Annotated in this window: 41 protein-coding genes (1 of these 41 only partly in view); 29 read left to right on the top strand and 12 right to left on the bottom strand. The window is 37.4% G+C overall.

The window, feature by feature from the left end; all coding sequences use genetic code 11:
* Positions 1-504 precede the first annotated feature (504 nt).
* On the bottom strand, positions 505-1185 hold the full coding sequence (locus QM481_RS23875; protein WP_166554105.1) for a response regulator transcription factor: 681 nt from the start codon (positions 1183-1185) through the stop codon (positions 505-507).
* Between the two features lie 226 nt (positions 1186-1411).
* Between QM481_RS23875 and QM481_RS23870 the strand changes: the two genes are divergently transcribed.
* From QM481_RS23870 to QM481_RS23860, 3 genes are all read left to right on the top strand, one after another.
* Positions 1412-3022: an acyl-CoA carboxylase subunit beta gene (locus tag QM481_RS23870; RefSeq protein WP_283383637.1), complete on the top strand. Its 1611-nt coding sequence runs from the start codon at positions 1412-1414 to the stop codon at positions 3020-3022.
* A 136-nt stretch (positions 3023-3158) separates the two neighbouring features.
* Positions 3159-5489, top strand: a complete 2331-nt coding sequence (locus tag QM481_RS23865; RefSeq protein WP_283383636.1) for an ATP-dependent helicase — start codon at positions 3159-3161, stop codon at positions 5487-5489.
* Positions 5490-5535: 46 nt separating this feature from the next.
* A complete protein-coding gene (locus tag QM481_RS23860) occupies positions 5536-6057 on the top strand; it encodes a DUF192 domain-containing protein (protein WP_283383635.1) in 522 nt (173 codons plus the stop codon).
* Between the two features lie 27 nt (positions 6058-6084).
* On the opposite strand, the gene QM481_RS23855 is transcribed toward QM481_RS23860, so the two are convergent.
* The 4 genes from QM481_RS23855 to mutY all read right to left on the bottom strand — a co-directional run bounded on the left by QM481_RS23855 (position 6085) and on the right by mutY (position 10164).
* On the bottom strand, positions 6085-7005 hold the full coding sequence (locus QM481_RS23855; protein WP_166552308.1) for a hypothetical protein: 921 nt from the start codon (positions 7003-7005) through the stop codon (positions 6085-6087).
* A gap of 19 nt (positions 7006-7024) precedes the next feature.
* On the bottom strand, positions 7025-8395 hold the full coding sequence (gene gldE, locus QM481_RS23850; protein ID WP_283383634.1) for a gliding motility-associated protein GldE: 1371 nt from the start codon (positions 8393-8395) through the stop codon (positions 7025-7027).
* 84 nt (positions 8396-8479) lie between these two features.
* The gene (locus QM481_RS23845; RefSeq protein WP_283383633.1) at positions 8480-8947 is read right to left on the bottom strand and encodes a single-stranded DNA-binding protein; all 468 of its coding nucleotides are present in this window, start codon (positions 8945-8947) and stop codon (positions 8480-8482) included.
* Between the two features lie 134 nt (positions 8948-9081).
* On the bottom strand, positions 9082-10164 hold the full coding sequence (gene mutY / locus QM481_RS23840) for an A/G-specific adenine glycosylase (protein ID WP_283383632.1): 1083 nt from the start codon (positions 10162-10164) through the stop codon (positions 9082-9084).
* Positions 10165-10736: 572 nt separating this feature from the next.
* On the opposite strand from mutY, the gene QM481_RS23835 reads away from it, so the two are divergent.
* The 5 genes from QM481_RS23835 (at position 10737) to QM481_RS23815 (ending at position 16800) form a co-directional block, all read left to right on the top strand.
* Positions 10737-11021, top strand: a complete 285-nt coding sequence (locus QM481_RS23835; RefSeq protein ID WP_095160139.1) for an HU family DNA-binding protein — start codon at positions 10737-10739, stop codon at positions 11019-11021.
* Between the two features lie 86 nt (positions 11022-11107).
* Positions 11108-11974 carry a tetratricopeptide repeat protein gene (locus QM481_RS23830; RefSeq protein ID WP_166552305.1) on the top strand — a complete coding sequence of 289 codons (867 nt, stop codon included), beginning with the start codon at positions 11108-11110 and terminating at the stop codon, positions 11972-11974.
* 682 nt (positions 11975-12656) lie between these two features.
* Positions 12657-14213, top strand: coding sequence for an Rne/Rng family ribonuclease (locus QM481_RS23825; protein ID WP_095160137.1), 1557 nt, complete (start codon positions 12657-12659; stop codon positions 14211-14213).
* 102 nt (positions 14214-14315) lie between these two features.
* The gene (locus QM481_RS23820) at positions 14316-15641 is read left to right on the top strand and encodes an AAA family ATPase (RefSeq protein ID WP_283383631.1); all 1326 of its coding nucleotides are present in this window, start codon (positions 14316-14318) and stop codon (positions 15639-15641) included.
* A gap of 49 nt (positions 15642-15690) precedes the next feature.
* Positions 15691-16800, top strand: coding sequence for a 5-methylcytosine restriction system specificity protein McrC (locus QM481_RS23815; RefSeq protein ID WP_310589683.1), 1110 nt, complete (start codon positions 15691-15693; stop codon positions 16798-16800).
* Here QM481_RS23815 and QM481_RS23810 read toward each other — a convergent pair.
* The 5 genes from QM481_RS23810 to QM481_RS23790 all read right to left on the bottom strand — a co-directional run bounded on the left by QM481_RS23810 (position 16763) and on the right by QM481_RS23790 (position 21882).
* Positions 16763-17302, bottom strand: a complete 540-nt coding sequence (locus tag QM481_RS23810; protein WP_283383629.1) for a DUF6702 family protein — start codon at positions 17300-17302, stop codon at positions 16763-16765. The genes QM481_RS23815 and QM481_RS23810 overlap by 38 nt on opposite strands.
* Before the next feature lie 25 nt (positions 17303-17327).
* Positions 17328-18716: an RIP metalloprotease RseP gene (gene rseP / locus QM481_RS23805; protein WP_283383628.1), complete on the bottom strand. Its 1389-nt coding sequence runs from the start codon at positions 18714-18716 to the stop codon at positions 17328-17330.
* Positions 18717-18853: 137 nt separating this feature from the next.
* Positions 18854-20005, bottom strand: a complete 1152-nt coding sequence (locus QM481_RS23800; protein ID WP_283383627.1) for a 1-deoxy-D-xylulose-5-phosphate reductoisomerase — start codon at positions 20003-20005, stop codon at positions 18854-18856.
* A 128-nt stretch (positions 20006-20133) separates the two neighbouring features.
* Positions 20134-20766, bottom strand: coding sequence for a rhomboid family intramembrane serine protease (locus QM481_RS23795; RefSeq protein WP_166552299.1), 633 nt, complete (start codon positions 20764-20766; stop codon positions 20134-20136).
* Positions 20767-20910: 144 nt separating this feature from the next.
* Positions 20911-21882: a polyprenyl synthetase family protein gene (locus QM481_RS23790; protein WP_283383626.1), complete on the bottom strand. Its 972-nt coding sequence runs from the start codon at positions 21880-21882 to the stop codon at positions 20911-20913.
* A 331-nt stretch (positions 21883-22213) separates the two neighbouring features.
* Here QM481_RS23790 and QM481_RS23785 point away from each other — a divergent pair, with 331 nt between their 5' ends.
* From QM481_RS23785 to QM481_RS23730, 12 genes are all read left to right on the top strand, one after another.
* Positions 22214-23029, top strand: coding sequence for a 3'-5' exonuclease (locus QM481_RS23785; protein ID WP_095160130.1), 816 nt, complete (start codon positions 22214-22216; stop codon positions 23027-23029).
* Positions 23030-23262: 233 nt separating this feature from the next.
* Positions 23263-23592, top strand: a complete 330-nt coding sequence (gene nuoK, locus QM481_RS23780) for an NADH-quinone oxidoreductase subunit NuoK (RefSeq protein WP_095160129.1) — start codon at positions 23263-23265, stop codon at positions 23590-23592.
* Between the two features lie 67 nt (positions 23593-23659).
* Entirely contained in the window at positions 23660-25561 is a 1902-nt protein-coding gene (gene nuoL / locus QM481_RS23775) for an NADH-quinone oxidoreductase subunit L (RefSeq protein ID WP_166552297.1), read from the top strand.
* A 75-nt stretch (positions 25562-25636) separates the two neighbouring features.
* On the top strand, positions 25637-27088 hold the full coding sequence (locus QM481_RS23770; protein ID WP_283383625.1) for a complex I subunit 4 family protein: 1452 nt from the start codon (positions 25637-25639) through the stop codon (positions 27086-27088).
* A gap of 52 nt (positions 27089-27140) precedes the next feature.
* Positions 27141-28562: an NADH-quinone oxidoreductase subunit N gene (locus QM481_RS23765; RefSeq protein WP_283383624.1), complete on the top strand. Its 1422-nt coding sequence runs from the start codon at positions 27141-27143 to the stop codon at positions 28560-28562.
* Positions 28563-28564: 2 nt separating this feature from the next.
* A complete protein-coding gene (locus QM481_RS23760; protein WP_166552294.1) occupies positions 28565-29062 on the top strand; it encodes a GtrA family protein in 498 nt (165 codons plus the stop codon).
* A 362-nt stretch (positions 29063-29424) separates the two neighbouring features.
* The gene (locus QM481_RS23755; RefSeq protein WP_166552293.1) at positions 29425-29610 is read left to right on the top strand and encodes a hypothetical protein; all 186 of its coding nucleotides are present in this window, start codon (positions 29425-29427) and stop codon (positions 29608-29610) included.
* Between the two features lie 96 nt (positions 29611-29706).
* Positions 29707-30315: a SprT-like domain-containing protein gene (locus QM481_RS23750; protein ID WP_166552292.1), complete on the top strand. Its 609-nt coding sequence runs from the start codon at positions 29707-29709 to the stop codon at positions 30313-30315.
* 67 nt (positions 30316-30382) lie between these two features.
* A complete protein-coding gene (porU, locus tag QM481_RS23745; RefSeq protein WP_283383623.1) occupies positions 30383-33757 on the top strand; it encodes a type IX secretion system sortase PorU in 3375 nt (1124 codons plus the stop codon).
* 96 nt (positions 33758-33853) lie between these two features.
* Positions 33854-35014 (top strand): type IX secretion system outer membrane channel protein PorV, encoded by a 1161-nt coding sequence (gene porV / locus QM481_RS23740; protein ID WP_283383622.1) that lies wholly within the window; start codon positions 33854-33856, stop codon positions 35012-35014.
* Between the two features lie 120 nt (positions 35015-35134).
* Entirely contained in the window at positions 35135-36424 is a 1290-nt protein-coding gene (locus QM481_RS23735) for a M16 family metallopeptidase (RefSeq protein ID WP_283383621.1), read from the top strand.
* A 115-nt stretch (positions 36425-36539) separates the two neighbouring features.
* On the top strand, positions 36540-36977 hold the full coding sequence (locus QM481_RS23730) for a CBS domain-containing protein (RefSeq protein ID WP_166552288.1): 438 nt from the start codon (positions 36540-36542) through the stop codon (positions 36975-36977).
* A gap of 107 nt (positions 36978-37084) precedes the next feature.
* On the opposite strand, the gene QM481_RS23725 is transcribed toward QM481_RS23730, so the two are convergent.
* On the bottom strand, positions 37085-37999 hold the full coding sequence (locus tag QM481_RS23725; RefSeq protein ID WP_283383620.1) for a PfkB family carbohydrate kinase: 915 nt from the start codon (positions 37997-37999) through the stop codon (positions 37085-37087).
* A 90-nt stretch (positions 38000-38089) separates the two neighbouring features.
* Entirely contained in the window at positions 38090-39265 is a 1176-nt protein-coding gene (locus QM481_RS23720) for a hypothetical protein (RefSeq protein WP_283383619.1), read from the bottom strand.
* A 205-nt stretch (positions 39266-39470) separates the two neighbouring features.
* Here QM481_RS23720 and QM481_RS23715 point away from each other — a divergent pair, with 205 nt between their 5' ends.
* The 9 genes from QM481_RS23715 to QM481_RS23675 form a co-directional block, all read left to right on the top strand.
* Complete coding sequence (locus QM481_RS23715) at positions 39471-39851, top strand: HEPN domain-containing protein (RefSeq protein WP_283383618.1); 381 nt, start codon at positions 39471-39473, stop codon at positions 39849-39851.
* A 165-nt stretch (positions 39852-40016) separates the two neighbouring features.
* A complete protein-coding gene (gene cysS / locus QM481_RS23710) occupies positions 40017-41507 on the top strand; it encodes a cysteine--tRNA ligase (RefSeq protein WP_283383617.1) in 1491 nt (496 codons plus the stop codon).
* A gap of 174 nt (positions 41508-41681) precedes the next feature.
* A complete protein-coding gene (locus QM481_RS23705; RefSeq protein WP_510186021.1) occupies positions 41682-42473 on the top strand; it encodes a rhomboid family intramembrane serine protease in 792 nt (263 codons plus the stop codon).
* Positions 42474-42656: 183 nt separating this feature from the next.
* Positions 42657-43568: a rhomboid family intramembrane serine protease gene (locus QM481_RS23700; RefSeq protein ID WP_166552283.1), complete on the top strand. Its 912-nt coding sequence runs from the start codon at positions 42657-42659 to the stop codon at positions 43566-43568.
* Between the two features lie 257 nt (positions 43569-43825).
* Entirely contained in the window at positions 43826-45787 is a 1962-nt protein-coding gene (gene dxs, locus QM481_RS23695) for a 1-deoxy-D-xylulose-5-phosphate synthase (RefSeq protein WP_166552282.1), read from the top strand.
* Between the two features lie 161 nt (positions 45788-45948).
* A complete protein-coding gene (locus QM481_RS23690; protein ID WP_283383616.1) occupies positions 45949-47772 on the top strand; it encodes a sensor histidine kinase in 1824 nt (607 codons plus the stop codon).
* Between the two features lie 156 nt (positions 47773-47928).
* A complete protein-coding gene (locus QM481_RS23685) occupies positions 47929-49656 on the top strand; it encodes a hypothetical protein (RefSeq protein WP_283383615.1) in 1728 nt (575 codons plus the stop codon).
* A 96-nt stretch (positions 49657-49752) separates the two neighbouring features.
* Positions 49753-56514 carry a peptidase associated/transthyretin-like domain-containing protein gene (locus QM481_RS23680; RefSeq protein WP_283383614.1) on the top strand — a complete coding sequence of 2254 codons (6762 nt, stop codon included), beginning with the start codon at positions 49753-49755 and terminating at the stop codon, positions 56512-56514.
* 81 nt (positions 56515-56595) lie between these two features.
* Positions 56596-57137, top strand: partial view of a fibronectin type III domain-containing protein gene (locus tag QM481_RS23675; RefSeq protein ID WP_283383613.1) — the beginning only. It continues 1420 nt past the right edge of the window; only the first 542 of its 1962 coding nucleotides appear in the window; its start codon is at positions 56596-56598; its stop codon lies beyond the right edge, outside the window.

Here is a 57137-nt window from a genome sequence, read left to right as displayed (position 1 = left end):
CTGTCTTATTCTAAAGAATTATAACATCACAACCTATCTTAGAATGTCGTATTTTCTTTTATCTTTTCTTACCAGCTTTTCAAAGAACTCTTTATCTCAAAACAATTAACCAACTTATCATCAGTGCATTATCTCAAAATTTGTTGTCAAACCTCTTTCGATTCAACCGCTTCCCGTTGTTTGGGAGTGCAAAATTAGTAGCTTTATTTTTAACTTCCAAATGTTTTTGAAAATATTTTTTAAAATTTATTTTCGCAACTCTCAACTTCCTTTCTTCGCTACAACTCCTTTCCCGTCGTTTGGGAGTGCAAAATTCCCACTTTATTTCCATCCTTCCAAATCTTTTTAACACTATTTTTTAAAGTTTTTTATAAGTCGTTGAACATCAGAAGATACAGGCGGTAAAAAAAATGACACCAAATTGATATAATTCAATTGGTGTCATATCTACAAACTCACAAATACAATTAATACTTCGAATATTTATAAATAATATTTTATGCTTTAGCTTACTTCTAAACGAAAACCTACCCCATGTACATTACTGAGCTTGATATTAGTGTCTCTATTAAGATATTTTCGTAAACGAGTGATAAAAACATCGAGGCTTCTTCCTTTAAAATAGTCATCATCTCCCCAAATAGTGATCAAAATTTTATCACGAGAGAGCGTTTCGTTTTTATGTTGAATCAAAAAGGCTAATAAATCTGATTCTCGATGGGTAAGTTCTTGTTGAAAATCATCGATAGTCAATTTGAGGTTTTTACTATCGTGTATATAACGCCCTATTTGAAGCACACCACTTGAGACTGTAGTTTTTTTACCTGTCCGTTTCAGGATAGCTTCAATTCGTAAAACAAGTTCCTCAATACTGAAAGGTTTTGTCAAATAATCATCCGCTCCTAATTTAAGACCTTTGATACGATCTTCTTTAAGCGATTTTGCCGTTAGGAATATTATAGGAATTTCACTTCCTGCTTTTCTAATGGTTTCGGCCAGCGTAAACCCATCCATTTCTGGAAGCATTACATCAAAAATACACAAATCATATTCATTTTGCTGGAAAGCTCTTTGCCCGGCTTTGCCATCTACTTGTAAATCGATTTGATATCCTTCTTGTTCAAGATTATCTTTTACTACAAACCCTAGGCTTTCATCATCTTCGACGAGCAGAATTCTGGTCATTATATAAATATGTATATAGTTAGTTTATGATAAGACAATTTATTAGGAATATTCCCTATTTAGAAAATTTAAGTATTTGCTAATGTAGCCTATTTGGTCAAATTATCCAATTTATTAATATTTGCATAATTTATATAACTTAGTAAAGTTATATAGAATACCAAGGTTGTGCTATTCTATATAAACACATTCATCAACAATTTATTATCTAAAACTCATGTCAACTATGAATCAATCCTCTAACCAGCAATTGGTGGAGCAAATGACAAATCACCTAGAGAAAATAAAACTAGGAGGTGGTCTCAAAAATATTGCCAAACAACACGACCGCGGAAAGCTCACAGCACGAGAACGCATTGCCTACTTAATCGACCCTGATACAGAATTTTTAGAATTGGGTGCTTTTGTAGGTTTTGGAATGTACCAAGAATATGGCGGCTGTCCTGCGGGAGGTACTGTTGGGGGCATTGGGTATGTGTCAGGAAAACAATGTATGATTGTTGCCAACGACCAAACCGTTAAAGCTGGAGCATATTTTCCTATTACTGGCAAAAAGAATCTCCGTTTGCAGGAAATAGCTTTACAAAATAGGCTCCCTATTATTTATTTGGTAGACAGTGCAGGAGTTTTTCTACCTATGCAAGACGAAATTTTTCCTGACAAAGAACATTTCGGTCGAGTATTTTACAACAACTCTATTATGAGTGCGATGGGCATTACTCAAATATCGGCTGTTTTGGGAAGTTGTGTTGCTGGTGGAGCCTACCTTCCTATTATGTCAGACGAAACCTTGATGGTCGAAGGGCAAAGTTCGATTTTTTTAGCAGGACCCTATTTAGTAAAGGCTGCTATTGGAGAAAACATTGACGCTGAAACATTGGGCGGTGCTGTGACACATACCGAACTTTCTGGAAATGCTGATTATAAATTTTCAACCGAACAAGAGTGCTTGGATCAGGTAAAAAGAATTATTGGAAAACTTGGCGAGGATACCAAAGCTGGTTTTAATAGAGCAACCCCTAGTTTGCCAACCAAAAATCAGAAAGAGATTTATGACATTTTACCCGAACTTAGAACTAAGCCTTATAATATGATAGATATTATCGAGCGATTGGTTGATAATTCGGAGTTTGATGAGTTTAAAAAAGATTATGGAAAAACTATTCTTTGTGGATATGCTCGTATTGATGGCTGGGCTGTGGGCATTGTAGCCAATCAGCGCTTGATTACTAAAAGTGGTAAAGGCGAGGTTCAGATTGGAGGTGTTATATATAATGATGGAGCCGACAAAGCTGCTCGATTCATTATGAATTGTAATCAGAAGAAAATTCCGTTGGTATTCTTACAAGATGTTACGGGATTTATGGTTGGAAGTCGCTCGGAGCATTCGGGTATTATTAAGGATGGTGCTAAAATGGTCAATGCTGTAGCTAATTCGGTTGTTCCTAAAATTACGATTGTCATAGGCAATTCTTACGGAGCGGGTAATTATGCGATGTGTGGAAAGGCGTATGACCCACGTTTTATTTATGCCTGGCCAAGTGCTAAAATCGCTGTAATGGGTGGGGAACAAGCTGCCAAAACCTTATTACAAACGCAAATTGCATCGATGCAGTCGCAGGGCAAAGAAGTTTCGAAGGAAGAAGAAGAGATATTACTCAAAGAAATTATCGAGAGATATAACACGCAAACAACACCTTATTATGCAGCTGCAAGATTATGGGTTGACGAAATTATAGACCCACTACAGACACGACGTGTAATTTCTGAAGGTATTGCAGCGGCCAATCATGCTCCTATTGAAAAAGAATTTAAAGTAGGTGTTATTCAAACTTAGTAAAGGATATTTGATATAAGCTGATTACCATAGTTTTTCTTCGTAATTTTGGAGAATGGTTTGACTTACAAGCCATCAATCTTTGTACTTAAAGATTGGTGGCTTGTGTCTTGTAATAGTATTGAGTTTTTGAAATATGAATTATTTAGCAGGTCTTAACGAACCGCAGCAAGCGGCAGTACAACATATCACAGGTCCCCTCATGATTATTGCAGGAGCGGGTTCTGGCAAAACAAGAGTTCTTACCTACAGAACGGCATATCTTTTGGACAAGGGAGTAGATCCTTTTCAGATTCTTTTATTGACCTTTACCAATAAAGCTGCAGGCGAAATGCGAGCAAGGGTTGAAAAAGCTGTAGGAAATAATGCCAAAAATATCTGGATGGGTACTTTTCACTCGGTATTTGCGAAAATATTACGTTTTGAGGGCAAACACTTGGGCTATACTTCCGACTTTTCGATTTATGACACCGACGATTCTAAATCTTTATTAAAAAGTATCATCAAAGAAAGAGGTCTTGACGATAAGGTGTATAAACCCAACCTAGTATTCAACAGAATCTCGGGGGCTAAAAACCGATTGATTGGACCAGATGAATACCTCAACAATCCGATTATTCAAGCAGATGACGCAGCGGCTAAGCTTCCCGAAATAGGAAGACTATATAAATTGTATACTCTACGCTGCTTTCAAGCAAACGCCATGGACTTTGATGACCTACTTTTCAATACCAATGTATTGTTTAGAGACCATCCTGTGGTATTGGATAAATATCAGCGCAAGTTTCAGTACATCATGGTCGATGAGTTTCAGGATACCAACGTTTCACAATATTTGATTATTAAGAAACTCGCTGCCATGCACAACAATCTGGCAGTCGTGGGCGACGATGCGCAGTCTATTTATGCTTTCCGTGGAGCTAATATTGACAATATTCTTAATTTAGAAAAAGACTATCCGAATCTTGTAACTATTAAGTTGGAGCAAAATTATCGCTCAACTAATAGCATCGTACAAGCAGCCAACTCCGTTATTGCTAAAAATAAAAATCAGTTAAAGAAGAATGTTTTTACAGAAAACGAAGAAGGCTCCCCTATCGAACTAATCAAGGCAGCATCAGACAATGAAGAAGGACGTTTGATTGCGACGAATATTTTCGAAGCCAAAATGGCGTTGGGTTTACGCAACACTGATTTTGCGATTTTATATCGTACCAATGCCCAATCACGTGCCTTTGAAGAAGCTCTTCGTAGGCTAAATATTAAGTATCGTATTGTTGGCGGTTTATCTTTTTATCAAAGACGTGAAATCAAAGACCTTCTTTCTTATTTACGTTTTGTGATCAACCAGAAAGACATCGAGGCATTTAAACGTATTATTAATTTACCCAAAAGAGGTATTGGTGATACTACCATTGCGAGAATCGAAATTACGGCGGCAGAGCAAGAGAAATCTGTTTGGGAAATCGTGAGTAATATTCGTCAATATCAAGCTGGGCGCTTTGCTGAGACTATTGAAGGATTTGCCGATTTGATAAAATCGTTTATTCTCATGACTCAAGTACCCAACAAAGATGCTTACGAAATCGCGAGTCATGTGGCTAAAGCTTCTGGTTTGTTAAAGGAACTTCATGAGGATAAAACCGTTGAGGGGCTTTCTCGTTATGAAAACGTTCAAGAATTATTGAACTCTATCAAACAATTTGTGGATAACCCAGATACTGAAGACCACTCTCTGGCAAGTTTCCTACAGACAGTATCTTTATTGACCACTGCTGATGAAGATGACCCTGACGGAGATAATGATCGAGTAACGATGATGACAATTCACGGTGCCAAAGGTTTGGAGTTTAATCATGTGTATGTGGCAGGGATGGAAGAAGACCTTTTCCCTAGTCAAATGATGCTTCAAAGTCGTGCGGATTTGGAAGAAGAACGTCGTTTGTTTTATGTAGCTATTACACGTGCTGAGAAAAAACTCGTTATGTCTTATGCTGAAAGTAGATACCAGTACGGGCGATTGAAACCTTGCGAGCCAAGTAGATTTTTGGATGAAATAGACCCGAAATATTTACAGTTTGCTAGAAATATCCGTCGTGCAGTCGAAGAAACCCAACGCATTCCACAGGGATTTGTCAGAAGAACCGATAGTCAGTCTGGTGTTGTATCTAACAATTTGCCTCTCAGCAACAAAACTGGCATATCCACAACGACCTCTAATTTAATTCAGAAAAAGCCTGTAGTAAACTCGGCACCAGCAACGTATGTGCCGTCACCAGACTTTGCCCCTAGTGATACCAAAAACTTGCAAGAAGGTGACCGTGTGGAGCATTTGAAATTTGGTTATGGTAAGGTCAAAAAAATGGATGTGAACGGAAACGACCGTAAAGCAACTATTGAGTTTGAAGGAGGAGTTGGTGAAAAAACGCTTTTACTCAGTTTCGCAAAATTGAGAATTTTATCATAAAATACCTTTATTGAAATTTCTTCATACATTAAATATACTATTGAAAATGAAAAAAGTTGTAGTTCTATTATTTGTGGGTTTGTTATTGTTTGGAAGTATGGTTCCAAAGCTTATCGCTATTTTTAGTTCGAGCGATAGCGAAGCTGGTTCTGTAAGTTCAATTTCAACGCCTGCTCCATCTGCGGTTGTTTCAAACGAACCTGCTTTCAAAAAGGAAGGAGAGTTAACATTTCCGAAAATTCAGAAAAAAATTAGTATTGAAATTGCCGATAATGATGCCGAAACTACCCAAGGATTAATGTATCGTAAAAGCATGCCAGATACTTGCGGAATGTTATTTGTTTTTCCAGATAGTCAAGAAAGAAGCTTTTGGATGAAAAATACCTACATTCCTTTAGATCTTTTGTTTATCAATTCTAATAAGGAAATCATCACAATACAACCCAACCGCCCACCTTTCTCAGAAGAAGCAATTCCTTCTTACAAGCCAGCTCAGTATGTGTTGGAGGTAAATGCAGGGTTTTGCCAGCGAAACGGCATTAAGCAGGGAGATAAAATTTCGTTTTAAACAAAAAAATAGGCAAGCTAAGCTTGCCTATTTTTTTCTAGCATATCTAAAAAGCTTTACAGGAAGTTTATAATCTGTGGCTTCTCCGATAGTATAGTAGTCTATTCCAGTTCTTGAAAAAGCTATTCCTTCACCTTGAGCCTCTTCACTTGCTGAATAAGTATAATCAAGTAATTTGGCTGGTCTTAGCAAAGCTTGTGCTATTGATTCGCCATCGGCTCTTCGCCAATGGTATATCTGTCCATAATTTCTGATAAGAATTTCTTTATTATCAGGCGAAATATCTCCAGCGGTGATATAAAACATTGTATTGAGTGCAGTAGAAAAAGTAACTTCTTCTACAAACTCCGCTGTGATAGTTTGGGTATAAGATTGCGGATATGGCAGTCTATACAATCGCTGTTTTAAGTCTCTTTTTGAGAGAATGTAAATATCTTTGGTATCATGATCGATGAACATACACTCCGCATCACGAGCACCATCAGGATATACATAGTTGATTTTTTGTACATCTTTTAAAGTAATACTATTACTTGCTTGTACAGCTTGGCTAGCAATATTAGGCTCTTTTACTCGATAAATTGTACAACTTGGATATACTGCCAAATTATCACCAATGTCCCCAACATAAATATAGTTACCATCCGAAAACTTCGAAATAGACATATCTTCCCAATCCCTATTGACAGCACCCTCCAAATAAAACTCCTTGGTACCTTTTCCCAAACTATCCATCAAGAAAATACGATTAGTATCGCCACTATCATTGTGTGACCACATCATTCCCTGATTCGTATAGCTTGCAGCTAATCCAGAAGCTTCATCCAGATTTTTATTCTCAACTAAGTTGCCTACTCCTTTCTCAAAATCATCGATTATTGGAGTTGGACAATCGTTGTTACAAGCAATAAGTCCTGTTAATAAAGTTAAAAATGGGTAATATTTCATCGAATAATAATGGTACTTGTTAGGTAAGCTCTCGATTGGTTTCGTCGGTTTCCTCGTTTTTGATAGTCACTTTTACTCTTTTGATACGGCGTGTATCAACAGAGGCTATTCTAAATCTGAATTTATCGTAATCTATTTCTTCACCCGCATGCGGTAAGCGAGCAAACAATTCGATTAACAACCCAGCTAGAGATTCGCTTTCACCTTTTACTTTATCGAAATAGTCGTTATCTATTCCCAACGCACGACACACATCATTTAGTGTAACCTTGCCTTCAAACTCAAACGAACCATCTTCTAATCGCTTATATCCTAAATCCTCTTCATCGTATTCATCGTTGATATCACCTACAATTTCTTCGATAATATCCTCCATCGTAATAATCCCTTCGGTTTCGCCGTATTCATTTACTACGATAGCCATGTGCACTCGCTTTTCTTGAAAATCGTAAAGCAAATCATCAATTTTTTTACTTTCTGGAATAAAAAAAGCTTGATGTATTAGCTCTTGCCAATTGAAGTGCTCATCTTTTTCGATATGTGGCAACAAATCTTTGATATAAAGAACTCCTTCTATTTTATCGATAGTTTCCTTAAAAACAGGCACACGAGAATATCCAGACTTATTAATTTTATCCATCAATTCATGAAAATCCCATTCAATATCAAAAGCTGTCACATCACGGCGAGGACGCATGGCACTTTTGGCAGAAGTGCTTCCAAAATTGACGATACCTTTTAGAATATCTTTTTCTTGTGCCGAAGTTCCTTGTCCAGTAGTAATTTCAAGCGCATGGTTTAGTTCGTCGGCAGTAATAGTATATCCTTTTCGCTCTACCCGTTTCTCAATTATATTACTAATACCTAAAAGCAAAGACGACAACGGCTTGAAGATAATGCTAGCTACTTCGATGAGTGGCGCAGTGAGTTTGGCAAACTTCAAATTATTTTGTTGTGCCCAAACCTTTGGTATTAATTCTCCAAAAAAGGTAATCATGAAAGTTACACCTACCAACAAAATCAAGGTGGCCACTAATCCTTCTTTTTCTTCTTCCCCTAAAATTTGTTCTGTAAGATAAGTTGAGATTGTCACAAAGGTAATGTTGACAAGATTGATGGCTATCAGGAGTGTTGCTAGGAGTTGTTGGGGTTTGTCGAGCAACTTGGCAACAGTACGTTCACTTCCGCTATCGCTTTCGCGACAGGCAACACGTTCATCGGCAGATAGGGAGAAAAAGGCTACTTCAGAGCCAGCCAGCAGTGCAGAAATACCCAACAGGGCAATCAAGATAAGCGCATCAATACCATATACGCTGTAAGATGAGGTGCTTTCAACTTGGGCCAAAAGCACCCTAATCGGGTGATAATCGTCAGATAATCGAGTTTCCAAGGTTTGGTTTGTTTAGTTAAACAAAAGTTAGACTAGCCAAACAACTTATTATTATGGCTAGTCTAACAAATGATAAGCCTTTCGTTAGAATGGCAAGTCATCGCTATCACCACCAGCATCAAATGCAGGCGGTGGAGGTGTTACTGGTGCTGGATTAGGACGAGCAGGCGCAGGGGCTGCCATTTGTGTTGAACTATCGCCACTAGCAGCGTTATCGCGATTTCCACCACCCACTAGAGTCATGGAAGTACCACGAATACGAATACCACGACGAGTGATACCATCTTTATCCACATATTCTTCTGTACGGATGCGACCCTCTACATACACAGAATTGCCTTTGCGCAAATACTGTTCTGCGATATTGGCCAATCCATCCCACAATTCGATACGATGCCATTCTGTTTGTTCTACACGTTGTCCGTCACGATTTGTGTAGGTTTCTGAAGTAGCAATATTAAAATTTGCCACTTTTGAGCCACTAGGCAATACTCTCACCTCTGGGTCAGAGCCTAAATTGCCTAATAAGATAACTTTGTTTACGCCAGCCATTTGGGTTAATTTTTTAAAATAGTTGTAAATAAATTGATAGGCATAAAATTAAATATGGTGTGAGAATTCAAAAGTAAACATGAGTGAATTTAATAAAAATCCTATCAATCTCCAACTATCAATTCGTATGAATACTATGTTAAAATTTTTGATTCTTGGGTCAAATAATTATTTACCAAAGTAGATTTGGGTAAATCATCTACTTCAGAAAGGTTATAAAACGCATGATTTTCTGGCAAATTTAGAGAAAAGTCTGCATTTACTCGTATGTGCCAAAACTTTGTTTGAATCTTTTGATGTGTTAAGACATGCGTAAAATTTCCTGATTCATTCAAAATCAAGGCATTGGATACAAGTTCTTTTAACCAAGGGTCTTGTTCCAACAAATCGTCCAATTGAAGCGATTCGGAAGATTCCAACAAATAAAAATCATACATACCTTCCCATACGTCACGTCCCACACGTTTGCGCATCACAAACTTATCATTTTGTTCTATTAAGAAATAATGAAAGAAGCGCTCTTTTACCTTAACCTTTTTACTCTTAATAGGTAATACAGCTTGGCGTCCTTGCGCATGGGCGACACATTCATTGGCAAAAATACAAAACATACAATCTGATGGAGTGCCAGGCGTACATTGCATTGCGCCAAACTCCATGATCGCCTGATTGTGTGTATTGGCATTATTGGTAGGTAAAAGTGCCTGTGCATATTCAGAATAGACTTTTTTTGCCTCGTTAGAAGCAATATCTGTTTCTATGCCAAACACTCTTGAGAGTACACGATACACATTGCCATCCAACACTGCTACAGGTTCATTATAAGAAAATGAAGCAATCGCAGCAGCGGTATAAGAACCCACACCTTTGAGTTTGAGCAACTCTTGATACGTTTCTGGGAATACACCATTGTATTCATCTACCACCATTTTGGCTGTTTTGTGCAAATTACGAGCACGTGAATAGTACCCTAATCCTTGCCACAAACGCAAAACTTCAGCCTCATCGGCAGCTGCCAAGTCAAACACTGTTGGAAAAGCCTCTACGAATTTATAGTAATAGGGCATTCCTTGGACTACTCTGGTTTGTTGCAAAATTATTTCAGATAACCATATATAATAAGGATTAGTCGTATTGCGCCAAGGTAGATCTCTTTTATGGATTTCGTACCATTGGGTAAGTTTTTGAGAAAAATGAAATTGTGGAAATTCGGTCATGAAAAGGAAAAGTTGACTTTCTGATTTAGCTTAAAAAAAGATAAATAATGGAGGTTTTTGAAACAAACCATCAAGCAATACTGAAAAAACTTGTTTTGATTTAACCTACAAAGTATAAAATAGGTTTATAAAAGTGAAAATCTTTTAAGAAACCTATCTGGTCCAAAAGGAGGATAGATTCAACAAAAATAAAGGAAGGGATTTAGAATAAAACAATCTATAAATAATCCATGATTCATGAAAGAAGTACAACAAAAACCGAGGAATAATAGGAGAAAAGCAAGAAGTCTGAATTAGATTAATTTTAGAATTAGAATTCAAATAGCTAAAAATTAAGCATTTACGAAAAAAAAGTTAAGACATTTATTTATTGATTCTTTCATATTTGAAACCAAAGTCGTACCTTTGTGACCCTTAATAATCAGGGGCTTATAATTTGAGGCTGTGAGAGTTAGCAAAATTCACTGAAATCGACCTTAATCGATGCTAATTCAACTGAATTTTTTGGAAACTTATGGCAACCGACAACCATTGTTTATCATATTTTATTAACTCCTAAATTTTTTAAAAAAGTGACAAAAGCAGACGTAATCGCAGAAATCGCAGACAAGACGGGCATTGACAAGGCAGATGTATCTAGCACTCTAGAGTCATTCTTCACTGTAGTTAAAGATAACTTGGCTGGAGGTGAACCTATCTACGTTCGTGGATTCGGTAGTTTTGTGAACAAGAAAAGAGCTAAGAAGGTTGCTCGTAACATCTCGAAAAACACTTCTATTGTGATTGACGAGCACTTTATTCCAAGCTTCAAACCTGCTAAAATATTTATCGAGCAAGTTAAAACTAACGCTAAGTAATTTTTCGCAATAAGTTGTCCGTTATAGGTTATCAGTTATGAACTCATAGCCGATAACCCATAACAGATAACAGATCTGTAAACGACATGCAAAAGTCTTTTATCTTCATAATAGTGGTTGCACTGGGTACGGTTGGAGCTTTATATAGCCTTCCGAAGGTTGTGGTAAGTGACGAAAAAAAGACCTTAGAGCAAACAGCACAGACTGGCTCTGCCAATCGTGATAAAGCCGTTGAGTCGGAAGATACCCATCAGCACACCGAAGGTGAAGCTAGTGAAAGCCATGGCACAGCCCTTAGCCCCGAACAGAGCAAGGTAGTTGAGAGTTTACGAGCGAAATATTTAGGAAGTTCAAGCAAGCAAGATAAAATCGAAGCAGCAAATGCTCTTATTTCGAAGTTTACAGCATTTACAAGATACGACAGTGCTGCCTATTATGCAGAAGAAGTCGTAAAACTTGATAACAACGAGCGCAACTTGATGAAGGCGGCAGATTTATATTATGAAGCCTTCACCTATGCACTCGAAGATGCAAAAACCAAGAATATGGGAGAAAAAGCTAGAACGTTGTATCAGGAAATTTTAACCAAAAATCCGAATAATCTTCTAGCAAAAACGAACATGGCAATGACTTACGTTTCAACATCAACTCCTATGCAAGGAATTTTGATGCTTCGTGAGGTAATTGCAAAAGAGCCTGAGTTTGAACCAGCATTGTTCAATTTGGGGATTCTATCAATTCGGTCGAATCAGTTTGGGAAGGCCGTTGAGCGTTTTAAACAAATCCTAAAAATCAATCCTGCTAATTCTAAAGCAGCTTTGAACTTGGGATACTGTTTGGCAGAACTCGACCGTACTGATGAAGCTCGCACAATTCTAGAGAAGGTTTTAGCCAATAGCAAAGACCCTCAGGAGAAGGCAGCTGCCAATGAAATTTTATCAAAATTAAAATAAGTTCTCGGTAAGTTCCTACTTTATCACTAAATTGTGCTTGGATAGGAATCTTCTGTGACAAACAACTAAAACAGATTTCGTAACATTTAAAACCTTTTAAAGTCATGCCTTGCGGAAAGAAAAGAAAAAGACACAAAATTGCAACTCACAAAAGAAAGAAGCGTCTTAGAAAGAATAGACATAAGAAGAAGTAATCTGTAACTAAGGATTAGTACGAATTGGTGCTAATCCTTAGTTGCTAGTTACTGGAAAACAGGCTATTTTCTCTCGTAGAAAAGAGCCTGTTTTTGTCGTTTTTGTGAGATTGCTAGGTAAAACCCAAATTCATTGCCTTCTTACTTTATTTCTTGGCAATAATTTATCTGCTCATGACAGCATGGATTCCGTTGTATTATAGATTGGTCATAATACACAGCCACGCAATAAGTCAGCAACATTAAAAATCAAAAAACCAATAAAATACTATAGACTCACTATTACTTTATTTCATTCCTATGGAATGACTTCCCAATTGTAAAATTCAGTTGCTTTAATCAATTTCTTACAACTTGCTTTTTACTCTTCGGCACGAACCCTTCTATATGTAGTTTAATGGCTTTGATTTTCTATTCACCAACCGCTCACAGCGACAATATATATTCGTTTTCTTATATACTATTCACTTCTAATCCTTCAATCACCTGTGAGCAACGAATTAATCATCAATTCGACTCCCAAAGGTGACCGCATTGCTCTTTTGCAAGACAAAAGGATTGTGGAGTATCACTTAGAGGAGTCCGAACCACACTTTTCTGTTGGAGATATTTATCTCGGTACAGTCAAGAAAATGGTTACGGGATTGAATGCGGCCTTCATTGATATTGGCTATGAAAAAGATGCTTTTTTGCATTATCATGACCTTGGCCCAAATGTCAATTCCCTGAATAAATTCACCAAAGATGTTATCGCTGGAAGACACAATTCTGGAAGATTAGACAACTTTAAGCTAGAACCAGAAATAGACAAGCACGACAAAATTGATAAAGTTTTAGGGAAAAACTCTCCTATTCTTGTTCAAGTCGTAAAAGAACCTATTTCAACCAAAGGCCCCCGCTTATCTTGCGATATTTCTATCGCTGGTCGCTACACAGTTTTGGTACCGTTTTCGAATGGTGTAAACATTTCGAAAAAAATCACTGCCAAATCCGAACGCCAAAGATTACACAAATTGATGTCGTCTATCAAGCCTGCCAATTTTGGCGTAATCGTTCGAACTGTAGCCGAAGGCAAAGATGTAGAGGAATTGGACAAAGATTTGAAGGAGTCTTTAGCCAAATGGGACGCTGGAATGAAAGCGCTCAGATCAGCAAAACCACGCGACAAGGTCATCGGCGAAATGAGCCGTGCTACTTCAATGCTTCGCGATTTGTTGAATGAAAACTTCGATAGCGTAATTGTTGACACGCCAGAATTATTCCAAGAAGCTCGTGCTTATGTACAGCACATCGCACCAGAAAAAGAACGTATTGTAAAATTACATCAGGGTAAATCCAAAGTATTTGAACAATACGGTATCGAAAAGCAACTAAAAATGCTTTTTGGTCGCTCAGTAAGTCTTCCTGCTGGTGGTTATTTGATTATCGAACATACCGAAGCTTTGCACGTAATTGATGTCAACTCTGGTAACAAATCAAATAGCGAAGAAGACCAAGAAGCAACCGCAGTAAGCGTAAATATCGAAGCAGCCAAAGAGATTGCTCGTCAGTTACGTCTTCGCGATATGGGTGGCATTATCGTTATCGACTTTATTGATATGAAGAAAGCTGAACACAAAAAGCTGATTCATGACATCATGAAGGAGGAAATGAAATCTGACCGCTCAAAATACACCATCTTGCCGCTTACCAAATTTGGCCTAATGCAAATTACTCGCCAAAGAGTACGCCCAGAGATGAACGTTGTAACGTCTGAAAACTGTCCTACTTGTGGCGGTACAGGCAAAATCACAGCGAGTATTGTTGTTTCGGATGTAATCGAACATCACCTTGAGCATATCATTATCAAACAAAATGAGAAAAAGCCAACTATCGTATTGCATCCTTTCTTGCATGCATACTTTACCAAAGGTTTCCCTTCTCTTCGAATGAAATGGTATTTCAAATACAAAACTTGGGTCAATATTATCCAAGATAGCTCTTTTGGTATTACAGACTTTAAATTTCATAACAACCACGGAGAAGAAATAGAACTCAATGGTTAATGAATATAAAAACCCATCTATCCTTCGTAGATGGGTTTTTTATTGTAGCTTCGCTCCTATCCGATGCTTGTCTTGAGCAATTTGAATGTTTATCTTTGCTATATGTCATTTCAAAAAAATAGAAACTATTGGTGGCTCAATTTTAATCCCAAAACAGGGTCAATTGAACAGCTCCGCTATCACCAATCTCAACTCTTTACCTCACATAACGAATTCGGAAATAAACGCCGTATTTACCAACACTTTCAAACCGTACAAAAAGGTGATTGGGTGATTGGTTATGAAAGTACCCCTGTCAAACAAATTAAAGCTATCCTAGAAATTACCGAACCATTACATGTTCATCCTATAGCAGGCGAATCTATTGCTTTTTGTTTGAAGGAAAAACTCCCTTTTCCGATTGAATGGGCAGAACTCAAGCAAATTCATTTTCTGAAAGACTCAGATATTCTGAAGAATAATCAAGGAAGTTTGTTTCAAATCTCCGAAGACGAATTTGAGGCAATTCAAGCGATGATAGATTTACAAAAAGAATCTATCGCTGCCGAAAATATCATTATCCCCTTTGAAAGAAATGACGCTTTAGCTGATTTATTTATCGAAGCTGAGCAATTTGATGAAATAGTTGAGACCCTCAAATATAAAAAGAATATTATTCTTCAAGGCCCTCCAGGAGTCGGCAAAACCTTCTTGGCAAAGAAGCTAGCCTACACACTCATAGGTACGAAAGATGAAGCGCGAATCAAAATGGTACAGTTTCATCAGTCTTATTCTTACGAAGATTTTATCCAAGGACTAAGACCTGATGGAGACGGTGGTTTTAAGCTCAAAAATGGAGTCTTTTATGAGTTTTGTAAAATGGCTCAACGCAATGCTGGAATTGACCATTTCTTTATTATTGATGAAATAAATCGTGGAAATCTAAGTCGTATTTTCGGGGAATTACTCTTACTTATTGAAAATGATAAGCGTGGACGAGCCAACGAAATTCCATTGACTTATGGTGACAAAGATGCTGAACCTTTTTCCGTTCCCGATAACCTTCATATCATCGGAACCATGAATACTGCCGACCGCTCATTAACAACGATTGACTATGCACTTCGTCGTCGCTTTGCCTTTATTAGTTTACAACCATGTTTCAATGAACGGTGGGTAAATTGCTTAGTCGGGCAAGGACTAGATAAGGAATTTGTAGAAGGTATTGCTCAAAAATTCAACTTACTAAACCAAGAAATTACTCAAGATAGGCATTTACTAAAGGGCTTTCAAATCGGACATAGCTATTTTACGCATTTTCCTACAGGTGAAAATCCACAAAAATGGTATAAGCGTATTATTCAACTTGAAATAGCTCCTTTGCTTGAAGAATATTGGTACGACCAGCCCGAAAAGGTTCAAAATTGCGTAGAGGAACTGCTTGGGTAGCTGTGGGTAGACTTAGCCTCGGACTATCTTTTGTTTCAGCTTGTAAACTATATTAAAAATCAGCCCAAGACTAAGTCTTGAACCAGTAAAGACGATTTCTCACATAGGCTCCAACATGATTCCAATTGAAAACATATACTTTTTGCTTTGTTATGCTTGGGATAAACTTGAGCAACGCCACTTGGTAAAAGCTGGTGTGTCAGGGCAAAAAAGTATTTATGAATTATTAGCGAGTATCTTGGTTAGAGAGCTACCTACGCTTTGGAAGAAAGGATATTTCAAGAATTACACAGAACAAAATCAATATATTCAAGGCATAAGAGGCAAAGTACATATCTCTCCTTCTCTAGCAACTGGAGCATTTGAGAAAGGAATGGCATATTGTGAATTTGATGAATTTTCTGATAATATTTTGGCTAATCAGATTTTAAAAAGTAGCCTTGTCCGACTTCTCAAAGTATCAACCCTTTCAGATAAAATTCACCAAAGTTTACAATCAGAGTTACGTAGACTGCATCATATTCAAGAAATATCTTTACACGAAGCATTGTTCCGTCAGGCTTTTGCTCAATGCCATAGAAATACGACCTATACGTTTTTACTACATATTTGTGAATTGCTTTACGGTCAAAGTATGGTAAGTGAACAGGGAGAGAGTATTTTATTCAGAGATTTTGAGCAAGATGACCGCAAAATGGCGGGTTTATTTGAAGCTTTTGTTCGTAATTTTTATAAAATAGAACTCAAAAGTGCTAAGGTTTTTAGAGAAAGACTTCAATGGAAGCTTACAGGAACAGACCCACAGTATTTGCCCAAAATGCAAACTGATATTAGTTTGATTTTGAACAATGGCAAAAAATTGATTATTGATACCAAGTACTATGCTCGTACTTTAAATACCTATTTTAACTCAGAAAAAATACATACCGAGAACCTCTACCAGTTATTTGCCTACCTAAAAAATCAGCCTGACGAGCAGGCTGAAGGTATCTTATTGTATCCAACGGTCAAGCAATCTTTAAGCTTATCTTATACTTCAGAGCAGCATCATATCCATATTGAGACGGTAAACTTAGCTCAACCTTGGGAGAAAATCCACGAAGACTTATTGGAAATTGTAACTAAAAACTTACCCCAAATACCTTATTCTTTTGATTAAAAATAAAGGATTTCTTTTCTGACTGATAAAACAGATTAACCACATTAGTTTGGTCATCAAATTCATCCACCAATACATCATTTTGAAGTTTTGAACCACTAATAGGATCTTGCGCAGGCATTTCGATATACAACCACATGGCGTCTCCTTCTTGTTCTTTTCCTAAGTAATGATAAGGTACTCGTTGATTACGAGCATTGAACCACACAAAATGCTTTTGTATGTATTTATCAATTTGTGGGTCAAACTTTTCAGTTTTGTCCAGTACAATCTTCTTGCCTTGATTTTCTTTTGTCAATACTGTTTCTAAATCATCCTTAAAAACACGTAGACTTATTTCAAAGCTTTTTTCCTTAGCGTTATAACGCATTTCGGTAATACTTGTATGGAAGGCATGTTTCTTAAATGCCATCAATCCAAGTGATAGCATTACGCCCAAAAGCAAAAACCTGTAAGAGAATCTCACAGGTTTTTGAATATATTTTTTTGATTTTATTAACATACGTTTGTTGTACTGTATAATGAGTTTATGAGAAAAACTTCTTAAAAGCACCATTACCTAAAACGAATACCATCAAACCTAGTAAAATCACGGTTCCTACTTGCTGAGCACGCTCCATGAATTTTTCTGATGGCGGACGACCTGTAATAATTTCAAACAACAAGAATAGAGCATGACCACCATCCAAGGCAGGAATTGGCAATAAATTCATAAACGCCAAAGCCATCGAAAGTAAGCCCGTCAAACTCCAGAAGTTTAACCAATCCCAGTGTGAGCCGTACATATCAGCAATTTCGAATGGTCCACTCAACGCTTTATCAGCACGAACTTGACCTGCAAAAATTTTCTTGAAACCTTGAATGTTTTTCCACACTACATCAAAAGCATTGCCCGCTCCCACTACAAAAGCTTGACCCAAAGTATAATCTTCGTGTGATTTTTGAACCAAATACTCAGGAAAAAATCCCAATGTACCATCTTCAGCTGTAGTCATACGTAGCGTATCGGCTTTACCAGCACGCATAATAGCCAAGGTTACTGGTTTGTTTTTATACTTTTGAAGTTCTTCCTTGAAAGTCTGGAAGAATTTCACTGGTGTTCCATTAATCGAGACAATTTCGTCTCCATCCTTCATACCTGCTGTGTAAGCTGGCGCAGGAGCTGGAGCTGGATTTCCTAAAAGTTTATCCAGAAAAGAAGCTTCTTTTGGTTCAGCAACACGAGCCACTTTAAACTTGTACAATGGTTGAATAAATTCGCCTTTTTGGTCAGATAGCTTATTTAAGAAATCACTTGGAATAACGATTTCTACAGTTTTCCCATTTCTGTCAACCGTATAAACAGTCTTATCTTCTAAAATAGCACCAGCAATATCTGTATAGCTATGAAAATCTTCACCATTTACTTTTAATACTTTATCACCTAACTGAAAGCCTACTTCTTTACCAAGTACTCCAGCGTACAAACCTTCTTTATTGAGTTCAGCTTTAGAGATGTAGTTATTACCTTCTTTGAAGCTAATACCCCAAAAGATTAACACCCCCAAAATCACATTGACGATGATACCACCTAACATTACGATAAGACGTTGCCAAGCAGGTTTGCCACGAAACTCCCAAGGCTCAGGTGTAGCTGATAGTTTAGACGCATCCTGTGTTTCATCGATCATACCAGCGATTGATACATAACCGCCAAGTGGGAACCATCCTAAACCATATTCTGTCTCGCCAATTTTCTTTTTGAATAAAGCAAAATTCAATAAAGTAGGTATTGGAAAAAGAAAATCGAAGAATAAGTAGAATCTATCTACTCGCATCTTAAACCATTTGGCAGTGATATAATGCCCAAATTCGTGTAAACTTACTAAAATCGACAAACCCAAAATGAGTTGTCCAACCTTCACTAGTCCTTCCATTGTTTAGCTTTTAGCCCCAGCCCGAACTTGTCAGGCTAATACTGTTTTCTATTAAGGTTTTAAAAAATATAATTTAGCTGAGAAAGTTCGTTTTCGATACTTTTATCTACATTCCTATTTCTCCTGTGGATAAACTCTTAGAGATTTTCGCTTGCAAATGCTCTAGTTTCAGCATCAGTTTGGATATAATCGTCCAAAGTAGGATGCTTGATAAACGGAACTTTTGCCATACAAGTTTCAAGCAAGTCTGACATTTGTAAAAAGCCAATTTTATCTTCCAGAAAAGCAGCCACGGCAATTTCGTTGGCGGCGTTCAAGATACAAGGCATATTTCCACCTTGAGCCATTGCGTCAAATGCTAGTTGCAAGTTACGAAATGTTTCTTTATCAGGTTGCTCAAATGTGAGATTTGGATAATTAATGAAGTCAAAACGAGGGAAGTCTGATTTTAGTCTGTTTGGAAAACCCAAAGCAAACTGAATAGGTAATTTCATATCAGGCAAACCCATTTGAGCTTTGATAGAACCATCCTCAAACTGCACCAACGAGTGAATGATAGATTGGGGGTGTACCACCACATCTATTTGAGAGGCATTAAGATTAAAAAGCCATTTAGCCTCAATTACTTCCAAGCCCTTATTCATCAAACTAGCCGAGTCAATGGTAATCTTGGCACCCATCACCCAGTTAGGATGTTTCAATGCTTGAGCCTTTGTTACGTTTGCCAGCTCTTCACGTTTTTTTCCTCTAAAAGGACCACCTGAGGCAGTCAAAATAATCTTTTCAATTGGATTATGAAACTCTCCTACTAAGCATTGGAAAATAGCAGAATGTTCTGAATCAACAGGGTAAATATTAACACCCTTTTGTTGTGCTAAAGCAGTAATTAACTCTCCCGCAACTACCAAAGTTTCTTTATTGGCCAAAGCAATATGTTTTCCAGCTTCGATAGCTTTGATTGTTGGCAATAAGCCTGCATATCCTACCATAGAAGTCAGCACTATATCAATAGCCTCCATTTGTACAACAGACTCAAGGGCTTTGGGTCCTGCATATACTTTAATCCCATGTGGGTCAAGCGCATCAAGAACTTGATTATATAAAGCCTCGTTGCCTATTACAACACAATTAGGGCGAAAAGCAATCGCTTGTTCTATCAACAACTGGGCGTTACTTTGAGCTGTTAGTACTTCTACTTCAAAAATAGTAGGATTCGCCTGAATTACTTCGAGGGCTTGTGTGCCAATCGAACCTGTCGAACCTAAAATGGCAATATTCCTTTTTTGCATAAATCTTAATGATGAAACAATCTATTCTGTTTGTTGTACTCAGATAGTTGGAGGGTTCTATGAGTGATGAATTTTGAGTGAAAAGTTGTGAGTATAAATATTTTGCATTCAAAATTCACCACTCATACTTAAAATCCTCGAAGCCAGTCCAATACTTGCTCAGTAAAAATCATGAGGACTTTTGGATAAATAATAATCGTAATAATCACGCCATACAACGCCCCATATAAATGCGCATCGTGATTGATATTGTCCATACTTCGGCGTGACATATAAATGGAATACCATGTGTAAAGTAGTGCAAAAAGTACCGCTGGCACTGGAATTACCCCATAGATATGCAGGCTCTGCGTTGGAGCAAACAAAATTGCAGCAAACAATACACTCGATACACCGCCCGATGCACCTAAGGAATTATAATTAAAGTTGTTTTTGTGCTTGAAAAAAGAAGGCAAGTCCGACACAATGATTCCTCCTATGTATAGTAATAAATAGAGAAAAGGCCCATTGCCAGGAGAAATTTGATTATATACCGACTCCATCATATTCCCAAATGAGAAGAGGGTGAACATGTTAAAAAACAAATGTCCAAAGTCGGCATGAACAAAACCAGAAGTAATAAAACGCCAATACTCTTGTCGACGATTGATTAAATAAGGGTTCATTAAAAGCTTTCCCAAAAGCTCATAGTTACGGAAGGCTAAAATACTAACAAGCACTGTTATCAGGATGAGTATTTCATTTAGAGATAAATCTGCCATTTGTTATTAAATGAAAATAAAAACAGTCAGACCAAGGCCGACTGTTCATAAAGTTTTTATTGTTGAGTGTATAGACTCTATGAAAATTAAGCATAAAGCATTTATCTGTAGCTTAGCTTATACTTGTGTCTATGCAAATTTAAACTAAACTTCCCTATCAATCAAAATATTAGCAAAAGCTCTCAACTCGGCTTTGCGCTCTGCTTCAACTTTCAGGCTATCTAATAAATCAAAAGCTTTTTCAAAGTACTCATTTATTTTGGCCTCTGCCAATTGACGAATTCCCAATTGATCATAAATACCTCGTACAGCGTTTACCTTTTCGGCTGGATCAAAATCTTTTAAAGATAACCAATGTTCGAGTTGTGCTTTAGTTTCGCCAGTTGCTGAGCTCAATGCTTCGATAAGCATATAAGTTTTTTTGTTGGAAATAATATCGCCTCCTACTTGCTTACCAAATTTTACAGGATCGCCATAAACATCCAAGACATCGTCTTTTAACTGAAAACCTAAACCAATATTAATACCCAAATCGTATAAAGTTTGGCAGGTTTTATCGCTTGCTCCACCAATGATACCGCCTAATTCTAATGCAAAACCTAATAGAACACTTGTTTTTAGGCGAATCATTTCGATATATTCTTCCTCTGTGACATTTTCACGAGTCTCAAAATTCATATCAAATTGCTGTCCTTCACAAACTTCAGCAGCAGTACGATTAAAGCGTTTCAATGCTTTTTTCAAGTTTTTATCTTCTACAAAAAGCATCAACTCATACGCTTGCACCAACATCACATCGCCCGAGAGGATTGCAGTATTGTCATTCCATTTGGCATGAACAGTTGGTTTTCCACGACGCAAAGGAGCTTTATCCATAATATCGTCGTGCATCAAAGTAAAATTGTGGAAAACTTCTACGGCAGTAGCTGGCTTGATTGCTTTTTGCCATTCGTCTGTAAATAAGGCTGTTGACATCAAGGTCATAAGTGGACGTAGGCGCTTTCCACCCAAAGACATCAAATAACGAATGGGCTCATAAAGTTCAACAGGCGATTGCCCATATTGTTGTTGCTGAAATTCTTCTTCTAAAGCTTGGATAAACTGTTTTGTGGTCATACTTTAATCCAACTACCTTGCTGGATACTAAGGGTGATAAATAATGATTGAGTGGACGGCGATGTGTAAAATTAGGATACCCATTTTAAACTATCAGGCGCTCACCATTGCTTTTGACTAATCACTTCGAACTTATTGAAAAGTCTTTTGATATTGTTTATTCAACTATTAGTAACAAACGTAGTGCAAAATCAATCTAGTAGGATAACTGAAAATACTCATTTTTTGTTATGTTTTGCCAAAAATAGAAATAAGAAGTGAAACCCAACACAGGAATCAACTATATTTTCTCTAACTTTGCAAAGCCTCATCTCACCTGAGGGCTAGCCTTATGCTTACACATCAATTAAACCTTCGCAAGCCACTCGCCTTTTTCGATTTAGAAACAACAGGCGTGAATGTTATCAAAGACCGTATCGTCGAAATCAGTATTGCAAAAGCCAATATCGATGGGACAGTAACGGTCAAAACCCGTCGTGTCAATCCAGGAATGCCTATTCCAGTGGAGTCATCGATGGTACACGGTATTTATGACGACGATGTAGCTAATGAGCCATCGTTCAAACAAATTGCCAAATCTATGGCTCAATTCTTGGAGGGTTGTGACTTAGCAGGTTTCAACTCAAATCGCTTTGATGTGCCGATGTTGGTTGAAGAATTTTTGCGCAATGATGTAGAATTCGATGTCAAAAACCGTCGTCTTATTGATGCTCAAAGAATTTTCCACATGATGGAACCTCGAAACCTTTCGGCAGCTTACAAGTTTTATTGTAGTAAAGAGCTCATTGATGCTCACTCAGCCGAAGCCGATACAATTGCAACTTTAGAAATTTTGAATGCTCAGGTTAAACGATATGAAGGAGTAGTAATCAAAAATGAAAAAGGAGAAGATTTTGTCCCAGTCAAAAACGACATGGATGCGCTTCATGAGTTAACTTCTGCCAAACTGGTAGATTTTGCGCAAAGAATCGTGTTCAATCGTGAAGGCGTAGAAGTAATCAACTTTGGAAAACACGCTGGAAAGCCTGTAGTACAAGTACTTAAGGACGAGCCATCGTATTATGATTGGATGATGAAAGGTGATTTTCCATTGGATACTAAGCGAAAACTTACCGAGATAAAGTTACGAGCTTTTAATAATCGTTAATAGGGAAAATAATTATAATGAAAAACCGCTTGTATTTGGTTCATATTTTAGCGACTTTTCAAACATATTCCTTATTTTTGCCCCGAATTTTCCGAAAACTGTAAGAACTATAAATGAGCCTCGCACTTCGAGGTTAACCATTTAAAGTTGAATGTTTAGACGAATCTATTATTTCTTAGTTTGACAAAAAACCAAAGAAATAGGCTTTATCTATTCATCAAACTTAAAGACTTATGCAACAAATACCTGACGTTATCCGACAAATTCCTCTGAACAACTATGTTTGGTTCAGCACGGCTTTATTTTGTATCGGCATTATTGGAGTATTAACACGCCGAAATGCAATCATCATCTTTATGTCAGTCGAATTGATGCTAAATGCAGCCAATCTTCTTTTAGCAGCCTTTTCTTCGTACAAAGCTGACCCGACTGGGCAAGTATTTGTATTCTTTATCATGGCTGTGGCAGCTGCCGAAGTAGCGGTAGGTTTGGCCATCATTGTGATGATTTATCGCAATATTCAATCAATTGATGTAGGTATTTTGAATAAATTAAAGTGGTAATTATCAGGTGTGAGTATTTGTCATAGATTATTGACGACAAGGCTCACTGCTTATAGCTCTAAAAATTATGTCATTAGCAGTACTTATCCCCCTTTTTCCACTAATCGGTTTTTTGATCAACGGACTCGGATTCCGTCGTGTTCCAAAATCATTAGTTGGTGTAATTGGCTCGGCGGCAGCGTTGGCTTCGTTTGCCTGTGCGCTTAGTCTGTTCCTCAACTTTTCTGGACAGCCAGAAGTTGCGCATATCTTCGACTGGATTACCATCGGAGATTTAAACATTTCGATGTCATTTCAAATCGACCAATTGTCCTTGTTGATGTTGTTGATTATCACAGGAGTTGGTTCTTTGATTCACATATACTCAATTGGTTATATGCACCACGATGAAGGTTTTGGAAAGTTTTTTGCTTTCTTAAACCTTTTCTTGTTCTTCATGCTCTTGTTGGTATTGGGTTCAAACTACGTGGTAATGTTTATCGGTTGGGAAGGCGTAGGTTTGTGTTCTTATTTGTTGATTGGTTTCTGGAACAAAAACACCAACTACGGTAATGCTGCACGTAAAGCCTTTATTATGAACCGTATTGGTGACTTAGGCTTTTTGTTAGGTATATTCCTTATTATCACACACTTTGGTACGGTTGAATACGCTGACGTATTTAGCAAAGTAGCTGAAGGTGGTTATGAGTCAGGAGACAAAACATTGATGTACATCACGCTATTGTTGTTTGTTGGTGCAATGGGTAAATCAGCGCAGATTCCATTGTACACTTGGTTGCCTGACGCGATGGCGGGACCAACTCCAGTATCAGCCTTGATCCACGCAGCAACGATGGTAACTGCGGGTATCTACATGATTATCCGTTCTAATGTATTGTATAGCCTTTCTCCAGAAACGCTTGAAGTGATTGGATGGGTTGGTACAGCAACAGCATTGTTGGCAGCATCAATTGGTTTGTTACAAAACGACATCAAAAAAGTATTGGCTTATTCAACTGTTTCGCAGTTAGGATATATGTTTATGGGCTTAGGTGTAATGGCTTATAGCTCTTCTTTCTTCCACGTAATGACTCACGCATTCTTCAAGGCATTGTTGTTCTTGGGTGCAGGTTCGGTAATCCACGCTATGTCTGATGAACAAGATATTCGTTCAATGGGTGGTTTGCGCAAAAAATTACCAATTACCTTCATTACTTTCTTGATTGCTACAATTGCGATTTCTGGTATTCCTCCATTTGCAGGTTTCTTCTCAAAAGATGAAATTTTGGCTCATGTGTACGAGCACAACAAATTGATGTGGGTATTGGCATTGGCAGGTTCAATGATGACATCATTCTATATGTTCAGATTGTTGTTCTTGACATTCTTTGGAGAATTCAGAGGAACGCACGAACAAGAGCATCATTTGCATGAATCACCAATTGCCATGACTGCTCCATTAATGATTTTGGCAGTACTTTCGGCAGCAGGTGGTTTCTTCAACTTACCACATATTTTTGGAGGACATGCAAGTCTTGCCACTTTTATGGAGCCATTGTTTGCACAAAGTCATGTAGCAGCTCATGCACCAGACGAAGCTACAGAAAAAATGTTGATGATTGTTTCTGTAATAGCAGCACTAGTTTCTGCGGCAGTTGCTTATGTAATTTATGTGAGCAAAAAAGCAGTTCCAGAGGCAGATGGTACCGAAACGGGTCTTCAAAAAGTGGTTTATAACAAGTACTATATCGACGAATTATATGACACAGTATTTGTAAAACCAATCACAGCGCTTTCGAATATATTACACTCATTTGTTGAATTCTTAGTTATCGACTTAATTGTTGAAGGAATTGGCAAATTGGTAAAAGGTATCTCTGGCGAAGCACGTTTGCTACAAAATGGTACAACGGGTTATTATATCTTCGCGATGGTAATTTCGATTGCCGTGATGTTGATCTGGGGTTTAAGAATCTTCATTTTAGGTTAATATTTCCCCTCAGGTATTCAGCTGTTTTCCGAACAGTTTTTCTAAATAGAATGATTAACAGATAACGTTTTTATAATGTTAACACTTACACTCATACTTCTTCCCATTATCGCAGGGTTGTTGACCCTTAGCACGAAAGGAGAAAATGCGAAAGTTATAGCTTTGGTAGCCGCATTAGTCGAGCTAGCTTTAGGAGCTTATACGTTTTTTGCTTTTGTACCAGACGCTACCAGCCAGTTTGGCGTATCGTATAATTGGATCGCATCAGCAGGCATCAAATTCTCAGTGGGTATCGATGGCATCAGCCTTATTTTGGTGAGCCTTACAACATTGGTAGTACCTTTTATTATTCTATCAACTTTTCAAAACAATTACGAAAAAGCATCTACTTTCTATTCACTCATCTTGTTTATGCAAGCGGGTTTAGTGGGAGTATTTACTGCAAAAGACGCGTTCTTGTTTTATTTCTTCTTCGAAGCAGCTCTTATCCCTATTTATTTTATTGCCGCAATTTGGGGTGGCGAAAATAGAGTTAAAGTAACTTTCAAGTTTTTTGTCTATACTATTTTTGGGTCATTGTTCATGCTGTTGGCTTTGGTTTATTTATATATCAAAACTCCAACACATAGTTCTGAAATTACAGCATTGTACGAAACAGCAAGGTTACTTGACGCTTCGCAACAAGGCTTTATTTTCTGGGCGTTCTTTATTGCCTTTGCGATTAAGATGCCTCTATTTCCATTTCACACATGGCAACCAGACACATACGTTGAAGCACCAACAGCTGGAACGATGTTATTGTCAGGTATTATGTTGAAAATGGGTACTTATGGTTTGATTCGTTTGTTGTTGCCAATTGCTCCACTAGGTGTTAAAGCTTGGGGAACAGTTGCAGTAGTTTTGGCCATTATCGGAATCGTATATGGTTCGATTATCGCTATTCAGCAAAGAGACATGAAACGTTTGATTGCCTATTCTTCATTTGCACACGTTGGCTTAATGGCAGCAGGTATTTTCTCTGGCAACTTGGATGGTATTCAAGGTTCGTTGATTCAAATGCTTGCGCACGGTATCAACGTAGTTGGTTTGTTCTTTGTCGTAGAAATTATCCAGCAACGTACCAAATCTCGTGAATTATCTAGCTTAGGAGGTATTACTCAAACTACTCCACAATTGACTGTATTCTTTATCATCATTATGTTAGGCTCAGTAGCTCTACCATTGACAAATGGATTCGTTGGTGAGTTCTTGTTGTTGAAAGGGGTATTTGAATACAATGCTTGGATGGGAGCAGTTGCAGGACTTACGATTATCCTTGGTGCGGTATATATGTTGCGCTTAGTGCAAAAATCAATGTTTGGTACTACAACGTCTTTGACTGAAGGTTTTGAAGACCTTGGTTTAACCGAAAGAGCTACTTTATTGCCGATTGCTGTATTGGTGATTGTATTAGGTATTGCACCTAATATTATCTTAAAAGCTTCTGAGCCTGCGGTAAGTCAATTGTTATCAATCATAAATAAGTAAGAAATTTAATCAAGTTTGATGGTTTTGCCGTCAAACTTAGGATATAGCAGATATGAACGCAATTATAGCTTTATCACTCTTTGGTATTACCAATTTGTTTTTAGGTTTTTTGAACAACCGTAAAATCTTATTGCCTGCCACACTCCTATTCGTTCTGATTGCCTTTGGGCTTAACCTTGCCGACTGGAATCACGAGTATTATTGGTTCCACAATATGCTCAAAACTAATAACCTTTCTATCAATTTTACTTCTATAATTTTGGTAGCAACGGCATTAGTTGTTGCAATTTCACGAGGCTTTGGCAATGACGAAGAGCACACTCACCCTGCCGAATATTACGGTATCTTACTATTTTCGGTAGTAGGTGCTATCATGATGGTGACTTTCCAAAGCTTGTTTATGCTATTTGTTGGTATCGAAATCCTTTCGGTAGCAATGTATGTATTGACAGGTTCTGACAAACGTAATTTACGCTCAAACGAAGCTGCACTGAAATACTTCTTGATGGGTTCGTTTGCTACAGGTATCATGTTATTTGGTATTGCATTGGTTTATGGCGCAACAGGCTCTTTCGATATTAATGGTATCGGTAATATGGTAAATCAAGCCAAATTACAAGACATCATGTTGAATCCTTATGGTCCTATTCTTTATGGAGGAATCACTTTGATTTTTGTTGGCTTGCTATTCAAAATTTCAGCGGCACCTTTCCACTTCTGGACTCCTGATGTTTACGATGGTGCACCAAGTATCTTCACAGCATTCATGTCGACAGTCGTAAAAACGGCTGGTGTAGCAGCTACTTATCGCCTACTTTCAATTTCATTCCCAGCGGTATATGGCTTGTGGGGAAATCCATTAGTGTATATTACTTGTTTGACTTTGTTTATTGGTAATATTACAGCTGTTTATCAACAAAGTTTCAAGCGTATGTTGGCATACTCAAGTATTTCTCACGCTGGTTACTTATTGATTACTGTTTTGGCAAAAACACCAACAACCAACTCTTCTATCCTATTTTACTCATTGGCCTATTCAATTGCGACGATTTCTGCTTTTGCGGTATTAATGGTTGTATCTGAAGCCCAATCAAAATCGGGTAAGCCAGATGAAACCTTTACAGCATTGAATGGTCTTGCTAAAAATAACCCATTCTTGGCATTTGTATTGACAGTATCAATGTTGTCATTAGCAGGTATTCCACTTACAGCAGGATTCTTCGGTAAGTTTTTTATCTTCGCTGATGCTTTTAGTAACGTATCGAGTCTATTCAAAACAATTGCTGTAGTTGCTATTTTGATGTCTACCGTTGGTATTTACTATTACTTCAAACCTATCATTGCGGCTTATTTGAAGAAAGGTGATTTAGAGAAAATTGAATTATCTCCGATTTATAAACTAACATTGATTATAACAACAGCCTTGACAATCCTATTGGGTATTGCTCCAGATCTTGTTAAAAATATTTTCTAAAAGTGTCAAAACAAAAACAATCAAAACTGCTAAACAAGAAAGATTTCATTGCTTACTTTCTCGTAGCAGGTACAGGAGCTGTAGTTCAATTAGTGTCAGGTAGTATTTTAAGAAATCAGTTTGATTTAACTTATGGTGCATCTGTTTCCTATGGATATATTATCTCTTTTTTTGTAGGATTCACGCTAACAAAGATGTTTGCATTTGATGCAAGAAACTCAAATCAAACACGTCGTGAAATGGTAAAATTTATGATGGTAGCTGCTGGCTCATGGGGAGTAACCTGGTTTTTTGCAGTAGCTTCTCTGTCATTCGTCAATCAAATGCTAGGCGAGCGAACTTTCACTTTACCAGTTTTACAAAAAAGCATTAATCCGAATGAGCTAGGGTGTCAAATAGTGGGGATGGGATTTAGTTTTATTTTTAACTATATCATGCACAAAACCTTTACTTTTAGAAGCACTGGCTTTTATAACAGACTCAAGGCATTCATTCGATAATTAGCATAAAAAAGGCCCTACTGATAAATTCACAGTAGGGCCTTTTTTATTTTATCTTGTATCAATACTTACATCTCTATTTGTATCGAAATGTTCTTGAAAAATTAAAGAACCTAAAAATATCACAAAATCAAGATGTAAACACGTCATAATTAGTGTCTTAAAAGGCAAAAATTAAAATTTTCTAATCTTCTCATTAGATGTTTATTGCCATATAGTATAATTATTCATATAAAATCAAGCAATAAATAAAGAATTTATCAGGAATTATTAAAAATTAATTAAAAATATTGCTCAATAACTTGGAGGGAATATAAGTTGTACTTAACTTTGTAGCTCAAACCTTAAACACCACAAAAGAAATGAAAAAATTGTTCGCATTCGCATTAGTAGCTGGTATGATGTCATTGGCTGCTTGTTCAGAGAAGAAAGCTGAAACTACTGCTGTTGATTCAGCTGCTACAGCTGTAGATACTACTGCTGCTGTTGATACTGCTGCTGCTGATTCAGCTGCTGTTGATACTGCTGCTGCTCCTGCTGCTCACTAGTATTCCTGAACGATTTCGAAAGAAATTTAGAAAAGCCTCATTTAGAATGAGGCTTTTTGCTTTTATAGTCCTTCTGTTTTTCTGTATATTAGAGTCATGAAAAACGATTACGCCACCTTTCAGCAGTATTTTCCCACTGAGGCTGTACCTTACTGTTTCCAACTTTGGAAAAAACATCAATTCAATTTCAAAATAACTCGTCCTCGCAATTCCAAATTAGGTGATTATTCCTTTCGTCGAGAAAGTGGTCACCAAATAACCGTTAATCAAAACCTAAATCCGTACGCTTTTACCATTACTTATATCCATGAAGTGGCGCACCTTGTAACCTTTACGCATTACAAACGGCGTAGAGAACCTCATGGGAAAGAATGGAAAGCAATGTTTAAAAAGTTATTTCTCCCAATTCTTACTTCAGAAGTTTTTCCCGACAGTATTCTATTACCATTGATTACCTATTTAGAAAATCCTTCTGCAAGCACGCAGGGATGTATTCCTTTGAGTAATGCGCTCCGAGCTTTTGATGCCCCAATTCTTCTCGATGAACATATTCCTTTGACTCAGGTTGAAGTAGGCAAAAGTTTTATTGTCAATGGTAGAAGCTTCGTGAAAGGAGAGCTTAGAAGAACACGCTTTCTATGTACTGAAACTACAACAGGAAAACGTTATGTGGTAGCAGCGAATGCGCTAGTAAAATTGTTATAGATAGAAAGGAAGGCTAATAGTAAAAAAAATGAAAAACTGGTTGAAGGCACTAATCTGTATAGTTTTTATGATTTATACCTATGAAAGCATAGCTCAAAAAAGCGTACTTTCAGAAGGGAATTGGATAAAAATTGGTATTACACAAAGTGGTATATATAAAATTGATAAAGACATTTTAAGCAAAGCGGGATGGCCTTTAAGCCAAATAACGCCACAGAATCTTAAATTATATGGTAATGGAGGTAAAATGTTACCTCAAAAAAATAGTGCTTCTCGTCCCATCGACTTAATTGAAAATGCTATTTTAGTAAGAGGCGAACAAGACGGTAAGTGGGATGATACCGACTATATTCTTTTTTATGGAGAAGCTCCTCAGCAGCTGATTATTGATAAGGCTCAAAAGCAGATTTCTCATCAAATCAATATCTATTCTGACACAACCTATTACTTTCTGACAGTATCAAGCAGTAATGGTCAAAGAATTAAAACAGCTACAGATGTTAAATCTACCAATACGATTCGCCTTTTTGATGACTATCAATTTCATGAAATAGATAAGCGTAATATTTTGGCACAAGCTCCATTTGCAGGTTCGGGACAAGAGTGGTATGGCGAGGAGTTTATTGCCAATAATCAACAAGTATTTAGTTTTGTAGGTCAAGGAATAGCCAGTAATTCACAGATATCCTTAACGTCGTCGGTACTCAATACTTCGTATGGTGCAACAGCTTTCAACCTTACGGTAAACAATCAAGCTGTGGGTTCACAAAATATGGAAGGTATCACTGCAAGTACCTATGATTATAAAGGCAAAGCCGCAAAAAATATCTTTAGCATCAATAGTGGATTAGTTACTTCGGATGTCATTAATGTAGGATTGACTTTTGATCGAAAAGCCCTTACATCAGGTGGTGCCTTTTTAAATTTTTTGAGCATTCAACTCAAAAGAAATATCAAGCTCAACAATGCCACATCTCTACGATTTAGGGCATTTGAGCAACTTCAATATAAAGATTTTCAATGGCAAATTTCGGACACTGACAATACACTTTCGGTGTGGAATATCACCAACTCGGCTGTTCCTATTAATCAAACATTGACTCAAAATAGCGAAGGTTGGACAATTTCAGGAACACAAAGCGATTTGCAAGAATATATTCTCTTTAAAGAATCAAGCGCACAACAACCTGTCTCTAGTAGCAAAATAGATAATCAAAATTTGCATGGACTCAAAACACCTGATTTGGTAATTGTCTGTGGGGTATCTATTCAAAGTAGTGCTGAAGCTTTGGCGAATTTCAGACGTAGTCATGATAAACTTGATGTGGTTGTGGCGACCAAAGAAAGTATCTACAACGAATTTTCTTCTGGCAAGCAAGACATTACAGCCATTCGTGATTTCGTAAAATACTTATACGATCAAAATCCAACAAAACTAAAATACTTACTTTTGTTAGGCGATGCCTCTTATGATTTCAAAAGACGAAGCCAGGTCATTGGAGATGAAGTCAAGAATATTTATATACCAGCTTATCAAAGTCGAGAATCATTGCACCCTATCTTAAGTTATGCTTCAGATGATTACTTTGGATTTATGGAAGCTGAAGAAGGAGATTGGGAAGAAAATGCCAATGGTAATCATACGCTCGATATTGGCGTAGGTCGCCTTCCTGTTAAAACTAAAGCTGAGGCAAATGATATAGTGACCAAACTTACCTCCTATCACAATAGTAGTAAGCTGGGAGATTGGCGTTCAAAAATTACTTTTGTAGCAGATAACGGCGATGGGAACCTTCATCAAGGCGACGCAGAAGATTTTTCTCAGCTGGTAGAGAAACTTTATCCCTCCTACCAAAGTCAAAAGATTTATTTAGATAATTACCCCTTATTATCATTAGCAGAAGGTCAAAGAAGTCCACAGGCTAAAGACGCCCTTTTTCAAGCGCTCCAAAACGGTTCTTTGATAGTAAACTATAATGGACACGGTGCCGAAACAGGTTGGACTGAAGAGCAAATTTTAACGATTAATGATATTGATAAATTAAGCAACCTCAAAAATTTGCCTGTAATGCTTACTGCAACCTGCCAGTTTGGTCGATATGATGATCCCAATCAGGTTTCAGGAGCCGAACTAGCACTATTGAGTAATCGAGGTGGAGCAATTGCGCTATTAACGACAACACGTCCCGTTTATCAAAGTACAAATTATTTAATCAACGAAGCATTCTATCAAAATGTATTTCCTAGCAATACACAGGCAACGCAACGCCTAGGAGATATTGTCAAAAATACAAAGAATGCCAGTGTAGTTGGAGTCGTAAATCGAAACTTTAGTCTTTTAGGCGACCCATCGATGCAGTTATTGTATCCTCAGCAACAGATTACCATCGATAGTATATTTGTACAAGGTCGAGGGCTTTCAGATACGCTAAAAGCATTGGAACAGGTTCGTATTGTGGGAAAAGTTCGAGCAAATACTGGACTAATCGATACACAGTTTAGTGGAACAGTACAAATTACGTTATTTGATAAAGCGCAAAAGGTAAGTACTCTTGGGGCTAACAATGCTCCGTTTGTTTATCTCGATTATAATAATATTTTGTTCAAAGGCACTGCTACTGTAAACAAAGGGCGATTTGAGATAACAGTAGTACTTCCTAAAGATATTAACTACCAATATGGAGAAGGAAAACTCTCCTTGTATGCTCAAAGCAGTACAGGCTTTACAGATGCAATAGGTTTTGAAAGACCAATTATAGGAGGTTCAGGCAAAATCCAAAAAGTTGATAATACAGGACCAAAAATTCATTTATATTTAGATGAAAAAGTTGAAAAAGAGACGTATATTACAACACCTAATCCTCGGTTATTGGTAGACTTAGAAGATGAAAGTGGCATTAATATTGCAACAGACGGCTTAGGTCATCAAATACTATTGACACTTGATGATACCACTCAAATAATACTAAATCAGTACTATTCAAGTACGCTTAATAACTATCAACAAGGCAATATTATCTATGATTTTAAGGGGCTTACTGAAGGAGATCATAAATTATCAATAAAAGTTTGGGATACATACAATAATTCATCTGAAAACTCGTTGCGATTTAAGGTTGTCCAAGATAACATCTCTTCCTTAAAAAATATCAAGTCCTTTCCTAACCCATTCATTGATAAGGTATATTTCAGTTTTGAGCACAATAGAGAGGGTGATGATGTAGATATTACTCTCCAAATATTTGATTCTAGAGGAACACTTGTTAAAGAGATTTCTCAACAAGCATACGACATTTCGAGTCCCTATGATAAAATTTATTGGGATTTATCAGAAGATTCTGGTATGATTGTAAGAGATGTTTACTTTTATCGTATTTTTGTAAAGTCACGAACAATATCATATCAGGCTTCAGCAAACGGCAAATTGGTATCCGTTAAATAATTTAAGTAAAGGATTTTAGGGCATAGCTTCTGTTTAGCATAAAAATATATTACTTTTGGAACGTGCCTCATCCGAACAACTTTAACTTTAAAAACAATGATTAGAAAAGTTACAAACGCTCTAAGAGCGTCTTTGATGCTTGGATTGACAATGTCTGCTGCAAGTGTTGTAGCTCAAGTTAGAAATGCACCGTCACCGGTAATTACTTCTTTAATTCAAACTCCAGATGCACGTGCTGCCGGTATGGGTGACGCTGGTGTGGCAACATCAAACGCTGATGGTGATGCTAATGCAATTTTTTGGAATCCAGGTAAAATGCCTTTCTCTAACAAAGATATTGGTGTTTCTTTATCATACACTCCATGGCTTCGCCAATTGGTAAATGACATGGCTCTCCTAAATGTTAGCGGATACAAAAAGTTAAAAGGTGGTGATGTAATCGGCCTATCTCTCCATTATTTTGATATGGGGGTATTCCAACAAACTGATAATAATGGTTCTATCCTTGGTAATTTTAACTCAAAAGAATATGCCCTAACAGGTTCTTATTCTCGTAAGTTATCGGATAAACTAGGCTTAGGGGTTAACATCAAGTATATCAACTCTACATTGTTCAACGGAACAGTAACTAATTCATCAGGTGGTACATTTACTGCTCAACCTGTAAACTCTGTAGCTGCTGATATCGGTATTTTCCATACCTCTAAAACTGATAAGCCTTGGAACTACAACTGGGGGGTAGCAATTCAAAATATCTCTGGTCGTGTATCTTATGGTGGTAATGAATCTAACTTCATTCCAACTAACCTAAAGGCTGGTTTTGCTGCTATCAACTCTATTGATGCTAGCAACAAACTTACTTTAACATTGGACATCAATAAATTGATGGTACCTACTCCAAAATATGATTCAAATGGCAAATTGATTCAACCTTCTACTGCTATTGGTGGTATCTTAGGTTCATTCGGTGATGCGCCAGGTGGTTTCAGTGAAGAGTTGAAAGAAGTTAACGTTTCATTTGGTACAGAATATTTATACAACGATATGTTTGCTGGACGTGTAGGTTACTTCTACGAAAATGGTTGGAAAGGTAATCGTAAATACGCAACAGTTGGTTTTGGTATCAAAATTGAGAAAAAATATAGCTTAGACTTTTCATATTTGATTCCTACTGGAAGTGGAAGCCCATTGGCAAACACACTTAGAGTTTCTTTACAAGCAAACCTAAATTCAGCGCCAAAAGTATCAGCTAACTAAGATTCTTAGATACTACATTAATAGAAAAGACATTTCCGAAGAAATGTCTTTTTTGTTTTTATACTCTTCAATGACTAATTTCAGCTTTCACTTTATTCATACAAAAGCATTCTCATATACATGGCTATAGATATTTTAGATCGTTCTATTACTCCTGCATTTCAAACAATTCAAGAGGTATTTATCCCTCCTGTCAAAAATATCACCTTGAGCAATGGCTTACCACTACATATTATTAATGTAGGAGAACAGCCTATTATCAAATTAGAGTTGATTTTTAATGCAGGCAACTGGTTTGACGATAATAAGGGCGTTTCTTTCTTTACCGCTAAAATGCTCAATGAAGGCACCTCTGCTCATAACTCTGCAAGTATTAATCAATTTTTTGATCAATATGGAGCATTTACCGAGTTTACCCACAGTGTTGATAGAGCTAGCTTTGTGGTTTATGGTTTGAGCAAACATTTAGGGCAATTACTACCTATGGTTCAGGAAATTTTGCAGGATTCAAGTTTTCCTCAAAAGGAATTAGATACCATCAAAAAAATCCAACAACAAACTATTCAGGTTAACCAAGAGAAAACGTCTTTTGTGGCAAACCAAAAAATACGAAATAGCATTTTTGGTGAAACTCATCCCTACGGTACTAATTTAAGCCAAGAAATTATTGAGAATATTACCAGAGAGAATTTAGTCAAGTATTATCAATCTCACTGGCAAAACCAGCCTTTCAGAATATTCCTTTCTGGTAAAATTACTGAGCAAGAAATAGAAGCAGTAAACAATATTCTGGGTAATATTCCTGTTGGAAACGCTCATACTACTAGCTACGAGCACACCGATGGAGGAATTGAAGCAACATCTTTTTTAATTGAAAAAGAGAATGCTTTACAATCTTCTATTCGTCTGGGAAAACAACTTTTCACTCGTTCGCATCCAGATTATTTCAATATGTTAATCGTAAATGAAGTACTGGGAGGATATTTCGGTTCGAGACTTATGAAGAATATTCGTGAAGAAAAAGGGTTAACTTACGGCATAGGCTCAAATGTAGTTCCTTTCTCCAAAAATGGATATTTTATTGTTGGCACTGACGTTAAAAAAGAATTTACACAACTGACCATCGACGAAATCATAAAAGAAATTCAAGTGCTTCGTACCGAACTTGTCTCGGAGGAAGAACTTACGACGGTTCGTAATTATATGTCTGGCGCCTTTGCAGGTTCATTAAATACGCCTTTTGAAATCGCGGATCGTTACAAGGTGATTATGTCAGAACAATTACCTCTTGACTTTTATCAGCAATATTTTCAGCATATTCAACAAATCACCTCTGAAGATATTTTGGAAGCAGCTCAAAAGCATCTTGACCCAGATTCGCTTATCGAAGTAGCTGTTGGTGGTAAATAAAGATAGGTAGTTTCTATTATTTTGAAAAACAAAGATGGATTTTTGAAAGAATAATTTGGTTTTAAGAAAGAAGATGGTTAATTTATTAGTAATCAAATTCTTAAAACCGACAATTATGAAAAAAGTATCCCATCTCATCTTACACAAAGGAAATACTGTCAACACCATTGAGGCTCATAAACCTGTTTTTGAGGCTCTAGAAATTATGATTTCCAAAAATATTGGTGCACTCATCGTATATCAAGATGGCGAATATAAAGGTTTGCTTACAGAACGAGACTATGCACGAAAAGTGGCCATTATGGGTAAAAACTCACATGACACAACGGTAGCAGAAATCATGCAAGCCAACCCAGCTTCGGTGAGGTTTGAGGATAGTATTGAGCGGTGTATGGAAATTATGTCAGATAAACATATTCGTTATTTGCCTGTAATTGCCGAAAAACATGTGGTAGGATTGGTTTCTATGGGAGATTTGGTTCGCTTTATTATTGAAGATCAAAAAGATACAATTAATCATTTACAAAACTTTATTTCAGGAGGGGTATCTTAATTGAGTGTATGAGTGATTATGTTAATACTAGCATGATAGCATCAAAAAAGCGGTCGGAAATTATTTTCCGACCGCTTTTTTACTGATAATATAGTGGAGTATAATTTCTACACTTCGAAACCAGCCAACTCTTTGAACTCTTGTACACGTGACAAAAGCTCTTCGTAAGTTAAGTCAATCAAACGCTCTGTACCGAATTTCTCTACACAGAATGACGCCATAGCTGAACCATAAACGATTGCACGCTTCATGTTTTCAAAACTAATATCGTCTGTCTTAGCAAGATAACCGATAAAACCACCTACAAAAGTATCGCCTGCACCAGTTGGATCAAACACCTCTTCTAATGGAAGTGCAGGACAAAAGAATAGTTTATCTCCTTGGAAAAGCAATGCGCCATGTTCACCTTTTTTGATAATCAAGGTTTTTGATCCCATGCCCAAAATTTTCTTAGCAGCAACACGTAGTGAATATTCACCAGACAACTGACGAGCTTCTTCATCATTGATACACAATACATCAATCATCTGAAGAACAGCTTTCAAATCATCCATGGCAATATCCATCCAGAAGTTCATGGTATCCATGACAATCAATTTAGGACGGTTTGCCAAACGTTCGATTACTGTTTTTTGTACCGCAGGCGTCAAGTTACCCAACATCAAATACTCACAGTCTTGATACTCTGCAGGAACGATTGGGTCAAAATTAGCCAACACGTTCAACTCCGTTACCAAGGTATCTCTAGAGTTCATGTTGTTATGATAACGACCAGCCCAGAAGAAAGACTTCTCTCCTTGTTTGATTTGAAGACCAGTAGTATCTATTCCTTTGTTTTGTAGTAATTCGATATATTCTTGAGGGAAATCTTCTCCTACTACAGCTACAAGGTTTACGGGTGTCTTGAAATATGAAGATGACAAAGAAATGAATGTTCCTGCGCCACCAATAATTTTATCTGTCTTTCCAAAAGGCGTCTCGATAGCATCAAACGCTACCGAACCAATAGCTAATAAACTCATTTAGTTTTTGTTATAGTTGAATAATTGGCAAAGATACAAAATACTCTGCAAACCAGAGAGTTCTCAAAACAGGAAACCATCATTTTGAGATTAACCTACACGCGGACAACGCTTGAATGGTTTTTCTCTATCGAACAAATAGCGATAAGTAATATATTGTTTGTCGAGAGTTGTACCCAACTGAGACACAAAACGATTCATTTTGGGATTGAAATCGCCTACCCAGTTCATATCAATGGTTTCGTACTGGAAAAAAGGATCTTTTATCCCTTCCAAACGAAGCTTCATAGCAATAGCAGACTCCACGCCTTTCCCTTGATAATCTGGTACTACGCCAAAAATCAAACCACAAGTACGCGTCACAACACCTTTCCAAAGTAGAAGCATAAACTTGATTTTTTCCCAAATCCCAAATTTGCCATTTAAATGTTTGACAATTTGATTTAAATCTGGAATTACAATAAAAAAGGCAATCGGTCTGTCTCCATCATAAGCAAACCATATCAATTGCTCGTCGATAATCGGCTTCATCTGAGCAACTAGGCTTTGTCCCTGCTCCTTGGTCATGCCTTTTACTCCTGGGAATTTTGCCCATGCTTCGTTATAGATAATACGGAAATCTTCGCCAAACTTCGGCAATTCACGTTTCTTGATATGCTTAAAGGTGATATCAGGATTAGCAAATACACGATAGGCTTTGTCCATTACGCTTTGTGTAGTCTTTGAGGTCAAAATCCCTGCCGAATACACATATTGTTGAAAATAGTCTTTGAAACCATAATCCTCAAAATACTGGATATAATACTGCTTAGTCCAAGGCATTTTGTAGGTTGGTTCATGATTCCAACCTTTTATCATTAAGCCCCAAAAAGAGTCACGTTCACCAAAGTTGATTGGTCCGTCCATCGCCTCCATCCCACGGCTGGCAAGCCATTCTTTACAAGTATCAAACAACAAGAATGCCGCTTCTTGATTCTCGATACACTCAAAAAATCCCATTCCACCCGTAGGCTGCTCTTCATTTTTCGCGGTTTCATGATTAATAAAAGCCGCTACACGTCCTATGGTTTCACCTTTATCACTTTGTAAAATCCAGCGGATACACTCTCCATGGTTAAAATGCTTATTTTTAGCAGGATTAAAGGTATTTTCTATATCTTGGTCAAGAGGACGAATCCAGTTAGTATCTTGGGCATATAATTTTACTGGAAACTCTAAAAACTCTTTTTGAAGCTTTTTATCATTAGCAACTTCTAAAATCCTCATCTGTTTGGTTGTTGATTAAAAGTTTTGGGCGAAAAAATCCTTCAAAGATAGTCTTTTTTACGTTATTTGATTAGACGGATTCGGTACAGGTTCAAGCTAGCATACAGATTGCTATATTTTATGAAACCTTCTATTGAAATACTTCATACCGAAAGCCAATAAGTTTTATTAGTTTTGTGTCAATAATATTATCGGAAAGCTCAAGATGAAAAATTATATACTCAGAGCAGAAGACGAAATCGAAAGTGCCAAATATCTTTATCAAAACGATTTTTATCGTGGCACGCTCAATCATTGCTATTATGCGTGTACATGGCTTATGCGTGGCTTGCTTGCTGAAAGGGGTATCGTAATCAAGATGTTAGACTCCGCTTTCTCGTTTTTCGAAGAATATATCATCAAAAGCGAACCTGTACCCAATAGCATACAGCAATTTATCAAAATGCTTGTTCAAGAATATCAAGTACTGCAAAAGGATATTGCTGGGGACTTTATGGCAGATGAAATTTTGTCATATATCGAAAAAACGGAAGACTTTTTGTACTTCGTAAAAGATCAAGCTGATTTATCCGAACGAAGTAATTAGTTTGTGTATCAATTTCAATGTGTTATACTCTTATGAACTTTAATCCTACCGAACTTAGTGCTTATTTTCGATGTTGCCTCTGATACATTGCTTTTCCAGAAACAACCTTTAATTTCAATATGATGCCACCATCAAGATGGCACAATAGGATAATCAACCAATCAGATGCAATCATTAAAAATATATAATACCCTCACTAGAGAAAAAGAACTTTTCCAACCTATCAACGCCCCTCACGTGGGAATGTACGTTTGTGGACCCACAGTTTACAATTATGTACACCTTGGTAATGTTAGAACCTTTGCGACTTTTGATACCCTTTATCGTTATTTGACACATATTGGCTATAAAGTTCGTTATGTTCGCAACATTACCGATGTAGGTCACTTAGTAGGTGACGGCGATGAAGGCGAAGACAAAATTGGAAAAATGGCGAAGTTAGAAAAACTAGAGCCAATGGAAATTGTACAACGTTATACCAACGATTTCCATAATGTATTGACCCAATTCAATCTCTTACCTCCAAGCATCGAGCCTTCTGCTACAGGACATATTGTTGAGCAAATCGAAACAACAAAGACCTTAATCGAAAAAGGTTTGGCTTATGAGTCGAATGGTTCTGTGTATTTTGACATTGCTAAATATAACCAACAAGGTGGTGAATATGGCAAATTGTCAGGTCGTGTGATTGAAGACCTTTTGGTTGAGACCCGTGATTTGGATGGAGTAGGCGAAAAACGTAATCCTTTAGACTTTGCCTTATGGAAAAAAGCCGCACCTGAGCATATTATGCGCTGGCCTTCGCCTTGGGGTGATGGATTCCCTGGCTGGCACTTGGAATGTACTTGCATGAGTACCAAATATTTGGGTGATACCTTCGATATTCATGGTGGTGGTATGGACTTAAAATTCCCTCACCACGAATGTGAAATAGCACAAGCTAAAGGTAGTACAGGTGTAGACCCAGTAAGATATTGGATGCACTCGAATATGCTAACGGTCAATGGTCAAAAAATGTCTAAATCATTAGGAAACTCATTTTTACCAGCTGAATTATTTGCAGGTTCACACCCGCTACTTGATCAAGCGTATTCACCAATGACAGTGCGTTTCTTTATGTTGCAATCACAATATAGAAGCACTCTAGATTTTTCTAACGATGCACTTAAGGCAGCTCAAAAAGGCTATAAGCGCTTGATGAATGGCTTGAGAATTATCAAAACCCTTAGCTATCAAGCCGATGAAAGCATTGCCTTAGACGAAAAACAAATTACTGAAGTCAAGAAAGGTATCCAAGGCTGTTACGATGGTCTCAACGATGACCTTAACACAGCTGTAGCAATTGCAGGTTTGTTTAATTTGTTGAAAAAAATCAATCAATTGTATATGGGACAAGTATTACCTGCACAATTAGGCGAAGATGTATTTAACGAATTAAAGGAAAAATTTGTAGCATTGACCGAAGACGTATTAGGCTTAAAAGAAGAGTCAAATGCGAATATTGATGCTTTTGCAAAAGGAATGTTGGCACTTTACGCAGAATATAAAGAGGCAAAACAGTACGATAAAGTAGACCAAATCAGAACTTATTTCAAGGCAAACGGGCTTGTTATTAAGGACATGAAAACCAAAATTGATTGGGCTTACGAAGAATAGCATCTAAGAGAAAGCGTTAGTTTATCAAAAATCTATTTAGATGATAAACTAACGCTTCTTGTTTTGAGTTATTGAGTTATGTCTTCAAGGTATCGAACACTTCATACTTTGCCGTCTTTAAACGAACCTTATAATTTTGCTAATTTATTAGCTATATAACTCTTATTTGGCACTATGAGAACCCCAATGTTAACTCCTATTGTCAGAACACTTATCGTTATTAACGTTATAGTGTTTATGGTACAAAGTTTTAATTCACATTACAACGATCAGATAACTTCATTATTTGGTTTACACTATTTTACCTCCGAGCGGTTTAATCCAATTCAGTTTGTATCCTATATGTTTGTACATGGTAGCTTCATGCACATATTTAGTAACATGTTAGGTTTATTCTTTATGGGACCGCTACTCGAAAGATATTGGGGAGAAAAACGCTTTTTGGCCTTTTACTTTATTACAGGTATCGGTGCTGGACTTTTGTATATGGGAGTGAAGTATTATGACTACTCCGTATTAGAAGAAGCTACAAGAGCATACATTTTGCATCCAGACTTGAGTATGTTCAATAAATTTTTGGAGCAATTTTATCCAAGCGGTATTCCTAGCGAAGCCTACAGTTATGTACCAAGTTCAGGGCGTATAACTTTGCAGGATTCTATTCTTATTGCCGAAGAAAGCTTGCGAGCAGTACTCAATACTCCTACTGTTGGCGCTTCGGGTGCTACCTTTGGTGTAATGGCAGGGTTTGCGATGCTATTTCCCAATACTGAGTTGATTGTTTTTCCAATACCAATTCCTATCAAAGCTAAATATTTAGTAGCTTTATATGCTTTATATGAATTTTATGGAGGACTACACAAAACACCAGGCGATAATGTTGCCCATTTTGCGCATATTGGTGGGATGATTTTTGCCTTTATCCTGATAAAACTCTGGAGTAAAAATCGTAATAATTTCTATTAAGAAAACGAATAATAAATCATCGAGCAACAATTAGAAATTTTGACTCGTTATTGATAAATTACAACACAATAAGCAACAAAAGCTTGCAGGAAAGGTTTAGTAAGTGTATATCAAGCTTTTATAACTAATTTTGCTTAAAATTTAATTGACCCGTATTATATAGGTTTTGAAAAGATTATCACAATGAGTGGGATTTTGGATGATTTTAAAGATGCTTTTTCCAAGCGTAACAACGGATTGATTCAGCTGATATGGTTGAATGTGGCTATCTATATCTTTACATTACTTTTATTTGTAACCTTTACGTTGTTTTTTAAAGGCAGTAATTTATATCATACGTTACTTTCTTACGTAAGCCTTTCTCCAGAACCAACTATCTTGTTGTTTAGACCTTGGACACTTCTTACGTACTCATTTCTACATCACATCAACCCTATTGTGCATATATTTCCCAATATGCTCATGTTATATTGGTTTGGCTCAATCCTTCAAGAGTATATAGGTAGTCGAAGACTCATAGGACTGTATATTGTTGGTGCTATATTTGGAGCAGTATTGGCGGTATTGGCATTCAATTTTATTCCTTATTATCATCAAAATATAGCAAGTACCTCTATTATTGGAGCTTCAGGCAGTGTCATGGCAGTAGTATTTGCTGCGGCAACTTTAGCACCTGATTATTCTTTTTTCTTATTTTTGATAGGTTCTGTTCGCATCAAATATATTGCTTTTCTGTTATTGATTCTCTCTTTGGCGGGGTCTATTGGTGCCAATGCAGGAGGAGAAATCGTACACTTGGGTGGTGCAATTTTTGGTTATATTTACATTAAACAACTCAGAGCAGGAAGAGACTTTAGTACTCCTGTTGAAGCAGTTCTTGCTTTTTTTGAAAAATTATTCAAACGAAAATCTGAAACCAAAATTCGAGTAGCTTATCGCCAAAAGGAAGCAAGTTACAGTAGTACAGCAAGCAGTCATTCGGGCTTTCCTGATGAAGAAGAGGTTGATGAAATACTAGATAAAATCTCTCGTTCGGGTTACGAAAGTCTTACCAAAGAAGAAAAACAAAAGCTATTTAAAGCTTCTCAAAAATAAAAAAAATCAATCGCAAATTAGCGACAAAAAGGGGTTGTGCTTGAATACACACATCCCCTTTTTTATTTGCCCAAAATAATTGCGTAAATTGCGCCATATTTGGACAGCGTAACAATCTATCTTTCCATTAGATTTTTTTAAACAATTTAAAACCCTCGTAGTTTATACTTCAGGCAATTGAATTGTTTAACACTCAGTTGATACGTACCAAGCAACAAACAAGTAGAGTCAAAGCTACTTTTAGACCAATCGAAATCATGCAAATTACACCAGGCAAAATATTAGCTCAAATCAACTCTCCAGAGGATTTGAGAAAACGTGACCGCTCGGAATTGTTGCAAATTTGCGACGAACTACGTCAGTATATCATCGATAACGTATCGGTGTATGGTGGTCACTTTGGCGCATCACTTGGTGTTGTTGAATTATCAGTTGCACTTCATTACGTATTTAATACGCCCGACGACCAGTTGATTTGGGATGTGGGTCATCAGGCGTACGGACATAAAATATTGACAGGCCGTAAAGATTCTTTCCATTCAAACCGTTTGTATGGAGGAATTTCGGGTTTCCCAAAACGCAAAGAGAGTCCTTACGACGCTTTTGGGGTAGGTCACTCATCCACTTCTATTTCGGCAGCTTTGGGTATGGCGGTTGCGTCAAAATACAAAGGAGAAAATCACAGACAACACATTGCAGTGATTGGAGATGGCTCTATGACGGCAGGGATGGCGTTTGAAGCAATGAACCACGCTGGCGATATTCCCAACAATATGTTGATTGTCTTGAACGACAACTGCATGGCTATCGACCCAAATGTGGGCGCCTTGAAGGAATATTTAACTGATATTACTACTTCGCATACTTATAATAGAGTTAAAGACGAAGTTTGGAATTTGCTTGGCAAAATGTCCAACTTTGGAAAATCAGCACAAGAAATTGTCTCTAAAATCGAAAATGGACTGAAAGCGACTTTGCTCAAACAAAGTAATCTTTTCGAATCGCTGAATCTTCGCTATTTTGGACCAATCGATGGACATGATGTTGAATATCTAGCAACGGTTTTAAATGACCTAAAAGATATTCCTGGTCCAAAAATCCTTCATTGTATTACGACCAAAGGCAAAGGCTATGCTTTAGCAGAAAAAGATCAAACTTTGTGGCATGCACCAGGAAAGTTTGATAAAATTACAGGAGAGATTAAGAAAAAAGTTCACGCTACTCCACAGCCTCCGAAATATCAAGATGTTTTTGGGCATACTATTGTTGAACTTGCAGAGCAAAATCCTAAAATTATGGGGGTTACGCCAGCAATGCCATCAGGTAGCTCGCTCAATATCATGATGAAAGCCATGCCTCATCGTGCTTTTGACGTAGGTATAGCCGAACAACATGCTGTTACTTTCTCGGCAGGTATGGCGACTCAAGGACTGACGGTGTTCTGTAATATTTATTCTACATTTATGCAACGTGCTTTTGACCAAGTAGTGCATGATGTAGCGATTCAAGAATTACCCGTTATCTTCTGCCTTGACAGAGCAGGTTTTGCAGGTGCCGATGGACCAACCCATCATGGTGCCTATGATATTGCTTATATGCGTTGTATTCCAAATATGATTGTTTTTTCACCAATGAATGAACAGGAGCTTCGCAATATCATGTTTACCACATCTTTAGATGACTTTAAAGAATTAAAGCAAGCAATTTCTATTCGTTATCCACGTGGCGAAGGTGTTATGCCAAATTGGAAAACACCATTTGAAAAAATGGAAATTGGAAAAGGTCGCAAAATAAAAGATGGTGAAAAAGTAGCACTTCTTACGTTGGGACATATTGGAAACTATGCCGTAAAAGCGTGTGAAGAACTTGCTAAAGAAGGTATAAATCCAGCTCACTATGATATGCGTTTTGTGAAACCTTTGGACGAAGCTATGCTCCATGAAATTTTCCAAAACTATGACAAGGTTATTACCGTAGAAGATGGTTGTCTTCAAGGAGGATTTGGTTCGGCTGTGGCAGAGTTTATGCTTGACCATGATTATTCGGCACAAATCAAACGCCTTGGTATCCCAGATAGAATTGTTGAGCACGGCGAACAAATTGAATTACATAAAGAATGTGGCTTTGACCCAGAAGGCATCGCACAAGCTGTAAGAGATATACTTGGTAGAGAAAAGGTTGTACATTCAAGCAATGTTGTTAATCTTACCATGAACTAAAAAGTCTTATCTATTTTTAAAGGCGAGAGATTCTCGCCTTTTTTATTATACATACTTTGATAAATGAAGGTAACTTCGTAGGTTTGATTTCTTATAAATGCTCTATTCCTTTACTACAACTATGCAAAACAATCGACTAGGCTATTAATTTCTCTTTTAATATGATTCGTTGGGTACTTCTAACTTTGATTATTCTTTCTTCGCAGTTCGCATTTTCTCAAAAAGAAATCGTGATTGAAAATCCTAATCAGGCACTCTCTATTGGAAATAATATTGAAATACTGGAGGATAAAAAAGGAATGTATTCATTATATGATGTATTGAAACGCCCTGATGTCGACGCTCATTTTATCAAAAGTCTTCAAGCTAGTCCTAACTTTGGTATCACAAAATCTGTCATCTGGTCACGCTTTACACTGGTCAACAAATCTGGTCAACGTCTATATCTTGAGATAGGAGAACCAGTTCTCGATAGTATCTCCATCTATCGTGTAGACCATGGGACTATCACTCACAAAAGACTTGGGGTATATCAACATAAAAGTACAAGGGATATACAAACCAATTTGTATCTGGTAGATTTGGAGCTTAATTCAGACCAAAAATGTACCTATTATATTCGCATTCAGAATAATTTACCCCTTTTATTTCCCTTACGAGTAGCTCCTCTTAAGATTTTCTTTGAAGACAACCATCCCAAAGACCTCATGCAGGGTATTTATTTGGGTATCATGCTAGTTATGGCAATCTTCAACTTCTTTATTTTCTGGACAGTACGAAGTAAAGAATATCTATATTATGTCTTGTATGTATTGGCATTTGCGGGTTTTTTCTCATTCAATAAAGGGATTGCTCATGAGTATCTATGGCCTAATGCTATTTGGTTCAATCACTTTACTTCAGTATTTATTTCGGCAGCTATTGGCTTCGGACTATTATTTGCTGAAAGTTTTTTAGATGCCAACAAATACCTTCCTGCTTCGTATAAAACTGTTCGTATTCTTTTGTCTGCCATCACATTTTTCTTAGTAGCCAACTGGTTAGGGGCAGGAGCTCTGAGTACACAAATTTTACATAGTATTGCATTCTTGGCTGTAATGTATATCCTGTTTTTAGCGATTTATATTTGGATTCAAGGTTCTCAAGCAGCCTTGTTTTTTTTAGTTGCTTGGGCTGTGATGTTGGTGAGTGCATTGATATTTATTTTACAACTTTCCAATGTTTTACAAAGCGATAACTTTACCCGCAATGCACTACAGGTAGGTTCGGCACTAGAGGTTGTATTACTATCATTTGCCTTAGCTTATCGAATCAACTACTACCGATTAGAAAAGGAAAAGTATCAAGCCGAAGTTATCCAACAGCTTCAAGAAAATGAACAAATCAGAAGTCGCATCGCCCGTGACTTGCACGATGACATTGGAAGTACATTGAGTAGCATTGGCATTTTAAGCCAAGTTGTTGAATATCAAATAGATAAAAATCCATTATCTGTAAAAGAGTTGGTTCAACGAATCAATGAAAGTTCTCAAAAAGTACAACGTTCATTAAGTGATATTGTCTGGACAACCAGACAGACGAGTAATAGTTTTGGCGAAGTATTAGTCAAAATGAAGGAATTTGCGGCTGAAGTTTTTGAACCTAAAAATATCAATTATTATTTCCAAACTGAAAATTTACCTGAAATTCAACTATCGGCGAACAAACAATATAACCTCTATTTGATATTCAAAGAGGCAATCAATAATATTGTCAAATATGCCGATGCTACTGAGGTAAACATAGAAATCAGTTTTGAGAATTCAGAGCTACGTTTATTCGTTAAAGATAATGGTATCGGTTTTGATGAAACCCTTATTAAAGCAGGTAATGGCTTAGGAAATATGCGCAAACGAGCAGAAAGCCTTGGTGGTAGTATTACTATACTTTCTAGAGTGGGAAAAGGTAGTTCTATTGAGCTTAAAGTACAAATCAAGCAGTCTTAGCTATATTTCATCAATCACATAAACAACTAACAATCAGAGTATTTATAGAAAAACTACAGTTTAAATACCGATTACTCAGATTCCTCCATTTTGCTTCATTGATAGTTCAAGAAATTGTAATATTGACTCAAATATTCAATAGTCCGTACTATTACTATGAAAACTTCTAACAATTGCCGTTTAGTAGTTGTACTTATCATGTATTTTTCCTCTCTTAAACCTCTCTACACGCAAAATCTTGAAAATTTATCACAACAAAAGCCAGTCTCCCTATCAGGAAATATAGATTTAAGAGGAATTTACTATTCTGCCAACGGTATCTCGCCAAGGTACCCAAGTACATCTTACGTATTATCAGGAGCACCAACCCTTAATCTTTATGGGCTTGCTATTCCTTTTGCTTTTACTTTTAGCAATCAAGAAAGTAAAGTAGCACAACCTTTCGCTCAATTTGGACTAAGCCCTACTTACAAGTGGCTTACGCTACATGGGGGCTATCGCAATGTATCCTTCAACCAGTTTACGCTTGGCGGACATACTATGCTAGGAGCTGGCATAGAACTAACGCCTGGCAAATTCCGAATGGGATTCATGTATGGTCAGCTCAATAAAGCTACCAAATTGGACTCCACTACCCTATCGTTAGTGCCTGTGGCATTTGATAGAAGTGGCATGGCTGTCAAAATTGGCTATGGCACCGACAAAACCTTTTTCGAAATCAGCGCACTCAAGGCATCTGATAAAATGGGAAGTGCATTATTTGATGTCTCTTCCCAGCAAGGAAATCCCAACTTGTCTAGTACAACAGCAGCCGAAAACCTTGCCTTAGGTTTGAATATGCGTATCTCCTTTTCTTCGAAACTCTCGTGGGATACCGAAGCTGGAGCGAGTGGCTATACAAAGGATGTTAATTCGAGTGCTGAAATCGATAAAAGCAAACTTCCCATTTCTGGAAATACACTCGACCAGCTACTCAAGGTCAATGGGACTACCGAGCTGTACACGGCTGTTCAAACCGCACTGCGGTACAAAGCTAGGGCATGGGGACTACGGCTCCAGTATCGGCGTATCGACCCCGAATACAAAACGATGGGTGCTTACTTCTTTAACTCCGACATCGAAAACATCACTATTGCCCCACAATTTTCCATCTTCAAAAACAAATTCAGATTTAATGGAAGTATAGGTTTACAAAGAGATAACTTGAATAAACAGAAAAAATCAGAATCCAAAAAAGTCATTGGATCGGCTAACTTGAGCACAGATTTTACAGAAAAATTGGGGCTAGACGTTAATTATTCCAACTATTCGAATAATCAGACGCCAAATGCACTCAAAATTTCGGATACGGTCAGAATTACGCAAACGACACAAAATCTGTCTATCAATCCACGATATACTATTTTGGGCGAAAAGCAATCCAATTCAATTATGCTATCCTATAACCTGATGGATTTGCAGGATTTCAACAATACTTATTCTCAAGATAGTAAATCAAGAAATTTGAGTTCTCAAAATATATTTCTCAATTACAACCTTTCTTTCAATACCAGCAATTTTTCTATTTACAGCACCCTCAACTATACTACTATCACAGGTTCTTATCTGAGCGACAAAAACTATGGAGTAACCCTAGGTTCTGACAAATCGTGGAAGGATAATAAGTTTAACCTAAGAGGTAGTGTGAGTTATTTGTTAGGTGACCGTGGAGGCGAAAAAAGTACCATTATTAATGGAAACTTCGGTGCTACATATCAGGTAAATCGACATCATCGCTTCGCGCTGAACAGTTTCCTGATTAGCAATTCACCTCAAACAGCCTCAAGTACCAACCTCAAATACACAGAAATACGAGGTGAGGTAAGCTATAATCTTCTTTTCTAAAACCCATATTAATCATATCCTGCTTGAAATAACCCAATCAAGGCGGTTTCAGACAGTAGCCCTTTTCAAAAAGTAAGTCCTCAAACTTTTACTATTATGAAAAAGTACTTTTTCTTGATGCTTTTCCTATGGGTAAGTATTCTCAGTCAAGCTCAATCTCCGCTAAAAATTCAGGTAACGATGTTGCCTCCATATCCAACAACATTATCCGATTTACAAACTCGTAGTAATCAAGTTGTGATACTGGTACAAAACCTTTCTCGACAAAGCTACACGTTTGTTTTGGGCGGAGAGTTGACCGATGACAATGGCGTTTCACTAAAAGCAGTGCCTTTTGTAGGGCAAACGACTTTAACCGTAAATGCCCTTCAAAGCCTCCGCCTATCTGCCAATGACTTTAGTCGTATTTTTGATATTAATAAAATTCAGGTTTCTGGGATAGATAAAAATACGCTTATCCGTACAGGCGCTATCCCAGAAGGCTCTTACCGTTTGTGTTTGAGGGCTTATGACCCCACCACACTTCGCCCTATATCTGACGAAGAACCGTTGGGATGTTCCAATACTTTTCCGATACAAAGTATTGAACCTCCAATCATTTTGCGTCCGCAGAATGAAACAGAGGTGATGATAAGCACTCCTCAAAATATCCAATTTGCATGGACAGTACCGGCGCAAGCTCCTGCTGGTACACGGTATATTTTTAGAATTAAAGAGCTACCAAATGGTCAGAATCCAAACAATATTATGCGTTTGGGTACACCTTATATTTTGGAGCAACAAACCAATGTCAATTTTCTTAATTACGGACCATCATTTCCCTCACTCGTAGCAGGTAGAAGCTATGCATTTAGTGTACAAGCCGTAGACCCTACAGGTCGCACATCGTTTCGAAACCAAGGGTATTCGGAAGTGTACCAGTTTATCTATAAAACCCCAGTCGTTCGCAGCACCGATAATGCCATAGCGATTTTAGTTCCCCAAAAATGTGGTAGCGAAATAAAAGCAGGTGAAAATATTGCCTTTTACCTCCGCTGGAAACCCGAAAAAGCTACTGTTCCTGAGCGATATAACTTATTGATTACCAATAGTCAAAAAAGTGTAATGGTCAACAAAACACTCAATAGTCCTTACTTTCAGGAAGACGACATGGGTCAATTAAGGTTTAATAACGGAGCGACTTACAACTTTAAGATACAACAGCTTGATCCAAGCAATAACCAAGTCATTGCAGAACAAAGTTGTGATTTTGTGTTCAAGAAAAAAGATTCCGTTCTGGTTGTTGCACAAAGACATATCAAAGGGAAAATGCAATATGCCTATCCTAACAAAACTAACACTTACCAAGCTTCCAATGCCGATTTGGCACTGTATTTACAAGAAGTAATTCCTAAAGGGAATAATGATTATAGAGTATTAAACGAAAAGCTCATTGCTCAAACTACCACGCTTTCGGATGGTAGCTTTGATTTTGGAGTTAATGGCTTTAATGAAGCTAATGGACCAACAGGAAAAACTTTTTTGGGTCAGCCTGTTTCAACTATATTCAAAATTGTTTCGAATAATCCTTATTATAAGGACTACGCCAATGCTGTCATGTTCAACTCCAAAGATGGCAATATAGATTTGGGACTTATCAAGACCGAAGCTAAAGGGTTTCAGTTAAAGGTACTCTTGCAGGAAGGTTACAAGAACATCAATAAAAAAGAGCTTCTCGAAAATCGAACTATTTATTTATATCGTCTCAAAAAAACCTCTTATTCCAATTCAGGTAGCTGGCAAGTAGGCATAGGAGTCAATGTTCCAAACAATTTTGGTGCTAACATTGGCAATAATACGCCTGGCCTTGGTGGTGGCAATTCTTATGTAGGGATACGCCCTCCTGTAGAGGGAATGATTACACGTTTTACCTCTGCGGGAGCACCATCCCCATTGGTTGATTCGCGTGATGTGGATATGATGGCGAAGAAATCTTCCAACTATGAGTTAATAGGAACTGGAAAAACCAATAGTAACGGAGAAACTGTTTTTGAAAATCTCCTTTGCAAGTCCGACGAAAATGATGTCTACTATTTATGGACTAACGAAATGGATATTAAAGATGCCCAGCCTTTTTTTGCCAATTATTTCGCCTCTATGAATACTTTGCAGTCTACGACGCTAACGGTTATTTCGCCACTTCCCCCATCGGCAACGCTCGCAGGAAAAATTATCAGTAAATATTCTGACCCTAACGAAACAGATATAGCTCCTTTGTCCAACACAACTGTAAAGGCTCAGGTCATGTATGTCATGAAAAATGCCAAAGGAGTCAATTACAATATTTCAGATCAACATTCGATTAGTCCTGATGGCACATTTTCGATGGCTATCCGCAACAATTATAACTTCAATGGACAACCCGAATATGCCGATTCGGATATGATTATTGGTACAGGAAAAACAACAAACGATGGTTCTTTTTCTATGGTCATTAATTTTGATAAAATGCCCAAATGGGGGCTCGTCAAAAAGAACATGACCATAGGTAATCAGTCAGGTGAATTTCCTTCCTATGTCACAGGCGACTTATATCGTTACATCCGTATTGTGGTAGAAAGCCCCTATTATTGTAGCCCAGATGACAATATTGAAATTTATCCCCTTGAATCAAAAAATGTAGGAACATTATTGTCTCTTGTTCAAAGCTTTAGTATTGAGGTGGCAGTCAAGTCTAATAGCGACCCCAATCAAGCATCACCCAATAGTCCCTTGAGTGGCATGGATGTATTTTTATTACGTGCTTGGAAAAGTCGCCCAGCGGGAGTTCCACAAAACGAAGGGATGCACCTCAATACTTATGCCAGCGACAACAATGGAAAAGGCTACGAAATTATTTCAAAAGATATTACCAATGGTTCAGGCAAAGTGGTGCTCAAGCGTCTTATTCGCCACTCTGGGATTGCTTCTGATGTGTATTATCTGGCAGTGCAGTCTAACCCCAACGCTGGAACGAACAATACCTATGGGAATTTAGATAAATCAGACAAGTCAGATTTCCCTTCCGACTTTGTAGGCATTCTTATTTCGCAGGACAACGAAAAGACGAACAATGCTTTCGGTTCATATACTTTCAACAGTGAGTACAACCATTTTCAAAACAGTACTACACGTATTATGAATCCAGCAAAGCCAAGATTATCTTATCGGGTTGTCCGAAAAGATAAAGCTACTGACGGCATTGCAGGAGCAAGTGCTTCTATGGTGTTCAAAAAGCTTTTCTCTACCGAAACAATTAGCAATTATTCGGATAAAGATGGCTATGTTATTTTCAATAATCTACCTACAGGCTTACAATCAAAGCTCATTATTAGCCATCCTTCTTACGATTACGAAACGCAAGACCAGTACACAGAATCATTACCTGCGTTGAAAAATGGCGTTCAGTTGGTTCAAAAAGAAATTCCATTTACGCCTAAAGGTCTTGTTGTAGGTACTATCGTCAATGAACAAAACAAAGGTGTTGGTGCCTATGTAAAAATTGACAAAGGTCCTTATGTAGAAAGCAGCCCAAGTAATGGCACTTATTTTACCTATGCTATTCCCAAAAAGATTTCATTAATCAATGTTATTCCAAAGGACGTATCTTATTTCGAAGAAAATTCTTGGGTAACAATTCCTGATGGCGTGAAAGTGCTTGATAAGATTACGGTTTACCAACGCAATCACCGTATTAAATTCAGAGTTATGGGCGAAACTCAGCTCGTATCGCTCAACCCTAACGGCAAAATCACAACCAAAACTATTATTAAGGCTGTCGAAAAAGCTTCTGTAGATATATTAGGGCAAGTTTTTTATGCTGATAAAGATGGCTGGGTAGAAGCACAATTTAAGAATGTGTCTGTCAACTATCTTCAAATGAAAATAAGTGGCCCAGCCAAAACAAGTTACATTCCACAAACTATTGCCTTTACCAATGAAGAAAGTCGAAATTATCAAATCTATGATGATGTAGTCCTCAAAAATGGCTTTACTGTGGCAGGAAAGGTATTACTCAACGGTAAGCCTATCAAAGGAGCAGAGGTATCTATGACCGCAGGAATCAATGGAAGTATTTATGCTACACAGAGTGAATCAGACGGTAGCTTCAAACTTTCGTACCCCGAAGCATCTACTTATACTCGTGTGGTAGCAACTTATAATCCTGATGATGGAAAATCATATATAGGTGATGAAGTATATGTCAATACCCAAAATGCCAATAATGTTACCCTCAATGTCAAAGAAAGTGACTTTAATATCACCGACCTTTGGGGATTTCCTATCAAAATAGAACAAGCTCAAAAACAGGCAAATGGAAATTTATTAGTGAGAGGAACCCTGTACTTATCAAAACCTAATGGCGGTTCAGGAACCATTCAAGGCCCAGGAGGTATTCAAATTAATACCAATATCAACAATTTCAATGCGGTATTTAAGCCGTTTGACAACGATATGAAAATTGCCTTCTTTGGGGCTGAATTCAACAAAGTAGGCAATAAGGTCGTGTGTGTTTCTCAAAAAGTAAGTCTTCAACATAGTTTTTTGAAAATGCGTTATAGCGATACCTATAACACTAAAACAGTTCCTGCCAACAGCGATTACTATTTATCAATTGTCAAAAGTGGAAATCAATCGGGTGTTGTCAATGGATTAACCCAAGTTATCGACAACTCCTTCAAATACCCAAGTAGCCATTTGGAGTTTGACGATAGTGAATTTTATTTTGCCATCAACAGTGACGGAAATATCAATCGCAATATCCCTATCATTTCGTCTTTACCTGACATTCCGAGCAAATTTAATCTTTGTAATAAGCAAGGAAATCCTATCAAGTTCAAGTTTATTGGCTTTGATGCGCAAGCTCAAACCGCTACCTCTACGATAAGTGGTAGCAAAATAATTTTAGATGTTAGCTTAGACTGTAAAATACCCAATGCCAACCCATCCGCTTTTAAACTCAATGTTGGAAAAATTGAACTAACAGCCGACCAAGTAAAAGCTTCAACAGGTCAATCTATGACCTTTAAGCTTGCAGGGAAATGGAGTGTAGAGGTAAAAAACTGGTCTATTTCTCCCACAGAAGGAGGAATATCTTCTTCTAATGGTATTATCAAGACAGGCAAAATTGATGTTCCATTCACAACTTTCATGCTAAGATCAAACCTCCTCGACATAAGTGACTTCAAAGTTGAAAATCTCAATGTGGCAGGAATCGCACAATTACAAACCAACGTATCAGGTGACAAAATCTACTTTGGCTATGATGCCAAAACAGGTAGTGATGCCTCTGGTCACTGGAAACTCAGTATTCCGTCAGGCAATGGTGGTTATGCAGGCAAGATAAAAAAAGAAGATCTTATCAAATTCAAAGGATTTCCGAATCAAGACATTACGTTAAGCATGATTTCATTGCTCGATAATGGCGAAGATATCCTTTCGTTCAGTAATGAAAGTAGCAACTATAAACTTTTCAACTTAGTCAATTTCAAACCTAATACAATCAACACTGGCAGTGATTATTTCTCACTCGTTGGTTCAGGCTCATTGGGTATTCAAAGAGTTGCCAACGACCAAATGTTGGTGGTAAAATTTGTTAAATCTACTCCAGCTATTCAGTTGAGTACTTTCGACCTCGGTTTTGAAGCTAAAGGATATGTTCGTTTCTCTTCTGTAGCAGGAACAGATAAACAAACTTTTGATAATGGGCGTTTTGTAGCTACTGGCAAAATAGAAGAGCCTGGCAAATTACAGCCCATCAAAGTAGCGTTAATCCACACGCCAACCGAAACCAAGATTGTTCCTATTGAAACAGAATTTCCGAATCTACCAAAACAATCGATTCCAATCGGTGGCTCAGGGGCAAGTGATACCAAACTCCGAAATATTGCTCTTACCCTGACTGCAAGTCCTAATCAAGATTGGTCTTTCCTCACTTTTGAAGGAGATCTAGATAATTATAAAGGAACACAAAGCCAACCCAACCGTATGAAGTTTACGGTATTTGGAGAAATCAAGGCTTCAGATCAAAAAATTCAGGCAGACAATTTACCTTCACTACCGGGCTTACAACTTACTTATGATATTGAGAAAAAACGCTTAGTTGGAACAATTGACCTAAGTAAGCTCACACAAGGAGTTGAAGGACTTGAGATGAAAGGAGTAGCCCAAGTCTTATTTGACCCTCAAGGTTGGATTATCACAGCAGCAGGTATTGTTAGTAATGTTCCATTGCCTGACCCAACTGTCCTAAAAGCTGGTTTATTGATTGGTAGCTACAGCCAAGCGCTTCCAGCAGAGTCTTCAAGTGTATTGTTTACCTATGTACGAGAAAAACAGCTTCCATGTAGTTTTGCGCAAGGCTTTGCAGGGTTTTATGTAACAGGAGAGCGTCCTATGCCACTCGATGGTCTCTCTATGGAAATAGACCTAGTTATTGCCAGTGCCTATTTTAGCGTAGACGCCTTTATGGATGCCTATTTCTATGGCAACTTATTTGGCACCGTTGATTTTGGGGCAGGCATCAGAGCCAAAGTACATGCCGACTATGGACTAAAAGCTATCACTTGTACAAGCCTAACAGGATCGGTTGATGCTGAAGCTGCCATTAAAATTCAGGTACAAAAGCAAGGAGGTAATTTCTCTGCCAACCTAAATGCCAAACTAGGCAACTCCAACAAGATATGCCTCAAACAACAAATACCACTACTATTCGATTGTGGTTCGACCATCTTTGATGATTGTCTTGAAAAAGGATTCTGTGTAAGTTTCTCAGGGGGAACTAGCGGAGTAAAGGCAGATTTAAGTCTGAGCCCTTGTAAAACTGAACCATGTAAATAGTCAAACATTTCAATTGCATTCGTTATGAAAGTCTCTTTCAACACATATATATCATCGCTTGTGCTATTGTTAATAATCAGCATGAGTACTCCCATTTTTGCACAAAATTTGCAAACTTATGTTGGGAAAAACGGGATTTTTATTCTTTTCGGAAAAAATATTCCAGCCAACTTTACTTACCAACTTGAACGAAAAATGGCTTCTTCCACAGAGTGGGAACCTGTAAATAGTATTACTGTTGATCGCTCGGCTCAAAGCTTACTTTTACGTTTACGTCAAGCTCATCGTAAAAACTCTTTTTATGAAGTTCCTAGCGATACTATATTCAAAAGATTCACTAACCTCATGAGTCGTGCCATTATCTCTGACTCTCTTTATGAGTTTAATGCTTCGCCTTTGATGCTTGAAACCGCAGGTTTGGGTTATTTTGATACTGAGATACAAACCAACCAAACTTATCAGTATCGCCTTACCAGTAATTCTCCTAAAGTATCTGAGCAAACCTCTGCCCCTATTCGTTTTGTAGTGCAAAAACCTAAATATGAATTAGTATTCAACAAAAGTGTACCCGAAGAAGACCTTGTAGGATTAGAATGGCGTGTTTCAAAACGTAGTAATTTACC

Origin of the sequence: Flectobacillus rivi (assembly GCF_030056655.1) — a bacterium.
GTDB lineage: Bacteria > Bacteroidota > Bacteroidia > Cytophagales > Spirosomataceae > Flectobacillus > Flectobacillus rivi.
Note: the sequence above shows the minus strand (reverse complement) of the source record. Positions and strands in the feature narration are given on the sequence as shown.

Coding starts and splice junctions, on each gene's coding strand:
- QM481_RS23690 (WP_283383616.1), top strand. CDS start 45,949: ATGATTCGTTGGGTACTTCTAACTTTGATTATTCTTTCTTCGCAGTTC.
- QM481_RS23765 (WP_283383624.1), top strand. CDS start 27,141: ATGAACGCAATTATAGCTTTATCACTCTTTGGTATTACCAATTTGTTT.
- QM481_RS23685 (WP_283383615.1), top strand. CDS start 47,929: ATGAAAACTTCTAACAATTGCCGTTTAGTAGTTGTACTTATCATGTAT.
- cysS (WP_283383617.1), top strand. CDS start 40,017: ATGCAATCATTAAAAATATATAATACCCTCACTAGAGAAAAAGAACTT.
- QM481_RS23725 (WP_283383620.1), bottom strand. CDS start 37,999: ATGAGTTTATTAGCTATTGGTTCGGTAGCGTTTGATGCTATCGAGACG.
- QM481_RS23830 (WP_166552305.1), top strand. CDS start 11,108: ATGCAAAAGTCTTTTATCTTCATAATAGTGGTTGCACTGGGTACGGTT.
- QM481_RS23875 (WP_166554105.1), bottom strand. CDS start 1,185: ATGACCAGAATTCTGCTCGTCGAAGATGATGAAAGCCTAGGGTTTGTA.
- QM481_RS23790 (WP_283383626.1), bottom strand. CDS start 21,882: ATGACCACAAAACAGTTTATCCAAGCTTTAGAAGAAGAATTTCAGCAA.
- QM481_RS23730 (WP_166552288.1), top strand. CDS start 36,540: ATGAAAAAAGTATCCCATCTCATCTTACACAAAGGAAATACTGTCAAC.
- QM481_RS23855 (WP_166552308.1), bottom strand. CDS start 7,005: ATGAAATATTACCCATTTTTAACTTTATTAACAGGACTTATTGCTTGT.
- dxs (WP_166552282.1), top strand. CDS start 43,826: ATGCAAATTACACCAGGCAAAATATTAGCTCAAATCAACTCTCCAGAG.
- porU (WP_283383623.1), top strand. CDS start 30,383: ATGATTTATACCTATGAAAGCATAGCTCAAAAAAGCGTACTTTCAGAA.
- rseP (WP_283383628.1), bottom strand. CDS start 18,716: ATGGAAGGACTAGTGAAGGTTGGACAACTCATTTTGGGTTTGTCGATT.
- QM481_RS23810 (WP_283383629.1), bottom strand. CDS start 17,302: ATGTTAATAAAATCAAAAAAATATATTCAAAAACCTGTGAGATTCTCT.
- QM481_RS23700 (WP_166552283.1), top strand. CDS start 42,657: ATGAGTGGGATTTTGGATGATTTTAAAGATGCTTTTTCCAAGCGTAAC.
- QM481_RS23735 (WP_283383621.1), top strand. CDS start 35,135: ATGGCTATAGATATTTTAGATCGTTCTATTACTCCTGCATTTCAAACA.
- QM481_RS23860 (WP_283383635.1), top strand. CDS start 5,536: ATGAAAAAAGTTGTAGTTCTATTATTTGTGGGTTTGTTATTGTTTGGA.
- QM481_RS23865 (WP_283383636.1), top strand. CDS start 3,159: ATGAATTATTTAGCAGGTCTTAACGAACCGCAGCAAGCGGCAGTACAA.
- QM481_RS23800 (WP_283383627.1), bottom strand. CDS start 20,005: ATGCAAAAAAGGAATATTGCCATTTTAGGTTCGACAGGTTCGATTGGC.
- nuoL (WP_166552297.1), top strand. CDS start 23,660: ATGTCATTAGCAGTACTTATCCCCCTTTTTCCACTAATCGGTTTTTTG.
- mutY (WP_283383632.1), bottom strand. CDS start 10,164: ATGACCGAATTTCCACAATTTCATTTTTCTCAAAAACTTACCCAATGG.
- QM481_RS23785 (WP_095160130.1), top strand. CDS start 22,214: ATGCTTACACATCAATTAAACCTTCGCAAGCCACTCGCCTTTTTCGAT.
- QM481_RS23720 (WP_283383619.1), bottom strand. CDS start 39,265: ATGAGGATTTTAGAAGTTGCTAATGATAAAAAGCTTCAAAAAGAGTTT.
- QM481_RS23770 (WP_283383625.1), top strand. CDS start 25,637: ATGTTAACACTTACACTCATACTTCTTCCCATTATCGCAGGGTTGTTG.
- QM481_RS23870 (WP_283383637.1), top strand. CDS start 1,412: ATGAATCAATCCTCTAACCAGCAATTGGTGGAGCAAATGACAAATCAC.
- QM481_RS23705 (WP_510186021.1), top strand. CDS start 41,682: ATGAGAACCCCAATGTTAACTCCTATTGTCAGAACACTTATCGTTATT.
- QM481_RS23755 (WP_166552293.1), top strand. CDS start 29,425: ATGAAAAAATTGTTCGCATTCGCATTAGTAGCTGGTATGATGTCATTG.
- porV (WP_283383622.1), top strand. CDS start 33,854: ATGATTAGAAAAGTTACAAACGCTCTAAGAGCGTCTTTGATGCTTGGA.
- QM481_RS23715 (WP_283383618.1), top strand. CDS start 39,471: ATGAAAAATTATATACTCAGAGCAGAAGACGAAATCGAAAGTGCCAAA.
- QM481_RS23680 (WP_283383614.1), top strand. CDS start 49,753: ATGAAAAAGTACTTTTTCTTGATGCTTTTCCTATGGGTAAGTATTCTC.
- QM481_RS23820 (WP_283383631.1), top strand. CDS start 14,316: ATGTCATTTCAAAAAAATAGAAACTATTGGTGGCTCAATTTTAATCCC.
- nuoK (WP_095160129.1), top strand. CDS start 23,263: ATGCAACAAATACCTGACGTTATCCGACAAATTCCTCTGAACAACTAT.
- QM481_RS23845 (WP_283383633.1), bottom strand. CDS start 8,947: ATGGCTGGCGTAAACAAAGTTATCTTATTAGGCAATTTAGGCTCTGAC.
- QM481_RS23750 (WP_166552292.1), top strand. CDS start 29,707: ATGAAAAACGATTACGCCACCTTTCAGCAGTATTTTCCCACTGAGGCT.
- QM481_RS23795 (WP_166552299.1), bottom strand. CDS start 20,766: ATGGCAGATTTATCTCTAAATGAAATACTCATCCTGATAACAGTGCTT.